44 protein-coding genes and 1 tRNA gene (1 of these 45 running past the window's edge) are annotated in these 57671 nt (G+C 37.2%); 19 read left to right on the top strand and 26 right to left on the bottom strand.

Features of this window, described 5'->3' with window-relative positions; genetic code table 11:
* Both PLA12_04920 and PLA12_04915 read right to left on the bottom strand, forming a co-directional pair.
* Positions 1-1438 carry the 5' portion of an amidohydrolase family protein gene (locus PLA12_04920; protein HOQ31839.1) on the bottom strand. It extends 302 nt beyond the left edge of the window, so only the first 1438 of its 1740 coding nucleotides appear in the window; the start codon lies at positions 1436-1438; its stop codon lies beyond the left edge, outside the window.
* A gap of 82 nt (positions 1439-1520) precedes the next feature.
* Complete coding sequence (locus PLA12_04915; protein ID HOQ31838.1) at positions 1521-5336, bottom strand: hypothetical protein; 3816 nt, start codon at positions 5334-5336, stop codon at positions 1521-1523.
* Between the two features lie 221 nt (positions 5337-5557).
* Between PLA12_04915 and PLA12_04910 the strand changes: the two genes are divergently transcribed.
* Complete coding sequence (locus PLA12_04910; protein HOQ31837.1) at positions 5558-5890, top strand: hypothetical protein; 333 nt, start codon at positions 5558-5560, stop codon at positions 5888-5890.
* A gap of 22 nt (positions 5891-5912) precedes the next feature.
* Here PLA12_04910 and efp read toward each other — a convergent pair whose 3' ends face one another.
* Entirely contained in the window at positions 5913-6479 is a 567-nt protein-coding gene (gene efp, locus PLA12_04905) for an elongation factor P (GenBank protein ID HOQ31836.1), read from the bottom strand.
* A 116-nt stretch (positions 6480-6595) separates the two neighbouring features.
* Between efp and PLA12_04900 the strand changes: the two genes are divergently transcribed.
* Positions 6596-9433, top strand: a complete 2838-nt coding sequence (locus PLA12_04900; protein HOQ31835.1) for a family 78 glycoside hydrolase catalytic domain — start codon at positions 6596-6598, stop codon at positions 9431-9433.
* 58 nt (positions 9434-9491) lie between these two features.
* On the opposite strand, the gene PLA12_04895 is transcribed toward PLA12_04900, so the two are convergent.
* Positions 9492-11624, bottom strand: coding sequence for a beta-galactosidase (locus PLA12_04895; protein ID HOQ31834.1), 2133 nt, complete (start codon positions 11622-11624; stop codon positions 9492-9494).
* A gap of 181 nt (positions 11625-11805) precedes the next feature.
* Here PLA12_04895 and PLA12_04890 point away from each other — a divergent pair, with 181 nt between their 5' ends.
* The 16 genes from PLA12_04890 to PLA12_04815 all read left to right on the top strand — a co-directional run bounded on the left by PLA12_04890 (position 11806) and on the right by PLA12_04815 (position 26372).
* Complete coding sequence (locus tag PLA12_04890) at positions 11806-14217, top strand: PAS domain S-box protein (protein HOQ31833.1); 2412 nt, start codon at positions 11806-11808, stop codon at positions 14215-14217.
* Positions 14218-14343: 126 nt separating this feature from the next.
* Positions 14344-14433 (top strand) — tRNA-Ser (locus PLA12_04885).
* Between the two features lie 215 nt (positions 14434-14648).
* Positions 14649-14957, top strand: a complete 309-nt coding sequence (locus PLA12_04880; GenBank protein HOQ31832.1) for a helix-turn-helix transcriptional regulator — start codon at positions 14649-14651, stop codon at positions 14955-14957.
* Positions 14958-15125: 168 nt separating this feature from the next.
* Entirely contained in the window at positions 15126-15857 is a 732-nt protein-coding gene (locus tag PLA12_04875) for a site-specific DNA-methyltransferase (GenBank protein HOQ31831.1), read from the top strand.
* The gene (locus PLA12_04870; protein ID HOQ31830.1) at positions 15850-16416 is read left to right on the top strand and encodes a hypothetical protein; all 567 of its coding nucleotides are present in this window, start codon (positions 15850-15852) and stop codon (positions 16414-16416) included. The genes PLA12_04875 and PLA12_04870 overlap by 8 nt, the downstream gene beginning before the upstream one ends.
* A 4-nt stretch (positions 16417-16420) precedes the next feature.
* A complete protein-coding gene (locus PLA12_04865) occupies positions 16421-17326 on the top strand; it encodes a restriction endonuclease (protein HOQ31829.1) in 906 nt (301 codons plus the stop codon).
* Positions 17327-17855: 529 nt separating this feature from the next.
* Positions 17856-18008: a hypothetical protein gene (locus PLA12_04860; protein HOQ31828.1), complete on the top strand. Its 153-nt coding sequence runs from the start codon at positions 17856-17858 to the stop codon at positions 18006-18008.
* A gap of 20 nt (positions 18009-18028) precedes the next feature.
* A complete protein-coding gene (locus PLA12_04855; protein ID HOQ31827.1) occupies positions 18029-18802 on the top strand; it encodes a tryptophan-rich sensory protein in 774 nt (257 codons plus the stop codon).
* Complete coding sequence (locus PLA12_04850; protein ID HOQ31826.1) at positions 18793-19188, top strand: DUF2177 family protein; 396 nt, start codon at positions 18793-18795, stop codon at positions 19186-19188. The genes PLA12_04855 and PLA12_04850 overlap by 10 nt, the downstream gene beginning before the upstream one ends.
* Positions 19185-19379, top strand: a complete 195-nt coding sequence (locus PLA12_04845; GenBank protein ID HOQ31825.1) for a hypothetical protein — start codon at positions 19185-19187, stop codon at positions 19377-19379. The genes PLA12_04850 and PLA12_04845 overlap by 4 nt, the downstream gene beginning before the upstream one ends.
* On the top strand, positions 19348-19962 hold the full coding sequence (locus PLA12_04840) for a DUF1295 domain-containing protein (protein ID HOQ31824.1): 615 nt from the start codon (positions 19348-19350) through the stop codon (positions 19960-19962). The genes PLA12_04845 and PLA12_04840 overlap by 32 nt, the downstream gene beginning before the upstream one ends.
* A 100-nt stretch (positions 19963-20062) precedes the next feature.
* A complete protein-coding gene (locus PLA12_04835; protein ID HOQ31823.1) occupies positions 20063-21601 on the top strand; it encodes a glycosyl hydrolase in 1539 nt (512 codons plus the stop codon).
* A 209-nt stretch (positions 21602-21810) separates the two neighbouring features.
* Complete coding sequence (locus tag PLA12_04830) at positions 21811-22737, top strand: site-specific DNA-methyltransferase (GenBank protein HOQ31822.1); 927 nt, start codon at positions 21811-21813, stop codon at positions 22735-22737.
* A gap of 27 nt (positions 22738-22764) precedes the next feature.
* Entirely contained in the window at positions 22765-23622 is an 858-nt protein-coding gene (locus tag PLA12_04825; protein ID HOQ31821.1) for a sugar phosphate isomerase/epimerase family protein, read from the top strand.
* A gap of 12 nt (positions 23623-23634) precedes the next feature.
* Positions 23635-24900: a Gfo/Idh/MocA family oxidoreductase gene (locus PLA12_04820; GenBank protein ID HOQ31820.1), complete on the top strand. Its 1266-nt coding sequence runs from the start codon at positions 23635-23637 to the stop codon at positions 24898-24900.
* Positions 24901-24971: 71 nt separating this feature from the next.
* Positions 24972-26372: a B12-binding domain-containing radical SAM protein gene (locus tag PLA12_04815; protein ID HOQ31819.1), complete on the top strand. Its 1401-nt coding sequence runs from the start codon at positions 24972-24974 to the stop codon at positions 26370-26372.
* A 46-nt stretch (positions 26373-26418) separates the two neighbouring features.
* On the opposite strand, the gene PLA12_04810 is transcribed toward PLA12_04815, so the two are convergent.
* The 3 genes from PLA12_04810 to PLA12_04800 are packed head-to-tail and all read right to left on the bottom strand — an operon-like array spanning position 26419 to position 29651.
* The gene (locus PLA12_04810) at positions 26419-27660 is read right to left on the bottom strand and encodes a 2-hydroxyacyl-CoA dehydratase family protein (protein ID HOQ31818.1); all 1242 of its coding nucleotides are present in this window, start codon (positions 27658-27660) and stop codon (positions 26419-26421) included.
* Between the two features lie 19 nt (positions 27661-27679).
* Complete coding sequence (locus tag PLA12_04805) at positions 27680-28504, bottom strand: acyl-CoA dehydratase activase (GenBank protein ID HOQ31817.1); 825 nt, start codon at positions 28502-28504, stop codon at positions 27680-27682.
* A gap of 13 nt (positions 28505-28517) precedes the next feature.
* Complete coding sequence (locus tag PLA12_04800) at positions 28518-29651, bottom strand: 2-hydroxyacyl-CoA dehydratase family protein (GenBank protein HOQ31816.1); 1134 nt, start codon at positions 29649-29651, stop codon at positions 28518-28520.
* Between the two features lie 590 nt (positions 29652-30241).
* Between PLA12_04800 and PLA12_04795 the strand changes: the two genes are divergently transcribed.
* Positions 30242-33172 (top strand): C1 family peptidase, encoded by a 2931-nt coding sequence (locus PLA12_04795; protein ID HOQ31815.1) that lies wholly within the window; start codon positions 30242-30244, stop codon positions 33170-33172.
* 77 nt (positions 33173-33249) lie between these two features.
* Here PLA12_04795 and PLA12_04790 read toward each other — a convergent pair whose 3' ends face one another.
* From PLA12_04790 to PLA12_04700, 19 genes are all read right to left on the bottom strand, one after another.
* Positions 33250-35397, bottom strand: coding sequence for a hypothetical protein (locus PLA12_04790; GenBank protein ID HOQ31814.1), 2148 nt, complete (start codon positions 35395-35397; stop codon positions 33250-33252).
* A gap of 44 nt (positions 35398-35441) precedes the next feature.
* A complete protein-coding gene (locus PLA12_04785) occupies positions 35442-35891 on the bottom strand; it encodes a NosD domain-containing protein (GenBank protein ID HOQ31813.1) in 450 nt (149 codons plus the stop codon).
* Between the two features lie 60 nt (positions 35892-35951).
* The gene (locus PLA12_04780; GenBank protein ID HOQ31812.1) at positions 35952-36869 is read right to left on the bottom strand and encodes a histone deacetylase; all 918 of its coding nucleotides are present in this window, start codon (positions 36867-36869) and stop codon (positions 35952-35954) included.
* 46 nt (positions 36870-36915) lie between these two features.
* Complete coding sequence (locus tag PLA12_04775) at positions 36916-39960, bottom strand: DUF4091 domain-containing protein (protein HOQ31811.1); 3045 nt, start codon at positions 39958-39960, stop codon at positions 36916-36918.
* Positions 39961-40069: 109 nt separating this feature from the next.
* Positions 40070-41653 (bottom strand): phosphoenolpyruvate carboxykinase (ATP), encoded by a 1584-nt coding sequence (gene pckA, locus PLA12_04770; protein ID HOQ31810.1) that lies wholly within the window; start codon positions 41651-41653, stop codon positions 40070-40072.
* Between the two features lie 131 nt (positions 41654-41784).
* Positions 41785-42033, bottom strand: a complete 249-nt coding sequence (locus PLA12_04765) for a YggT family protein (protein ID HOQ31809.1) — start codon at positions 42031-42033, stop codon at positions 41785-41787.
* A gap of 3 nt (positions 42034-42036) precedes the next feature.
* Positions 42037-42615 carry an RNA 2',3'-cyclic phosphodiesterase gene (gene thpR, locus PLA12_04760; protein HOQ31808.1) on the bottom strand — a complete coding sequence of 193 codons (579 nt, stop codon included), beginning with the start codon at positions 42613-42615 and terminating at the stop codon, positions 42037-42039.
* On the bottom strand, positions 42612-43352 hold the full coding sequence (locus tag PLA12_04755; protein HOQ31807.1) for an NAD(P)H-hydrate epimerase: 741 nt from the start codon (positions 43350-43352) through the stop codon (positions 42612-42614). The genes thpR and PLA12_04755 overlap by 4 nt, the downstream gene beginning before the upstream one ends.
* 42 nt (positions 43353-43394) lie before the next feature.
* Positions 43395-44843: a DUF4139 domain-containing protein gene (locus PLA12_04750; protein ID HOQ31806.1), complete on the bottom strand. Its 1449-nt coding sequence runs from the start codon at positions 44841-44843 to the stop codon at positions 43395-43397.
* 187 nt (positions 44844-45030) lie between these two features.
* Complete coding sequence (locus PLA12_04745) at positions 45031-45870, bottom strand: sugar phosphate isomerase/epimerase (protein ID HOQ31805.1); 840 nt, start codon at positions 45868-45870, stop codon at positions 45031-45033.
* Between the two features lie 27 nt (positions 45871-45897).
* Positions 45898-47178, bottom strand: coding sequence for a Gfo/Idh/MocA family oxidoreductase (locus PLA12_04740; protein HOQ31804.1), 1281 nt, complete (start codon positions 47176-47178; stop codon positions 45898-45900).
* Positions 47179-47199: 21 nt separating this feature from the next.
* Positions 47200-48132 (bottom strand): PmoA family protein, encoded by a 933-nt coding sequence (locus PLA12_04735; protein HOQ31803.1) that lies wholly within the window; start codon positions 48130-48132, stop codon positions 47200-47202.
* 252 nt (positions 48133-48384) lie between these two features.
* The gene (locus PLA12_04730; protein ID HOQ31802.1) at positions 48385-48960 is read right to left on the bottom strand and encodes a hypothetical protein; all 576 of its coding nucleotides are present in this window, start codon (positions 48958-48960) and stop codon (positions 48385-48387) included.
* Positions 48961-49070: 110 nt separating this feature from the next.
* Positions 49071-50189, bottom strand: coding sequence for a uroporphyrinogen decarboxylase family protein (locus PLA12_04725; GenBank protein HOQ31801.1), 1119 nt, complete (start codon positions 50187-50189; stop codon positions 49071-49073).
* A 77-nt stretch (positions 50190-50266) separates the two neighbouring features.
* A complete protein-coding gene (locus tag PLA12_04720) occupies positions 50267-51709 on the bottom strand; it encodes a uroporphyrinogen decarboxylase family protein (GenBank protein HOQ31800.1) in 1443 nt (480 codons plus the stop codon).
* Between the two features lie 206 nt (positions 51710-51915).
* Positions 51916-53016 carry a DUF1080 domain-containing protein gene (locus tag PLA12_04715; protein ID HOQ31799.1) on the bottom strand — a complete coding sequence of 367 codons (1101 nt, stop codon included), beginning with the start codon at positions 53014-53016 and terminating at the stop codon, positions 51916-51918.
* A gap of 114 nt (positions 53017-53130) precedes the next feature.
* Positions 53131-55188, bottom strand: a complete 2058-nt coding sequence (locus PLA12_04710) for a transglycosylase SLT domain-containing protein (protein ID HOQ31798.1) — start codon at positions 55186-55188, stop codon at positions 53131-53133.
* 34 nt (positions 55189-55222) lie between these two features.
* The gene (locus tag PLA12_04705; GenBank protein ID HOQ31797.1) at positions 55223-56206 is read right to left on the bottom strand and encodes a Gfo/Idh/MocA family oxidoreductase; all 984 of its coding nucleotides are present in this window, start codon (positions 56204-56206) and stop codon (positions 55223-55225) included.
* 65 nt (positions 56207-56271) lie between these two features.
* On the bottom strand, positions 56272-57576 hold the full coding sequence (locus PLA12_04700) for a folylpolyglutamate synthase/dihydrofolate synthase family protein (GenBank protein ID HOQ31796.1): 1305 nt from the start codon (positions 57574-57576) through the stop codon (positions 56272-56274).
* Positions 57577-57671: the final 95 nt, after the last annotated feature.

Below are 57671 nucleotides of genomic sequence, written 5' to 3'. Positions count from 1 at the left end.
ACCGTGGATAACAGCCATAGAACAAAGGCGATGGCATACCAAAACCCATCAGTATGGCATCTGTGGAGATCATTACCTTCGGATGTGCCATTGAAGGGAAGGTTGTTCGTTCCGTCAACAAATCATCCGGTTCTGCAATGCTTTCAAACACAAGGACATGCCCTTCTTCTTCAAGCAATAAATCACAGGCAGTATCAAAGGGATGTTGTTTCCGTTCTCTTGCAATTTCTATAAGATTCATTCCTTCGTATCGTTTATTTTTTTCAGATTGCACTGCCATAATATGAGCACATTCCCAACCCATAAGGCGGAATAAATTTAATGTCCACGAATCGGGACCCGTATGAGGCCATTCCATTTTGCCATGTTCGATACTATTTAACATCTTCTTTCTTAATTCATAATCCTTCAACCGATTTAAAACCTGCGTTCTATCCCCTTCCAATGCCCACGGTGGGAAAAACGCTAAAAGATGAGTAAAACCGGTTGTTGTTGGCATAACATCCACACTTACATTCACTCCTTTTTCTTGATTTCCTACAATCCTTTCAATGGCTTTCTCTATGGGTTTTCCTAAGGGTATAGGGATAGGAATCCACTGGGCTAAACTTGCCATCATACGAATTAATGAACGAACAAAGGGACCCATTACTCCCATATCAGGCACCCAGAATAAATGCGAAACTTGCGCCCGAATTTGATTCTTCCCTGCCACTTCAACAACTTCATCAATGGCCTTATCTAAAGTATTGCTATAACTCCGCAAATGACTGGTAAAAATTCCATCGTATTTTTTTAAGACTTTTCCAAGTTCAATCAATTCCCGCGTATCGCTCTGACTACCCGGATAATATTGCAGTCCTGTGGACATTCCAATACCCCCTGCATCTAAAGATACTTCCAAAGCCCTTGCCATCTTTTGTATCTCTTCATCTGTAGCATATCGGTTTTCTGTCCCAACCCCATGTAATCTTAACAAACCATGCGGCACCAAAATAGCAGAATTTAGTGGAATGCCTTTATTCTCTAAAAAATCAAAGTATTCATTTGTTGTCCGCCATTGAAATTCTTTTTCTGGGTCAAAACTTGAAAAAACCTCAATGTAGGTAAATATGGCTTCTTTTCCAGGCTCTAATACAGGGGAAAGCCCCATACCACAATTTCCACCAACAAAAGTGGTTATTCCCTGCTTAATCAAAGGCTTAAGTAATTCTTCCGCATTTTCTTTATGCAAACTTATATCTGCATGCGAATGAGGGTCTATAAATCCGGGACATACTACTTTTCCCCGAGCATTAATTTTCTCCTTTGCCTCCGCTTCTTTCAGATTACCTATTGCCACAATCCTATCTCGTTCAATGGCAATATCCGCGGAATATGCTTTCTTTGTTCCGCTTCCATCTACGATTTTACCATCCAAAATAAGAACATCCAACATATTTCGCTCTCCTATCTCTAAATAAAAATTAATGGGGAAAGTTTCCTTTCCCCATCATACACTTTCTTTTTTTAATTTACTTCTAATTCCGTATTCCTACACCAAAGCCATCTTCTCCAGATGAATCAATATGATAACCGCCAGCATTAAAGAACTGAATTAATCGCAACAATTCTGTGAAGTCTATTTTCCAGTTCTTGGGATTATAATCGGAAGTATGATAATTACAACTGTGATTTGCCCCATCTCCAACCTCATACCCATCTTCTGTAGATGTGGGAACATCGGCACAATGATAACCGAAAGAATTAAAGAATTGAATTACACGCAATAATTCACGGAGTTCTATCTTCCAGTTCATATTTATATCCGCACTATGTCGAGAATGAATTTCTCCTTCTGGAGTTCCTTCTACGGTCCCTTCTCCCTCAGGTATTCCTTCTGGAGTTCCTTCTTCATTGGAAATCACTGTTACTACTACAGGATATACAAGCATATTAGGTCCACCTGTAAACGATACAATAGCAAGATACTCACCCGAAGCAAGGTCATTGGCACAGAACCTCACCACTATAGATTGACTTTCTCCCGGCGCAAGATTGTAATTTGCTTCTGAAACAATCTGGAATACCTCAGAAGACAATTCGGGAGCATTTATTACTGCCATCCCAACTAACGCTCCCGTGCTTAATTCGGAATTCATCACTGTAAATGTGCCTTCTACACAATCTCCTGTATTCACAGTTCCCAATTCTAAAACATAAGGCTGTATAACAGGAACAACAAGATTTACCTCGCCTTCGGTTACTCCTTCGGGTTCAATCGGCAAAAACATTGCTTTCAGAACTGTATTCTGACTAATGCTGAATGTTACAGGATTTGCAGTTCCTACAAATTGTCCATTAATTGTCCAGCCTTGCCATATATCCTTCGACGAATTATAGGTAGCCTGTGCTGTTACTGTTGTCCCAAGGTAGTAATATCCCGGCTGTAAACCTTCGCTACTTTCAGGGGATACCTGAACCGAAACAGGAGCCGTATTTCCTTCGGTTATAACCGATAATTGATACATAGGGAGAATTTCCCCTTCATTCGTCTCGCTAAAACATGGAGCACCACATCCACCCCCATTACTTTTTGCCGTGGGGTCAACAGCGGAAACTACAAATGTTATTATACTTTCGGCACTACCATTGAAAGTAGCGTTATACTCTGCCAGATTACAAACACTATCCCCATCCGCATCACCATATGCACCTAAATACTGACTTGCAGAGGCATCTACTTGACCTACCATAAAAGAAACTCCTACCTGTGATGCTATTTGAGAAAGCATTGATAATGTTCCGCTTTCCCCTAATGTAGCTATCCCTGCGAACAATGCTTTTAACTGATTTGCATTCATTCCAGATAAAATATTTTGAGGAATTTTTCCCTGTGATACTGCAGTATCAATAATGTTTGTAAATAAAGCATAATTGCTCTGCCATGCAGATAATACGCAACAACGGTTTTGAACACCCGGGTTAGACAATATAATATCCAGAAGTTGTAATTGAGCTGATTCTACCATTTGATTACCATCGAAATCTGTAGAAATAGAATTAATACCTGTCATTGTGCAATAAGATTCCCATGCATTACGGGCATTTCCCTGAACTGCCGTATCCCCACATGAGGTAATAGCACATGGTTTCGGACAGCCTTCCGGAATTTCTCCTTCACCTTCCACAACTCCTTCATTGGAACCTTCCGTTGAACCTTCTGCAGAACCTTCTCCTTCTAAATTACCTTCAGGTAATCCTTCTATTGTTCCTTCCGGTTCAATACATGGAGCATAACGAGACAAATCACTTTCCTTAAATCCTTCAGGAACACCTTTCCCTGCAGAAATGCCTGCCAACCCGTCATAGGCTTCAATGTTTAGCCATGTAATGGCAATCCGACCATCAAAGAACATCTCTATCTGGAAACTGGCTGTATCATTTGTAAAATTACCATCAATCTTAACCTGGTCATAGGTAACAACAAATCGGTCATCTAACTGTTTCCACCAGATTTGCCCACCTTCGTTCGGTTTTAAATTATCAAATAGTCCAGAGACACGAGGAATACGGAAGTGATTTTCAGACGATTCTTTATTTTGGGTATCACCTTCTGTAAAAGTCAGATAACCATTACTTCCAATAAAAACACGGTCATAAGCAACTCCATAAAGAACGACTTGTTTTCCATCTTGCAAAGGCACCTCAACATAAGCATCATCGCCTAAGTTAACAACCGTCGAAAGGATTGAATCCACCGGATATCCCGTAACTCCTGGGGTAGTGCATGCAAAATAACCATTTGCATTATTTGCAGGTGTTAAAAGTAGCCTAAGATTATCTAAATCATTATCAACAACAAAATCTTCTGTAAACCAATCTGTCGCAGGCTGAGAAGGTGGACCGGAGGTAAAATTCACCTCACAAGGACGGAACTCTAAATCCAAAGGTCCGTTAAATGGCGACCAAGGTATTGTCATTATAGGCAAATCCCACCGACCTCCAAAAATACTAATATAAACATTTAGATAAAATTTAACTGTTAGAATAAGATTGCAAATTTCATTATAATTCATCACGGAGCGATAACCATCTTCTCCTACTTGTACGGGTACCGATTGCCCTTCCTCCCAGAATAATAGACCTTCCTGTAAACTTATCGTGTCACACTCCAGTGAACCATTAGCATCCGCTGAAACATCCACACCTGCTCCGGCTTCGAAAGGAATCCATTTTAACCAGCTCGGTAAGGAAACACCTACTAAGTTCAGTATTACATCAACAAGGTTAACATCGAACAGATGCGTTTTAGGTGTACTATCCTGAATAGTCGAGACTGTATCTAACAAAAAACTGTTAAAATAATCATAAGCCGTCGTCCGAAAGTTCACATCAGGGATATAAGGAATATCTACTGTAAATGGGGGAATAAGTCCTATATCGAACCCCGCTTTCATAAGCAATTCCGCTCCAAAATCATAACCCCAGAAACCACTGGCATTACCTGCTTTCAGCCATGGTGGGCTTAAATGGAAAAAGCCTTGAACATCTGCCTGATAATTAGCAACTCCCGCAGCACGAATACGCACTTGCACCGGAAAACCTCCTGGATTTTCCTCAAATCCACCTTCACCTTTACCATTGGGCCACCAGCCCGAATCAAAACTCAAATTTACCCCTTTCATAGGGGCAGTAAATTGTACCGGTTGAGTCTCTACTGCTTTACCTAAATCTCCTTTGGCATCTACCCTGATTACCTCTTCTTCTCCACCCGTAACGATATATTCTGTGTTTGCTGATTTCATACCTGCACAGGGTTCAAACACCTGCACAATCACCCCGGATTTCCCATCCTGCTGATAATCCCAGCGAATTAAAGCAGGACGAACACCCTTTTCCGAATAAATCTCTTTTCTCTGCTCTACATACAAAAGTTTGTCTTTCAAAAAGCACTTCGCTTCGATTAACCCTTCATTACCTTTCGTTTGAACAATAGACCATTCTAGAGAAATATCTCCCATTTGCAATTTAAAATTCTTGCTCCCATCATTCGCCAATGCCTTCTCTGTTTTATCAAAATTTTTTTCTAATAACGCTCTATTCAACGAGGTAAAACCTGGAAATCCGACCCCTTTCTTACCAAATTGCATTATACTTCTTCGAACAATACCATCCTCACCAAATTCTACATATTCCAGAGAACCCTCTTCTTTTGCTAATACTTGAAGTTTTGCGTCAGGCGGGATATTATCCCCTTCCCAGCGGGCAGAATATATCCAATACGATTCTGCAAAACCAATTGCAGAAACACACACAAAAAGAATTACCACAAATAATACTTTCTTGAGTTCCATTACAGCTCTCCTTTATGTTTTTTATTGATTTGTTTTAAATTTTTTAATCCCTTTGACATAATCCTAAAACCACAAAACTATAAATACCATAAATCTTACTTCTACTATAATATTACCACTATTTTATACAAATTTCAATTTTTTTATGACAAATTTTTATTTTGATAAAATAATAAAATAGGGTGTATGATAAAATAAACGATAAAAGAAGGAGTTTTATAATGATTAAAGATAGAATCGTTCGCATAAAAATGAAAAAAAATTTTAAGGAACAAAAGCCCTATTCTTTTGTTGGGAAAGTAACCTTCTGGTCTGAAGATTGGATAGTCTTAGAAGGAAGAGGGATTATGTTAACCCGTCAACAGTCCAGCGGTGTTCAAATAGACGAAGGGATGAAGATTATCTTAATCCCTCGTGAAAGTATTGACCATATACAGGTATTGCCCGACAATTTGGATATGAACAACTTAAAAGTTACAACCGAAGGTCAACAATTAGTATTGGTAGTTGATGGAAAACACAACTCGTTCCTTGGAGAAATGGGAGAAGGATAAACAATTTTTATCGCAATAGTTATTACCCAGTAGATACACGCTCGATATATTTACCTGTTCGAGTATCTACCTTTATTACATCACCCTCTTTAATAAAAAGGGGGACTTGTATCTTTGCACCACTTTCCAGAGTACAAAACTTTAATACATTCGTTGCGGTATCCCCACGCACAGCAGGTTCCGCAGAAACGACCTTTAATTCTACAAATGGAGCCATTTCCGCAATAATAGGTTTATCTTCTAAAAAGTAAATGGAACATAAATCAGACTCTTTCAAAAACTTCTTCTGCTCTCCCAACATATCTTCGGGAATAAAGGTCTGTTCATAAGTTTCCAAATCCATAAAATAAAGGAGACCTTCCGACTCGTAAAGATATTGCATCTTTCGTTCCAGTAACATCACTTCTTCTACTTCGTCGGACATACGGAAAGTTACATCCATTGTCCTTCCTGTTTTTACATTCTTTAATTTTGTTTTTAACATAGCACGCCAATTACCGGGTGTAATATGCTGGAATTCTACAACCACCCAGATATCTCCTTCATAACGAATTGCCATTCCTCTGCGAAAACCGGAAACAGAAATCATCCTTTCATTCCTTTCTTTTGGTTTCGGTTGAATCTTTTTTACCTCTATTCATACTATATTATAAATAGTTTCTATTCCCTTTGTAAAAAAGACATTTTAATATTTAAGGTAAATTTATGAACTTTATATCCATCCTTCCATTAATCTTTCCTCTACTTACTTTTCCTCAGACATCCAATCCTTTTGCAAATGCATACCTAATCATTGACCCGAGGATGAAGGATATTCCACATAACAATGATTTTATGAATAATCCAAAAGATAACTGGATAAAGGGAACTCCATATCAGATTCATACTCTTTTCCGAAAAAAATTTGAAGTAGAAAAACCCATTCAATCTGCAGAAATCATGATTACAGCCGACGATTATTTTAAAATGTATTTAAATGAACAACTCGTTTTGGAAGGGCCTCTAACAGGTTATCCCTTTGCTTATCCATTTGTTAAGTTTGACCTATCTCCATTTATTAAAAAAGGAACGAACATCCTTGCTATCCATACCTATTACAGAGGATTGGTAAACCGCGTTTGTGTTAGTGGAGATAATCGTTCGGGTCTTATTGTTCGACTTGTCCTCACACACAACGATGGACAAAAAACAGAAATTGTATCGGACACATCCTGGAGATGTTTTCCTCTTGAAGCCTTTATTACCACAGAAACCACAGGGTATAAAACACAATTTTTGGAAAATATAGACATGCAAAAGTATCCTCAAAATTGGCAATCCCTTAATTTTGATGATACCAACTGGCTAACTCCCGAATTAGGAATAAACGACTATCTCTTCATGGAACCATCTGCAAAACCTTTAGAGATTAAGACCGTTCTACCGGTATTCACCAAGAAAACCTCTTCGGGGAATCTGTTTTTTGACTTTGGACGAGAAGTGGTGGGCTACACTCACATAAAGACCAAAGGAGACCCATCTCAAAAAATAATTGTTTATCATGGAGAAGAACTTGATGAGAATGGAAATGTCCGCTGGCAAATGCGTGCCAATTGCAGTTATAAAGAAGAAGTTATCTTATCCGGTGAAGAAGATATTGTGCCTTTTTATGAATACCGTGCCTTTCGCTACATTGAATTAGAAAATGCACCTGAAAGCACTTCCGTTTGGGTAGAAGAACGACATTACCCATTTGATACCACAAAAGTTCTCTTCTATTCTAATGATAAAGACTTAACAGACATCTGGAATATTTGTCAATTAGGTGTTCGGCTTTGCTCTCAAGAAGTTTTTTTGGACTGTCCATCCCGTGAAAAAGGACAATATTTGGGAGATGCAGTTATTACATCTCGCTCTTTTATGTGGCTCACAGGAGATACCTCATTAACGAAAAAATCTCTTACCGACTTTTACCTATCTTCAAAAATTGACCCGAGTCTATTAGCTGTTGCCCCATCTGGGTTTATCCAGGAATTTGCCGAATATTCACTACAATACCCTCTTATGTTATGGGAATACTACCGCCATTCCGGTGATATAGAATTCCTAAAAGCAATGGCAACCGAATGCCTGCCCAATCTCTTAAATTACTTTGCTCAATTCGAAAACGCCGATGCTTTGCTCACTTCTACAGGTAAAAAACCTATCTTAATTGACTGGCCTAAAAACCTGCGTGATAATTTTGATTATGACTTTGCCAAAGACAAGCCTAACGCCGTAGTAAATGCGTTCTATTACGGAGCTATCGTCCAAACATTAGAAATTCAGAAAACACTCGGGATTGAAGACCCTACATTAACAGAAAAATCAAAAAAAATCTGGGATAATTACCAAAAAACATTTCTCGACCCTGAAAAGAAACTTTACAAAGATGCCTCGGGTTCTAAACATTATTCACTCCACAGCAGTGCCTTACCTCTCTTCTTTGGATTAGTAAAAGACGAAGATATAAAGAAAAATATCTTCTCATTCATAGAACAAAAAGGGCTTGCCTGCGGTGTTTACATTGCTTCATATATCATTGAGGCATGTTTCAAAGAAGGAAATCCTGAATTAGGATGGAAATTATTAACCAACGACACCGAATACTCCTGGAAAGAAATGCTCCGAAACAATGCTACATCCTGTCTCGAGGTCTGGAAACCCGAAATGAAAACAAATATGAGTTGGTGCCATGCCTGGAGTAGTTGCCCTATTTACATCCTATCCGAATATGTGCTTGGGCTGAAACCTGCAAAACCCGGTTGGAAAGAAATCTATTTTTCGCCTGCAAATATAGAAAATCTACCTGATATGTTTTTTATAAAACCCCTACCTGATGGAGGTTATTGCACCGTGAATTTAAAAAATAATCACTACGACTTAACAACTCCAGAAAATGTAAAAGTTATAAAAAACGATTCAAAAGGTGAATCCTTATCTATCCACACCTATCCCTCACACCAGCCTCCCATAGGACTTTCAGACAGAGAACAAAATCAATTAAATCAATATAATTGGGGAACCGTGGTTGGGAATAATAGAGGAATTTGGGTTTCTATTAAAAATCAAAAATTATCTGTAATCGAAAAAGACAAAGTGATATGGCAAACCCTCTGTTCTACTGCAATAAAAGGCACCGGCGAAAAATTAGATTCAGAACAAACCCCTCGTGGTTGGCATCAAATTGTGGAGAAAATCGGGGACAATGCCCCATGGGGACAAATCTTTCGCAACCGTGAACCCGTAGGAATATGGGATAAAAGTCAGATTATAGATGAATCCCTGGTTCTGACACGCATATTGCGTCTTGATGGATTAGAAGAAACAAAAAATAAAGGCGTTAACAATGAAGGAGAAATCGTAGATTCATATAAACGATTCATTTACATCCATGGGACTAATAAGGAAGAACTCATAGGCACCCCTGCTTCGCATGGCTGTATCTGTTTAACCAATAACGATATAATAATGTTATATAACCTCGTTCCTATCAATACAAAAGTGCTTATCACGGAAGAATAGATAAAAAACTCCCATCATTCATTTCTGCTATTGCTTCCTTATATAAATATACCATCCCCTATTTTAATTTCTTACCACTCTCTTTTAGCCGTATTTGATACGCCTCTTTATTGATTTTTTCCGCTGATTTTGTCAGTTCTGCATAAGGTTTATTTGTAACATCTACCAAACCAATATTGTAATTTTCTCCATCAAAATATCTGCCTGTAATAGGCTGGTCTGCCCATTGAAACCAATGACAGCCAACAAACAAAGGATTTGTCGCTACACTTCTTATGTAATTTTCATATTTATTTGCACGGTCTTTTTGGTCTTTACATGCAACTAAACCTGTATGAAACATACCTCGGTCTAATGCCCCAAAATGAAACTCACCTATTATTATTGGTTTCTCAGCAAGCTTAAACAAATCATGCTCACGAGGGACTTCCTTCCGATATATATTTATGCTAACAACATCGGCATACTTCTGAGCAGACCTCCATACAAATGACGGCGGAAATCCCGCAAAACGACAACCCATATATAACTGATTTGGGGCATATTTTTTTATCGCTTGGGCTATTACCGAAAAATATGTATCTGCAAATTTCGTCAAATACTCATTTTTATCTTTTTTGAACGCATCAGTTTCTTTTTCTGGTTTATTTATCTCGGACCAATTAGAAAAAGATGTCTCCCAATTTTTATTTAAATTTTCAATAGACCCATATTTAGCCTTACATTGCTCCACAAATTCCTTTTTACAAGGTTGGTCTATATCATTTTTAATTGTTCCTTCCCATATCCCATCCCATGATAATTCATTGTCTACAAAATAACCAATACAATATGGATTATCTTTATAAGCCTCTACCCCTTTACTGATACTATTTTCTACAATTTCCTTATATTTCGGGTCAAAAACATCATACATAGGTCCCCAATATCCCGGGGCATTTTTGATTCTTGGAACATTCCCAGGTCCTAAAATAATTATAAAAGGTATTTTTTTGTCTGTAAACAAATGAACAGAACTCCAGGAACCTATAGTATTAAATCCCCATTTCTTTAATCTCGCTGTTGTTTGCTCACTCCATGGCTGTTCCCATGTTTCCCCAAATTGGCGAATTATATTCGCTTTATAAAAAGAAAATAACGACCCCTCCTCTAAAATATGACCGAACCAATGCCCTCCTTTACCTGCATACCCAAAACAAGATTTAAATTTCGGGTCATTGGCATCAGGTATGTATTCAAACCAGTTTTCTCGTTTTGTAATAAAGGTTAACTCACTTTGCCCAATACAATCCACACCGATTGACAAAAATAAGTGTCCTTCTGGCGTTACCAGCCACCAATACCCATCTATTAATTCCGTTCGAAACCAGCCTGTTGCTTTCAACTGAGGTCCTTTTTTCCATCCTCCATATATATCAAAATTTTTATCTAAGGAAGGATGCTTTTTTATCTTTTGAATTTCTTTCTTAGCTCTTTCTACCATCTCCGCCTCCGAATGCGTCTTACCTTTCCAATCCGCATGTTTATATTGCCCTAATCTATCAACAAAAGGTAAAGGGAAGTCTGGCAAATCATGCTGCTTTTCAAGTTTTATCTGACGAATTATCAAATTAGTCGGTAAAGCAGGTTTTGACAGGAAAATCTGAAATCCAACAATCTTAGACAAATCAAACTCTTCTCCTTTGGCTTCTACAAAATTTCCCGGTGCCCGACGCATACCCCATAAAGGATGTTTGGAATAAACCTCCAATCTCTCCTTGTCTCCCGGTATAGTAATAGGATATGAGGAATTAGGAAGAAGAAAAGAGATAGAATTTTCTTGTTTCGGTGATAAGTTATAACTACCGGTAATGCAGTGTTTCCATCCATCTGCTCCCTCATTATCAATTCTCACATTCACGCGAACCACATCTTTCCCCGGATTATATACCTTTACCACAAGCCAGCAGTATTCCGACCAGTCCCAAATCTCTGATTGTGATTTAAATAACACATTAGGCCATTCCGCTACATTAAATTTTAACTTAAATCCATCTTGAAGTTTAGTATCGCCTTTTTGCAACTCAACATTATTACATACTACATTAGCCTTAAAAGGGCTCCCTAATATTAAAAATTCATGTAAACCTTCACACATTGCCATGTAACAAAAACCCATAAAAAAACAGAACAACACCATTCCTTTTTTCATTTTCTTTTCCTTTTTTATCTTATGTATAATAATATAAATAACTTATGACACGATATTATAAATCAAAAATATAGGAACAAATTTGAGACTGTTAAAGTTAAAATTTAGTTGCAGGTGAAACTTATGGCGGTATTTATTGGAAAAGTTTTAATTATTATCAATATGGTATAAATGTTTCAACATGTCGAAGGAAAATTCTAAAGGCAGAGAGGGCGAAAATTATTCTGAAGATAAGGTATCCTTAACAAGACAGGAAGTTTCATCCTCTTCTTCTAATGTAAGTCAAATAGAAGAAATATATAAACACTGTCTTGAAACTACAACAATTACTGCGGTTCAGGGATATACCCCGGATGGAAATATTTTTTTCTGGAATAAAGCCAGCGAACTACTCTATGGTTATTATTATAACGAGGTTATTGAAAAAAATATTAAGGAAATACTGCTTCCGGTTGAAGAGTGGGATTCTTTTAATAAAACCATTCAGGACATTATTCAGCAAGGGAAACCTACAGAACCACAAAAATGGACTGTGAAAACAAGGATAGGCGAGGAAAAGCAGGTGCTTTCTTCTATGATACCTGTAAAAATTAAGGATTTATCATATATTTTCTGTATGGATGTGGATATTACCGAACTCAATAAAACTCAGGATAAATTGAAGGAGAGTGAACAGAAATACCGAACGATTATCGAATTTGCTCATGAAGGTATATGGGTTGTAGATGAAGAATTCAAAACAGTATTCGTCAATCAGAAAATGGCAGATATTCTCGGTTTCTCTCCGGAAGAAATGATTGGCAAATCAACTTTAGAATTTATCCCACCAGAAGAATACCCTGATGTTCAAAGGCAAAGAGCAGACCGAATAAAAGGACTTTCCGGGCAATACGAACGCACTCTAATATGTGCTGATAAATCCAAACGGATATTTTTGGTTAACGCATCTCCAATTTACGATGCTTCAAACAAATTCAAAGGGGCTATTGGATTATTCTCTGATATAACTCAGAGAAAGGAATTCGAAACTATGCTAAAAAGAGAACATGACAAATTACAAGAATTCCTTAATCTATCCCCTTCCTTGTTCATCTTTTTAGATAAAGATGGGAATGTTCAATACTTGAATAACACCGCTTATACCGTATTGAAATGTGATAACTCTGCAATTGGGAAAAACTGGTTCTCCACTTTCGTCAAATCCTCACAAAGAGATACCCTGCAAAAACATTTCGAAAAAATAATAAAAGAACAAACAACCTCTGATTTTGAAGATGTGGTGTATGTTACTAACACCCAGAATGAGGAACGGGTACTTATTCTGAGACATGCCTTTTTATATGGTGTTGATGGAGCAATTGACGGGTTAATCTGTTCTGGAATGGACATAACTGAAAAAATTCAAGCAGAAAAAGAACGACGGGCTATGGAAGAAAAAATCCGACAAACACAGCGGTTGGAAAGCATCGGTATTCTCGCAGGAGGAATGGCTCATGATTTCAACAATCTACTTGTGGGAATTATTGGTAATGCCGACTTAGCATTGATGGAAATCCCAAATGACTCACCTGCTAATTATTACTTAAAAGAAATTATCCGTATTTCTAAAGAACTAACGCATTTGTCCCAGCAACTTTTAGCATACGCAGGGAAGGGAAAAACTTTTGTTAAACCTATTTCCTTAACAGAACTTATCAAAAATATTGAAACACTAATCACATTATCCATCTCTAAAAAAATTGCTATTAAATTCGATTTAGACGAAAATCTCCCCTTAATTAATGCAGACCCCGCACACATACAACAATTAATCATTAATCTGGTTCTCAATGCCGCTGAAGCCATTGGGGATAAATCCGGTGTCATTACAATTGTCACTAAACACATGCATTGTGATATGAAATACTGGCAAACAACCTACTTTGGCGAAAATTGTAAAGAAGGGACCTATATCTACTTAGAAATCATTGATAATGGCTCAGGCATATCAAAAGAAGTTAAAGACCGTATGTTCGAACCATTTTTCACAACAAAATTTATCGGTAGGGGCTTGGGCCTCTCTGCTGTTGCAGGGATTGTTAGAGCCCACAACGGAGCCATTAAAGTCTATACAGAAATAGGGAAAGGAACTTCTTTTAAGGTTTTCTTCCCAGCCATTGAAGATACCACAACCCAATCCAGGTCTATTGATTTCAAACAAGAAAAATCAGAACAGGTAATAAAACAGAAACAAATACTTGTTGTTGACGACGAAAAATTAGTGCGGGATACTGTAAAGAACATGCTGGAAATTGGTGGACTTCATGTTCTGCTTGCTTCAAATGGAGAAGAAGCCATCAAAATTTATATAGAAAACAAAGACCAAATCGCCCTGGTCTTATTGGATATGACCATGCCAATTATGGACGGAGAAGAAACCTTTCGCGAATTGCGCCGAATCAATCCCGAAGTAAAAGTTCTCTTATCCAGCGGCTACAACGAAAAGGACATTTTAGAACGATTTATTGGTAAAGGACTTACTGGATTTATACAAAAACCATATATCCTCTCTACACTCCTGGAAACAATTAAAAATATCATAAAAGAACCTTGAATAAATACAAAAAGAAGTGCAACAAAAACCCATTTGGAATTTAACCTTCATAACTCATTATAATATCCTTCATCTTACCGTTAGTTACTCTAATAACATTTGATTATTTTTCATTCCAAGTCATGCGGAGAGATGTCCGAGTGGCTTAAGGAGCACGCTTGGAAAGCGTGTGTACGGGAAACCGTACCGAGGGTTCGAATCCCTCTCTCTCCGCCATGTAGAAAAAATATTGCTTTTAAACCACCCAGAATGTTGATGGAAATCTTTCTTTTCCTGTTGTTAGTTTATATTGAAAAAATCCGAACCGATTTTATTAATGGGCGAAGCTGGCGGAATTCCCTCCGCCCCACATTCCGCCCGCCTCGCCAAAAAGCGGAAGCGGAAAGGCAAACTGCCAAAGAACCGGGAAAAATGTCGGCTCGAACTTTATTTTGGCCAGAAGCGGGCTTTTCATTATTTTATTTTCTTTGCTTAATTTTAATTTATTTGTTATCATTATATTGAAAGTAGAGATTGTTAATACTACAATAATATACTATCAAATTATTGAAAATATGGCAAGAGAAAATAATATTGGAGAAAATATAAAGAAATACCGGACAAAACAAGGCTTGTCGCAGGAGGATTTTGCCAAAAAATCCGGCGTCAAATATACTACTCTGACGAAAATCGAAAGCGGAGTTATTAAAAAAACCATCAGTTTTAGTAATGGCAAAAATCGCCAAGGCGTTAGGTGTTAATATTGAGGAGTTAATAAAGTAAATATGCAAAATTTAATGACGACACAGAAAAATATCACAAAAGAAGGGAAGTTAGGGTTTAGACCATATTATGAAAAGCCCGATTTTATTCTCTATCATGCTAATTGTTTAGATATTCTTGCTGAACTTCCGGAAAATTCTATTGATATGGTCTTTGCCGATCCTCCATATTTACTATCCAACGGCGGTTTTACGGTTCATGCCGGAAGACGTGTTAGCGTTAATAAAGGTGAGTGGGATAAAAGTAATGGCTTAGAAAAAGATTTTGAATTTCATCTTCAATGGATTAAAGCCGTAAAACGCATTTTGAAACCTCATGGAACCCTCTGGGTTAGTGGAACATATCATTCTATTTATCAATGTGGTTTTGCCCTACAACTTGCCGGTTATCATATTCTTAATGATATTGCATGGTTTAAACCAAATGCGTCGCCTAATCTAAGTTGTCGTTATTTTACAGCAAGCCACGAAACGCTTATTTGGGCAAAAAAAGATAAAAATGCAAAACATATATTCAATTATGAATTAATGAAAAACGGGAGTTGGCCAGAAGATTTTCTTAAAAAACCAAATTCACAAATGAGATCTGTTTGGGCGATTAGTACGCCTAAATCAATAGAAAAAAAGTTTGGTAAACATCCTACGCAAAAACCGGAAGAGTTATTAAAAAGAATTGTGCTTGCGTCTACTAAAAAGAACGATTTAATTTTAGATCCGTTTACCGGCAGTTCAACTACTGGAATTGCTGCTTATCTCTTAGGGAGAAAATTTATAGGAATTGACACAGAAAAGAAATATTTAGATTTATCTATCAAGCGTTTTGAGGAATTAGAGCAAAATTTAAGTCACAAGCAAAAATTATTTAAAAACTATGAATAATATAGAAAGTAATAATTTACCATCAATGACTTTTAAACGGGATGGGAAAGTGCACGATCCTTTATTTGTAGCACAAGTTAACGGTCGGTTTATTGTTGGAGTTTATCAAGGAACACTCAGTAAGTATGATATTTTGATCAAATATAGACAAAAAGAAAAAGGTAAATGGTCAAATATTAGAACGCCCAAACATATTCACTGGGCCGTTGATATTCTTATTAAAATGCACGCCGATCAAGAAAAAACAAAACGATTTTTAGATTTTCTTATTCAAATGTGGGCAAAGATTAAACCCATGAAAAGCGATGAAGAAAGAAGAAAAATTTTAAGCATCGAAAGTCTTTTGGAGGAAAACCAAAAGGAGATTTCTGAATATGAAGAGTTAGGTAAAAGGGGCGAATATAGTATAAAATTTTTAATTTTATTAGCAAAACTTTTAATGATCCAAGAAAAGACAAATCTAGAAACAGCATATATGTTTAAGAAATTATTAGAAGCACTTAAGGCTGGCGACGATATTTTTAAAATTGTTTCAATTGCAACTCATAATAGAAGATAAACTTATGCCAATACCAGATTATCAATCAATAATGCTTCCTCTCCTAAAATTCCCAGGAGATAAAAAAGAGCATTCAATAAGAGAATCTATTGAACATATAGCTAATATTTTTAATCTCAGTGAAGAAGAACGAAGAGAGGTTTTGCCAAATGGTCAACAATACATAATTGATAATCGAGTAGGTTGGGCTAGAACATATCTGAAAAAAGCAGGACTACTTGAATCAACTAAAAGGTCTTATTTTAAGATAACCGATTTAGGTCTAGAAGTTTTGCAGAAGAATCCTAAAGAAATCAATGTAAAGTTTTTAGAACAATTCCCTCAATTTATTGAATTTAGAAACCTCCGTAAAGAAAAAGGTGAAGAAGAAAAGGAAGAAGAAAACTTAACACAAACACCGCAAGAGCTTTTGGAGTATGGCTATCAGAGAATCAAAAAAGATTTAGCTTCTGAATTGTTGAATCTTGTTAAAAAATCATCACCGCGTTTCTTTGAAAAATTAGTAGTGGAACTTCTAATAAAAATGGGTTATGGTGGTTCGTTAAAAGACGCCGGAAAAGCGATTGGCAAAAGTGGCGATGGAGGTATAGATGGAATTATTAAAGAGGATAAACTCGGTTTAGATATTATTTATATTCAAGCAAAAAGATGGGAGAATGTTGTTGGCTCTAAGGAAGTGAGAAATTTTGTTGGAAGTCTTGCAGGGCAAAAAGCTAATAAAGGAGTTTTTATAACTACTTCAAGTTTTACTAGGGATGCATTAGATTATGTAAAAACAATTCCGCATAAAGTTATCTTGATTGATGGTGAAACTCTTGCTCAATTAATGATAGAAAATGATGTCGGAGTATCCAAAGTAACTAGCTACGATATTAAAAAGATTGATTCTGATTATTTTGAAGAAGAATAAAGGAATTTGCCGCCAAAGAGGAAAATCAGTTATGATTTTCCTTGCGGGCTATCGCCCGCGAAAAACTTGAAATCGTCCTTTCCGCTTCCGCTTCAGGGCGAGGCGGGCGGAAGGGGGGGTTCGGGGGAAATTCCGCCCGCCGAGCCAATCGCGCGCAAAATCAGTTCGGATTTTTTCAAATACCCTCTGCCATGTAGAAAAAATATTGCTTTTAAACCATCACGGAGATTGCGAAAAATATTTCTTTTCCTGTTGCAAGTTTGCATTTAAAAAATTTGCATCGGTTACTTTAATAAGCGAAGAATGTAAGTTTTTTCTAATTTTCCCCTCTTCTCCCAGTCTCGATAAAAACAAAAAGGTATCGCTTCGAAATTCTTTTTATGACGAAAATAAGCTTCCCTAATTTTTAACTGAATTGTTTCCCTTTTTTTGTTATCATATTCGTAAAGAGTTATACAAGTGTTCATAATAAATCCCTAATTTTAAAAGTCAAAAGAATAACGAAACTATCAGGAATAAGATAAAACAGATGAGAGTTAAGAAGGGATTAACACAATACAAGTTGGCGGGAAAAGATGTTTTTCCTTATACAAAGCAGAGCCAGATTAAAAATAATGTAATCAACAAAATAACGCTTTCAAACAGTCGTAAAAATAATAAACGGGATTGGGATTATATTTGATAATTTAGAGAAATAAACCTATGAATATAAAATTATTAAAACTTTTGACGCTTGGGGTATATGGTGTTATGGTTGCAATCAATTATTTGGCGGAACTGCTTCGTCTTGGGGGAAAAGACATTGGAGAAATATCCGCCAAATATCCAAATTTATTTACTCCTGCAGGATATGCCTTCTCTATCTGGGGTTTGATTTACCTCCTACTATTAATATATGTGATATATCAGTTATGGAGTGGAAAAGAAGAATTAGTGATACGAATAAACCGCTGGTTTATCGCAAATGCTTTTTTGAATATTTCATGGATATTTGCCTGGCATTATAACTTAATCTGGCTTTCAGTCATCATCATGGCTGGATTGCTGTTTACGCTGACTCGTATTGCCGATATTTTACGGGTAAGCAATCTCACACAAAAGGAACAATGGTTGGTGCATTTGCCTTTTAGCATATATTTTGGCTGGATTACCGTGGCAACAATTGCTAATATCACCGTCTTTCTGGTCAGTATCGGCTGGAACAGATTTGGCCTTTCAGAAAGTTTCTGGACCGTGGTTGTGCTCTTGGTTGGGGCAATAATTGGTTCGTGGTGGATGCTTCGCGACCGATTTATCCCTTACGGGCTCGTGCTTATCTGGGCTTATGCTGCTATTCTTTTCAAACATCTTTCGGCAGGTGGCTTTGATGGAAAATACCCGACTGTCATAGGGACAGCGGTTTTTTGCCTATTGGTATTTGTAGGAATAATCGCATTTATTAACATTAAGAAAAAGGAGAAACAATTATGTTCATAAAACTTTACGCCATTGCTTTACCAGTCTTTTTTGCTATTGATATGGTCTGGCTTGGATGGGTAGCAAAAAATTTTTACAAAAATCAGATTGGCTTCTTGATGACATCAAATATAAATTGGGTAGCAGCAATTCTTTTCTATCTTCTATTTATCGTTGGGCTGGTAATCTTTGTTATAGTACCCGCAGTTAATAAAAGTTCGTGGATATCTGCGTTACTCCTCGGTGCCCTTTTCGGATTTATCTCCTATGCTACCTACGACCTTACCAACCTTGCAACAATCAAAGACTGGCCACTTCTGATAACGATAGTAGACCTTACATGGGGTGCTACACTTGGGGCTTTAGTTTCTACCATAACTTATTTTATAGCCGGTAAAGTATTATGAAGTATTTCTTAAATCTTGCTCTTATACTCTACTTTTACATGACCTTGTGGTACATGTTATCTTTAGTGAAGAAAAGAAACGATGTGGCTGATGTAGCGTGGGGTCTGGGTTTTATTATTTTGGCTTGGACTTCTTTTTTTTCTTGGACAGACAAAAAGTATGCGTGGCATTTTGGCAGGGGCATTGATTAGTATCTGGGGTTTGCGTCTTGCCTGCTATATTCACACACGTAACCGTGGAAAAACAGAAGATTATCGGTATGCAAAGTGGCGACAAGAATGGGGGAAATGGTTTTATCTTCGTTCGTATGTGCAAGTATATCTTTTGCAAGGTTTTTTCCTGTATTTGATTATTTTGCCAGTTCTTATTATTAATAAAAAAGATGTTGGTTCTCCTTTTAATTATTTAGACATATTGGGCACGGTAGTATGGATTTTCGGTTTCCTTTTTGAAACGATAGGAGACGCACAACTGGCAAAGTTTGTTAAGAATTCAAATAATAAGGGCAAAATCATACAGAACGGTTTGTGGCGGTATACGCGTCATCCTAATTATTTCGGCGAGGTAACTTTATGGTGGGGTATATGGTTAATCTCACTTTCTGCCTATTCCAATTTTTTGAGTTTAATTGGACCTCTCACCATTACTTTTCTAATTTTAAAAGTCTCAGGCATTCCGATGTTAGAAAAGAAATATGAGGGAAATCCCAACTTTGAAGCATATAAAAAGAAAACCAGTGCTTTCTTCCCTTTACCTCCCAAGAAAAATTCATAAAAAATTTTCATAAAAATATAATGATTAAACTATTTTTGAATAGTATAATAAATTGAAATGAAATTAAGTAACAAGGTATAAAATTAATAGGGTGTGGTTTATGAAATACTTAAAGTTTATGAAGAAACTAATTATATTATTACTATCTATCACTATATTTCTTCCGTTTAATTTATTTGGTCAACCTCCCAAAGCGTTTTTGCCTAAATACCCGATAAAGAAAAAACCGATATGGCAGGAAGGGAGGGAATTTAAAGAAGGTAGGAAATTTAAAAATTCTGACAACTATACTCCTGTATCTTTAACTATTGATGAATTAACAATCTCTATCAGTGAAAAAATAGGCACTATAAAACCCCTTCTTGGCGTAAATGCAGGACCTACACCTTCTGGTGAACAGGGGAATGCTGACCTGACAGAACAATATCAAACTTATGGAATTAATGCGGTTCGAACACATGATTTTTATGGACCTTTTGATTTAAGTCAGATATATCCCAATATTAATGCCCCTCCAGAAAACCCTTCCTCTTATAATTTTTCTGCCAGCGATGAGATTTTTGAAAAGATTATTCAGACAGGGTGCATGGTTTATTTAAGGGTCGGCGATTCCTATAATAATGTCCGAATTCCAGGGAATCCTCAAGAGAGAAGTAATCTCACCCGTGCGGCTGTTGAAGTAGTAAGACATTATAAGAAAATGGCAGATACACTAAAAAGAAAATCTACATCTATAATGTATGTTGAGATATGGAATGAACCGGATTTTAATCATTTCTGGTCAGCGGGATTAGAAGATTTCCAGGGGTTCTTTATTGAAACATTCCTTGCGATGAAAAGAGAATTTCCTGATATAAAAATAGGTGGACCTGGGTTTGCTGTACCTTCTTATAAAATGTCATCGGATAAAGAAAAAACTGCACATTTTCTTGAAGCACTAAAAGAGAATTCTATATCCCCGGACTTTTTATCATTCCATCTTTATAGTAATAACCCAAATGAATTTTATGATATCGTAAAATATTATCGGTCTCTGCTGAAAAATACAGGGATAGAAAATTGCGAATTACATATTACGGAATGGAATACGGATAGAATGAATACAGATATAAGTTTAATCACGGGGGAAAAAACGGCATCTTATTTCACTGCTTCCTGGATTGCACTTCAAAAAGCAGAAGTAGATATGTCATTTATCTATAGAGGCACAGACACGAGTCCAGATTTTGAAGAGTTCTATGGGATTTTCTATGCTGATGGAAGACCTAAACCATCTGCAACAGCATTAAAACTGTGTAGCGAATTTTCTGCTTATCAAAATAAAGTCATTTTACATACGGGTATTCCCACCATTGACTCAGAGCCGCAACCTGAAACCCAACCCTCCCCTATATGGTTAATCGGAGGAGAAAAAGAAACTGGCGAAAAAGCAATTCTGATTACCAATATCTCATCACAGGAATACAAGATAACCCTTGATAACTCATTTAAAGTAAAATATATAAATGTATCTGAAATACAGGGAACGACTGACATCAAGGAGTATATATGGAAAGAAAAGACAATCACCATTCCTGCAAATTCTGTTCTACTTTTAGAAATTCCTAAACGATGTGGCTGTTCCTTCTTAACCTTATAATTTCTGCTTGATAAAAAACTTGGTATATATAAAGATTGGGGAAGTTATTCAAAGAAAAGATTATTAATATTTCATGGTTTAAGTATTCAATACTTTGCATATTACCCAAAAGAATTAGGATTTCGTTATAATCATCATAATAGTGATATTGTATACACATTAAACCTTCATCCCCTTGTGGATACAAACATAGATACCTAAAATAAAACATGGAAAACAAAAACCTATCACAAAAAAATATTAGCCTTTTCGATTTTGACATAAAAGAAGAAAGGGATAATTTTAGCCGAATAGATAAAAATTCTTTAGGAAAACTTTTAGATAAGTATTTTATCAAAGATATGAATGATTGGAAGGATGTTGATGCCGATTTAATCGTTACAGACCCACCATTTGGAATAGAATTCAGCGGGAAAAATGGAAACTATAATAGGAATGTAAAAAATGTGGTTGATGGATATGTAGAATGGAAAGTTCTTGAATATGGGGAAAAAATTCAGAGTCTTTTAGAATGCATTAAAAACAATTTAAAAAATAACGGGCAGGCTTTAATCTTTTCGGGTTGGAATAATAGCAATATTATTCACGATAGAATTATGAATTTTGATGGTTTAACATTACGAGGGAAAATGTACTGGACATATAATTTTGCTCCGGTTTGTAGAGTAAAACCTTCTCATAATGTTTACGAAATCTATTGGGTAACGAAGGGGGAAAAATGGACATACCACAACCGATGTTCGACCCATCATTGTCAGAATGGAGAACCTAACCTTACCACATTAAACTTTAAACGAGACTATAAAATTAATATGCCCAAATATCCTACAAGATTACCTTTTAATCTATTACAATGTTTACTGGAACATTTTTCTAATGAAGGTGATTTAATTTTTGACCCTCTGTGTGGAAGCGGAATGATTGGCATTGTCTCTTACATGTTGCAAAGGGATTTCATAATGGGCGATTTAAATAAAAATGGGAAAGTAGTATTTCAACATTTACTCGATTTCTATTTAAACAATGATATTCTTAATCAAGACATTGAAATTAGGATGTGGTGGAAAAATAAAAAGAATGAATTTTTAAAATTAAATGATTACTTATACCCTCCAGGGGGTAATCACATTTTATAAATCATATTTTATAGAAGGATATAAGCTATGAAAATGGCATTAAATGGATGGATGGTTTGTGGTTTTCAGGGTGAAGTAAAAATTGAATCCGTTGTGAAAGAAGTCAAAGCAATGGGATGGGACGGTATTGAGTTATGTTATGGAGCAGGCGATCTATCCCCTACTGCAACAAAGGATGATTTAAAGCACATTCGGAAAGTAGTAGAATCGGAAGGATTAGAAATTCCTTCATTAGCAACGGGTTTTTATTGGGGTTGTTCCCTTGGAAGCCCCGATACTGAGGAACGAAAACAAGCCATCGAATTTACAAAAACTTATATAGAAGCGGCTCATCAATTAGGTGCAGGTACAGTACTTGTATTGCCCGGGACTGTTGATGTATGTTTTGACCCGAACCGTCCTACGGTCCCTGCAAAGGAAGTGTGGAAATGGGCACAGGATTCTATACAACAACTAACACCTATTGCAGAAACAAATCAAGTTGTCATTGCTCTTGAAAATGTCTGGAGCAAATTCCTCACAGGACCCTTCGAGTTTGCCCAATTTATTGATATATTCCCATCCCCATGGGTCAAAGCCTATTTTGATGCGGGCAATTGCTTAATAAATGGTTACCCTGAGCATTGGGCTGAAATCCTTGGAAACCGAATTGCCCGTGTCCATGTCAAAAATTTCAAACGCAATAACGGTGGCGGGACTTTAGATAATTTTACACCAAGCCTATTGGATGGGGACATGAACTGGAAAAATTTAATACAGACATTAAAAGTCATCGGCTATGATTATTATCTCACTGCAGAAGTTATTGTCGGAGACATGCCAGACATAAAAAAAGCCAAACAGGTCGCTGACGAATTAAAATCAATACTAAATGAGAATAAATAAGGAGAAAATAAAATGATAAATCGTCGTCAATTTATTGCTGCATCTACGGTAGCTTTAGCCACTGCAAGCCTTTCCCAAAAAGTCAAAGCACAATCCCCCAAAATGCGTGCAGGTATCATTGGCTGTCGAAGAAGGGGTTCTCAGGTAGCAGAAAATCTTGTAAAATCCGGCTATTTTGAAATCAAAACTTTGTGTGACTGTGATGAAAATGAATTAAATGAGGCAAAAAAAGAACTTGCCTCAAAGAATATCAATGTATCGGTTTTGGAAAAAGATTTCCGTCGGGTATTGGATGATAAAGATATAGATGCAGTGGTTGTTGCTACACCTGACCATTGGCATTCCCTAATATCCGCAATGGCTGTTTCCGCAGGAAAGCATGTATATGTAGAAAAACCTTTTTCATACAATATTTACGATGGTTATGCTGTTCTTCAAGCTATGAAAAAAAATCCTAAGCAGGTAGTTGTAGTCGGCTCTCAACAACGGAGCGGAAAACATTTTCAGGAAGCCCGTGCCTTTTTACAATCCGGTGAATTAGGAAAAATAGCTTTTGCCCGTGCAGGAACAATTCATTGGCGTGAACCCCTACCCAAAGTACCTGACAGTGACCCTCCCAAGAATCTTGATTATGACATGTGGACAGGTCCTGCTCCTATGAAACCTTATAACAAATATCGTGTTCATTACAATTGGCATTTCATGCTTGACTACGGAACAGGGGATACAGGGAATTGGGCTGCCCATTGGTTAGATATTGTCCGCTGGTTTTTGAATATAGACTATCCTTCTCGTGTTTTTGCCTCGGGAGGACAATTCGTTACCAAAGATATTAAAGAATGGCCTGACACTCAAACGGCTATTCTCGAATATCCAGAACTGACTGTCGTTTGGGAACTCCGTCTATGGTCCGAATATGGGATGGACTCCTTCGCTGAATTTCACGGAGAAAAAGGCACGATGGTTATTACACGGGGCGATTGGAAAGTATTCCCGAACGGTAAGAAAAAAGAACCTAAAACCTACCCCGGTAGCGATATTGAAATACCCCATGCTGTCAATTTTGCCAAAACGATTCTCGGTGAAGAAAAACCGAACGCCCCTGCTGAGGAAGGGCATATTTCTGCCGTTCTCTGTCATCTTTGCAATATTAGTACTATGCTTTCTCGTCCTGTGGTGTTCGACCCACAAAACCTGACTATTAAAGATGACCCTGAAGCATCCAAGTGGATAAAACGCACATACCGCGAACCATGGAATATTGACCAATATATTTAAAGGTTAGGCTCATATCCACCACATTTTCAAAAACAATAGCACTCATTAACCCCAATCAACTCAAACCTCCTATCTCACCGGTAGGGCTTGAGTATATAGCAGAGGTATTATCTGACTCGGGACATAATATCATCTGGATAGATTTATGTTTTTCTGACAATTGGAAAAAAACACTAAAGAATTACCTATCCCATACCAATCCTGATTACATTGGCATATCCCTTCGTAATATTGACGAAGCCATGATGGTAAGTCAATCCTTCTATGTAGATTTTATAGGCACTGTTATAAAATCATGTAAACAATTATCTATTGCCCCTATCTTTATAGGAGGTGCAGGATTTTCCATTGCACCCCGTGAAATTCTGAACTATACCGGTGCAGATTTTGGTCTTATCGGAAATGGTATAAACTCAATTGCAGACTTTATTAAAGCTATTGACCAGAATACCTATGCAGAATTTCCGGGATGTGTTTATAGAAACAGCGATAGGATTATTATCCTGAATCCACCCAAGAAAAACTTTGCGAATAGATATGCTTCTTTTCAACCTCGTAGAAATTTTGCAAATCTTAACAAATATTTTTCCGAAGGTGGACAAATTGGCATTGAGACAAAACATGGCTGCACTCAGCAATGTATTTACTGTGTCGAAAGTTCATCAAACAACAACGCTATAGAACTGCGAACTTCGGATGCTGTCATTTTTGAAATTGAGCAATTATTAGATAGAGGTATTCATGTCTTTCACTGGTGCGATAGCGAGTTTAATCTGCCAATAGAACACGCTATCCAAATATGTAATGAAATTATCAAACGCGGAATTAACAAAAAAATCCAATGGTATACCTATTGTTTCCCCGTGCCTTTCACAGAAGAATTGGCATTAATGATGGAACAAGCCGGTTGTGTCGGTATAAACTTCGGTGTGGATTCTCTCCATAACGATATATTGCAATCATTACATAAACCCTATAAATACGAAGATATTCAGCGACTTATCAAAATACTCCGTAAAACTCACATTTCTATTATGTTTGATTTATTATTAGGTTCTCCTGCTGAAAGTAAAGATACTGCCTTATTCACTATTGAGAACGCCCTAAAATTTCAACCTGAGGCGCTCGGTATATCATTCGGTATTCGCCTTTATCCGCATACAGATTTAGGAAAAAACATATTATCACTATACCAAAAAGGTTATGACTTAAATAACCTCATTCACGGAAAACCTATCGAAGAAAATAGGGACCTACTGTTTCCTACTTATTATCTTTCCGACAAATTAGACCGAGATTTTTTTGATTATTTAAAAAACCTTGTCAAAAACCATTCCTCTGTTTTTCTTTCACTTCCTGCTACTGAAGAGGGTAGTTATTCTTACTGCAACCACGATTACCTCATCAACGCAATAAAAAATGGAGCCCGTGGTGCCTACTGGGATATTTTACGAAAAAGAACCCTACACTAACTTTTTAATTGCAAACTATCCCAAAACCCACTTTAAAATCCCTTAATTATGCGATGTTTTTATTCCTCTTGCTGGCAACGCGTTCCATAAAAGCGTCAATACGGTTACCAACCTGCTCATCACTCCACATACGCGTATCGTTCTGGTCTGCTTCGATTAAAAGGACAGGAACACCATACTTCTCTTCCATAGTTCGGGCTAATTCATATTGTCCAAAAGAATAAGCACGACAGGAACGGTTAGAATGCATCACCAACCCATCTAAACTAAAATCCTTTACCATCTGAAAAAGTTCCCGTTCGCGGAAGTCCAACCCGTGATTAATATAACCCGCCAGATAATCAGCAGACATGGCACGAAGAGGATTTGAAATATCTCTATCTTCTGCTTGATAACAGAAACTGCGTGTATAAGTAGAGACAACTAACGCCGCATTATGCTGAGAAAACCGTTCAGATAAGAATTTTATTTTATACCATATAGCCAAATTATCCCAGCCTAACCGATATTCTTCTTTCTCTAATGTCCCGATACCCTGTTCAATTCGTTCCAACATTTCCGCTTTTAATGTTTCGTAATATTCGATACAGCCCTGTGTTCCGCGCAAGGTTACAATCGGAGCCAGATGAATAAAGGTATCAAACGAATTCATCGGTGCAGGCTTATGCTGTAATAAGTCTTGAATCTCCCGCCATAACTTCACCGCACGGTCTGCAAGGTCTAATGTTTCCATCAATTTGTCCCAGGATATAGGATTCCCGGTAATTTCACCAACCTGGTCTATCATCCTTCTCAACTGAGCTTCCATATAATCTATCGCTTCAGGTCTATCCTTTATCCCATACTGAAATGGAGCATCAATAAAAATCAAAGGCACATTAAATATCCGCTGTAATTCTTCATACCACTTTGTTACCGTACCACAGATATTATTACAACAAACTAAAAAATCCGGTTTTGGACTGGCAGTCCCCATAATAGGACCTTTACCGGATAATGCCGAACCTATATCTGTTCGCGCATAGGAACATAAATCCCGAGAGAAGCCCTGTTCTTCCGCTATTGCACAAATTTCATCCGAGATTTTCAATGTTCCTGCCATAGCTGCAACATTTTCTGGATAGATAGGAATAACTCCTCCTGCATGTAGAATTTCCACAGGTCCACCGCTCGTAATCCATGCAATTTTCTGATTGGGGTCATTTTCAGCAGCCTTTGCCATCATGTAATAAAAGCCCATTAATTCTTTCATCTTTGCTGTTGAACGAATCGGAACTCGTTGACTCATAATACTCAAAATCCCTTCTTTATATGTTTTGTGTTACTTTGTTCACCGCTTGATTATTTTTTTTAACCCATTCTACACCAATCATACTTGCGCCTAAAGCCCCGATTATTTGCGGTTCCTCTGGCACAATTAACTCTTGCTTTAGTGTTTTAGACAACCAACTCACCACACCCTTATTTTTTGCAACACCTCCGGTCATCATTATCGGCGAAGTAATACCAACCCGCGAAGCCAATCCATATACCCGTTCTGCAATGGCACGGCATAAACCCGATACAACCGATGGTATTTCTTCTCCCTGAGCCAGTAATGAAATTACTTCACTCTCCGCAAAAACAGTGCAGGTAGAGGAAATCTTGGAACACTTCTCCGAACGAACCGCAATATCTCCCATCTCATCAAGATGAATACCCAAAGTCCGTGCCATTACCTCCAAAAACCGACCTGTCCCCGCAGCACATTTATCATTCATTTCAAAACGACCTACCTGTCCATCGGGTTCAAGCAAAATTGCTTTCGAATCCTGACCTCCTATGTCAATCACAAATCGTATTTCTGGCTTTATTATATATGCACCTTTAGCATGGCAGGTTATTTCTGTTAAACTCTTTGTTTTATTTTGAACAATATCCCTGCCATAACCCGTAGTAATTATAGCCTTAACCAACTCTTCTCTTACGCCAACTTGCGACAAAGCTTCTCTTTTGACATCCTCAGCAGATTGCACCAATCTGCCTCCCGTAGGGCGAACTGCATAAGCACAGATTTTTCCGTCATTATCTACAAGCACCGCTTTCGCTGTTGCTGAACCTATATCAAGCCCAATTACAAAATATTCACTCATAAAAAATAACTCATCATCTATTTAATGTTTCTACAAATGCTTCTACGCGTGTTCGGAATGCCTCCGGAACAGGCTGATTTTGTTCCACTTCCAGAAGAAGGCTGGGAACTCCCTCCTGCTCCAATCTTTTCCGTAGATAAGGATAATTAAACGCATACGGGTCACAGAATTTCGTTTGAAGGAATATCACACCATCAATATGTCCGTTTCTCACCTTCTCAATATAAACCTCAGCAGGGTCATAGCCCGGTTTATGAAATGCAGGACAGGGAATTCGCGAAAGATACATCTGCGCCAACATATCAATCGGTTCTCCTTGTGGCACAGATGGAAGCACATACGACCTTGACCCCATACATAAATCATCATCTGAAACCACAACCCCTGCTGCTTCAATAGATTGTATAAAACCCTGTGCCTGACACACACTTCCTCCAACCAAAATACGCGGTTTTTTCAATTCTTGAGGGGATTTGCTTCCTAACTCTTTAATTAAATTTTCCAACAATTTATTATGTTCCTCCTTCTTCATCAAAAAAGAAGAAAGGACAATGGTAAACATTTCAGTTCCTGACAACAAAGAGGGATTTGCCTGTCTTAATTGATACAAACGATTCATATTATTTCTATGTTGTTCATAAAGTTTCATACTTTCCAAAAGTTTTTCATCCCTTATCTTATTTCCCGAAATCCGTTCTACTTCTTCTTTCACTCGTGTTAATTCACGCTTTAAATAAGTAAGAGCAATCTCTCCTGCATTCAAATTAGGAGTAGAAACAACAATAATTGGAGTCCCTTCTACGCGTCTTCTCCATACTTCAGCCAAATTTTGCATTGTGTCGCATGTATGACTGAACACCACCAAATCCAGAAAAGAAAAATCACCCGTTAAACCTAAATTAAGTACCCCCTTAGCAAAACTACAGGCATACGGCTGTAGCCATTGATCTGCTAATGGAGTACCTCCTTCTTCACCTATAACACGCACAGGAAAATACCCTCCCGCATGAAACAATTCCTGTGGCGAATAAGTACACAAAAAGCCTGCTACCTTCTCGCTCTCCTGCTTTGCTTTTTTAGCAAAATAATATAAATCTTCATGAACCTTCGCAAAAGGTTGAATTAACTCCCTTAAATCTGAATTCATATTCATTTTTCCCTTTCGTTTAACTTATCTTATAAAAAATATCTACCATTTTATCAAAAACCTTATTACATTATCTCCTCTACATACAAAAAATCACTTTCTTAAGTAAAATACAATAACAAACAAACTGAATCTCCTTCAAAATACCTCATAAAAATCCCTCTCTAAGTAGAGGCGAAAAATCCTTCGCCTCTACTTATTAAAAATCATTACCCCCTCCTTAGCTGAAGCATCCTCACTTCCGAGATTGTTCATAACCATGAATGAGACGAATAATCACAAATTAAAACAAATACAAAAAATTTTCCCCATTGCCGCATCTGTGGTGTGTAAATCCTGTTAGACTTTTACAACAAATATGACAAAAATTTTCTTATATTGTAACGAAGGTAAAAATAAACACAGTATTTTTCCAACAAGTGCAAGTCTTATAAGTAATAGCAATCCTTTTTGTGAATTTTATATCATAATCTCCTTAATTTTTTATAAATAAAAATAGAGAAGAAGTTTTTGAAATAATCGAAGTTTTTCAATGTGTCCAAATGATATAAAAAATGCCAAAAAAGGCTTATATGGAGTATAATTTTTATATGAAGTATAAAGAAGTATATAGAGGAAGTAAATACATTACGGGGAAGAATATTATTTTCATTCATATATTTCTGATATATTTATTCATAATTACTTTTCCTATCCATGCCCAACTTACTTATGAAGATATCCAAAGATTAAAACAGGAAGCCATCGCAAACAACTGGACTTTTGAGATAGGTGAAACATCAGCAACACAAAGAAGTCTCAAGGGATTAACAGGATACATCCCCCCTAACCCACAATTCATTAATGAACTTCAATATACCGAGAAACCTGTTATCCCGACGGAGAAATTGCCCTCACGTTGGGATTGGCGTGATAAGACACCTGGCGGATTACCCCCCATTCGCGACCAGGGGGACTGCGGTTCCTGCTGGGCGTTTGCCACAGTCGGAGCACTCGAATGTGCTATTAAGATTAAAGATGGTATAAATGTAGATTTATCCGAACAATGGTTAGTAGATTGTGCAACGGGTTTATTCTGGTATGGCTGTGATGGGGGTATTTCCGCTCACGATTGGCATAAAGGAACTCGAACCGATTCCTGTGGCGGCTATGGCGCCGTTCTTGAAACAGATTATCCTTATACTGGTTATGACGGGAGTTGTAGCTGTCCTAAACCGCATTACTACACCATTCGCGATTGGCACTATGTAGGACCTATGTTAGGAATACCCTCTTTAGATGCCCTTAAAACTGCCATATATCGCTATGGACCTATTGTTGCATCTATGGAGGCAAAGGAATCATTTCTTGCTTATAAAGGTGGTTTATACAACGACAAAACTGAATCAAAAGATACTCCGAACCACATGATAGTAATTGTCGGTTGGGACGATAACTACGGGAGCGGTGCCTTCATTATTCGAAACTCCTGGGGAACTTACTGGGGTGAAAACGGTTATGGGTATATTGAATACGGAACTGCTCAAATAGGTTACGGGGCAGATTACATTGAATATGGAACACCTTCTGATACATTGCTAATACAACCCCAACAGGATTTGTTGTTTTATCTAAGTTCTAATAACTTTATTTCCCCTTCGTCTATTGGTATCCGTCTTGAAAATATCAGTGAATCCAATATCAACTGGACATCTACCACCGATGGAAGTCTTGCGTTAAATCCATCATCGGGAACGCTAACTCCGGGCGAAAATGTAACCATTCAATTAACTGTCGCCCAACGACCCACCCCATCGGGAACATATACAAAAACTTTTACAATAACGAATACTTCTACACAGAATAGCCAGAGTTTTAATGTTAAACTCAAAAAAGCATACCCAGCACCCATTTCTTTTTCACTAAATAGCGACCCCGGATGGGACAAAACGGGAAACTGGGCTTTCGGTATTCCTGCAGGTATCGGTGGAGACCCATCTTCAGGATACACAGGGCAATATGTATATGGCTATAACTTGAACGGCACTTATGAAAATGATATGAATGAGGAAACTTTAACATCCAATCCCATAGATTGTTCTAATATTCAAAATGTGACCTTATCTTTTTATCGCTGGTTAGGAATTGAATCGTCTACTTATGACCATGCACGGATAGATGTGAGTACAAACGGAACAACATGGACTACCATCTGGAACCACACTGGGGGAACAATACAAGAAAATTCCTGGTCATTGAAAACTTATAACATTTCCTCTATCGCAGACCGTCAACCTCTTTTACTCATTCGTTGGGTTATGGGTCCTACTGATTACAGCGATACCTATGCAGGCTGGAACATTGATGATATATCCGTATCAGGAAATACAGTGAATATAACTGTTCCTAATGTCGTAGGAAAAACATTGCAAGAGGCAATATCAACTATAACAGCATCAGGTTTAACTCAGGGACAAACAAGCGAAACATGTAGCAATTCTTTTCCACAAGGTTCTGTTATTTCTCAGTCACCCCAGGCAGGTACCTCGGTTCCTGCTGGGACACAAGTAAGTTTGGTTCTATCTTCCGGATATTGTCCAGTAATTGTTCCCGATATTGTGGGATTGGAATATACAGAGGCTGAAAATCAGATTATATCGAGTGGGCTCACCCTTGGAGATATTGAATATATTTGTGATAATACAATTCCCGAAAATAGTGTGATTAGTCAAAATCCAACTGCGGGGACTGAAGTTCCTTTTGGAACATCTGTTAATCTGAGCATATCCACAGGTCCCTGCCCTCCAGAAGGAAACTTTGAAGGTTCCTCAGAAGGTATTGAAGGAGAAGGAAGCATCGAAGGTTCTACGGAAGGAAATCCTGAAGGTCTGGAAGGTGAAGGAAGTATCGATGGCATATTTGAAGGGGAAGGTATCCCCGAAGGAGAAGGACTTGCAGAAGGTATAACAGAAGGTTCTGTCGAAGGAGAAGGTATAGTTGAGGGAACACAGGAAGGGCTTCCTGATGGTCATGAAGGAGAAGGGGGTAATGAAGGCATTCCTGAAGGTGCGGAGGGGGAAGGTATTCCTGAAGGGTCATTAGAAGGAACAGTGGAAGGTGGAGAAGGAGTGCAAGAAGGTAGTAATGAAGGTATCGAAGGCGAAGGTATTCAGGAGGGCATAACAGAAGGGATTGCCGAAGGTGAGGGTATTCAGGAGGGAAGTATCGAAGGGGAAATTATTCGAACTTACCACAGTGCTGACAAAAATAATGATGGCATTATAGATTTGAGCGAACTACTCCGTGTTATTCAATTCTTTAATTCAGGAAGTTATCATTGTCAGTCAAATTCAGAAGATGGTTATGCCCCAGGAGAAGGGATAGATTATAATTGTCTACCTCATACCTCGGACTATAAACCGCAGGATTGGAAAATTGATTTATCGGAACTTCTTCGTCTCATCCAATTCTTCAACTCAGGTGGTTATTACTACTGTCCCGAAATTAGTGAAGATAATTACTGCCCTAATGTAAAATCATAAGTTTTAATATTGTGCATTTTCTTTTATTTGTGTGACTAATAATTGAAAAAAGTAACATCAAGTAAAGAGCGATATGTTTATTCTTCTGTTGTAATTGTAGTTTCTTCGGACTTTTCTTTTTTAATCAAATGGGTTTTTATCTTTTCCATTAATTTGTTCTTAAAATTATCAACAAAAGGTTTTATATATTCCCAAGGCAAACTGTTTAGCATTGCTATTAACAACATATATATACATAAAACAAACAACATACATCCCAACCAATAATAGGTTGCAAACTCCTGCTCCCACATTGTATAGAAGAAATACCCTGCCATAGCTGATATATACAACCAGATTATTGCGATAGCACGCGGTATATAATCCGATTTAGGCGAGAAAAATAACAAAGGAACGGCTAACATAATATAATAGTAATAAGTCGGAGAAACTAAAAAGAAACAAGGCACAAAACCAAATACAAAACTTTCATAAGGAGACAATTTTCTCGAAGCAATCAGACATAGAACCAACACAATTGCCATTGTAGTCCACCATCTTCGTGCTTGTTCTTTATAGATAATGCTTCGTGTAAAAGGTTTCCATGGAGATATTATTTTCTTCATAGCGGAGGCAAAAGTGAGTGTTTCGTTAGTAGCGGTTTTGACAACAGGTTTTGGAGCGGAAGGATTGAGTGGTGGTTTTTGCTGATTATCCGTAGGAACGGTGGCTGTAGGGTCCGTAATAGGTCTACCCAGTAAAGCATTGCCTATAACCCCGGATATATCTTTTAGAGATTTTTTTAGGTCTAAATTCTTCGGATATTGAGCAATAAATATATATTTATATCCAACCCGCCATGGAGAAATATCTCGACTATGTCTTCCTATCTTATCAGCGTAATCTTGCCACTGATACATTCCTCCATAATAACCAAAAGAAGCAATAAAAAGAATTGCAATTGTTATCGTGAAAGAAATGAAATAATTTATCCAATTTCGTTCCATTCTCTTGGCAAAATACCCCCAAAGTCCCGCCCAAAACAATAGCATTCCGAAGAAAATAACAGGGACAAATAATACAAGATGAATAAAGAGGGGAAGTGGCCATGGAATAGTAAAACCTTCAAACAAACTGGAGGGAAAACTCCTGAGAATTAAACTACCCACAAAAGAAATCACCAAATTAAATAGAATAAATCCTCCAACGATACCCATCCTTTGTTTACGGTCATAGAATCGAATTCTTAACTCGTCATAGCCTATCCGTAACATCTTACACAAATCCCAGAACAGTCGTGCCCCAGGACCAAAAAGGAAAACGGCAGGAAATACACGGGAAATTACAGAATAGGCTGTAAAGATTCCAGCCCATTTATAATGATTCAATTTTATCATACATGCAGAAAGCACAAGGCACATGGCAAAATCGGTTCTTAAATAAGCCCCTTTCATGTGCGAAAATCGCATCATGTAGTGCGTTCCAATTAATATCAGCATAAACATAGCGGGACGGAGACCAAAGGCATATAATACAACCAGAGTTGTAATTCCAATAAGAATTAAATCCAACGAAGCCAGTATGAGCATGTGATTTCGGTTATCTGTAGAAATAGGATTGCTTAAAAATCCTCCTACCAGCATAGACCAAATAGGAGACGCATTATATCCTTTATCCCGCAAAACATTGTTCCAGCGGCTCGTCGTTAATTCGCGTTTAAAAAATCGAATATCCTTTAACCATTCTTCCCACCGTTCCGGCGAAAAACGACTTTTGTATTGCTCTTTATTTTTTATTACATCATCTACTGAAATGTATGTGCCATTCACCAAATTACGGATATTATTCTGGGGGTTAGAATATTTTCGGTCGGTCTCATCATCTGCAATCAGACTTGCTGCATAAAGTCTTGTATAACCAATTTCCTTCGCATACTTGGAACCCAAATAATAGTGGTAAAATTCATACGCATTAAAAAAAGTGCCATATCTCCATTGTCCAAAACTATCTATATAATTACCTACAGCAAGGAAGGCACAAATACACAGAGAAGCAAGCAATACTCCCCTCACAATTCCTGACATAGCAGGACCTAAATACGAGATAACCCATTTCCGATTTAATATCACCAAACCAATAAGGATAAGTATTGTTAGAGACGGGATTAAATATCTAAGGTCGTGTTGATTCGCAAATTTTTGTAATTCCCATAAGATAATCTGAAATATCGAAGGAGAATTCTCCATAATTACCTCCATCTATAAATTATTTATGTTTCATAAAATTCCTATTAGTCTATCATAATATCCTTTGCAAATCCCTTTATTTTATTATTCTTGATAAAATTATTTTGAGCCGTTTTTGCTATTCGAATTCCTACCTTTTCATTTTTCTCCCCATCTTCTAAAATTTCATTCTTGCAAATCTCGTTTCCTTGGGTAAGACCTTGAATAGATATTCCTGTTCCATTTTTTAACTTTATATTTTTGATAATATTTTCCTCAATTTTATTTCCTGTTGCTGTAAACCTTTCTCGTTCTTCACGGAAAAGGATTCCACACTCACCGGAATCTATAATAACATTTTTACGAACCCAATTATTATCATTGCAATGCACTATGGAAATATCCACTTGATTGTTTTGTATCTGCTTATCTTCTGCAACTCTATTTTGTATTTTCCAATAGATAAAAATCCCACTACTCACAGCAATATTTTTTAACATTTCTCGTCGGGTCATTATAACTCTTCTCCCGTAAACACAATATTTCTCAGAACCAAAATTCTGTGTGTTGTTACATCAAGCCTCATCCCTTAATGCAAGATAATGCGCCACACACGATTCTCCTAATGCTTCTAAATTATATCCACCTTCTAACAAAGATACAATTCGTCCCCCCGCAATCCCTTTTACCGCACGGGTTATCTTTGCAAAATCCTCCTCTTCTAAGTTTTGACTTCCTAATGGGTCTTTTCGATGAGCATCAAATCCTGCAGATATAAGTAAAAATTCCGGTTGAAATCTTTTTAATTCAGGCAGCACTAAATTTTCAATTGCTGAATGCCATAGTTCTTCTGGGACACCGGGCATCATTTGTATATTTAAATTGGTATTATTTTTACCTCTTTCCTCCGGGAAACCCGTTCCGGGATAATGAGGGAATTGATGAATACTTATATAGTAAACCTTATCATCATTATAAAAAGCCTTTTGTGTCCCATTTCCATGATGAACATCAAAATCAAAGATAGCAACCCGTTTCAATCCTGCCACATCTGTTAACCATTTTCCGGCTATTGCTATATTATTAAATAAACAAAAGCCCATCGCCCGATTGGGTTCGGCATGGTGTCCCGGTGGCCTCATTATTTCAAAGACACTTTTGTATTTACCTTCCAGAACTGCCTTACACGCAGATATAGCACCTCCAGCAGCTAATAGTGCTGCATCCCATGACGATTCTCCCATAACTGTATCCGGGTCAGGATAATCTAAATTATTTTTGCATGTTTTTTCAATCGTATCTACATGCTGCACGGTATGAATCCGCAACAGGTCTTCACGAGTAGCCGGTTCTATTTCCAGAAAGGGAGGGTCTATTTTATGCCGATTAAACGCATCCAGTATGGCTTCTAATCTTGCCGGGCTTTCTGGATGATAGGGTCCCGTATCATGAAAGATACCTTCCTCACGGAATACAATTGCTGTATCATTCATATATACTACCTTTTACTACAAAATATACATTTCTTCCTCTATTATACTACGAACCTCCTTGAAGAATTCGTGCTACAAGATTCATAATTTTTGTTCTGTAATAATAAAAAAGGAGCGGATTTTGTTCATAAACTTTTATAGAAGAAGAAAGTTTATTTAAAGCCTCTGCCCTTTCTTTACGGGCTAAAACTCCAATAGGAGCCTTTCTTGCATCTACGCGTTCCAGCACTAACAAAGATTCTCTGTCTTCCAGACCATCGCGTAAGCATTCCAAACGGATAGAAGGCACAGGGGGTTCTATAATAGGTTCTGTGGGTTTTTCCCTCCTTGGAGGATATAACATACGTCCATCACCATTACCCCATCTTTGACCATCTGTTCCTATGGACATTGCTTCTTCCCACGGATTTTGTAACCAATAGGTAATGGACCAGAACAAATCACCATCTAAATGATATTTATCCATCTGCCAGAAACGAATTCGATGATTTATGGCCGGATGGTCAACAAAATTATTCGCATACGGAGCCCTCGGGGCTGTGCATACATACCACCACACCGACTCTCCTAAACTCTGCCTCCATTGGGCTCGTGTTTCTTCATACATATTAAATATAGGCACCCAGAGATTAACCACACCCCAGAAATAAGGGACAGGTGCCGGTTCCTGATTACAGGTCAAAAGCCTGCGTATATCCGGGCACGCAGATTGCAACAGTTCCATTCCTTTTTTAACTTCGGGATAATCCGTAGGAGGAGGTTCATCAACCCAATACCAATATGCTTTATGTAGCCAACCTTTTTCACGGAGATGTTCCTGCACCTGACTGTAAATGGAAGTAAATAATCTATTATATTCTTTCGAATATCTTGGTTCTCCATTGAGTTCTGAAGGTAAGCCTCCTACATTAAAGGCGTTGAAATTGTATTGATTTAAATATTTTTCCATTGCTTTATCAAATTCCGTAAAATCTAATACGGCTTCTGGCGGTGTCCCTTCAAATGTCCATTTTATAGGTGCAAAAGCATGGGGAGTATATGGGGAAATCCGATATTCCATACAGGTCTTCATGTACAAATCAAAAACTTCTTTTTTCTGGTCATCCGTTAAAGGTCCGTGCCAGGAGTAATCCGGTGAAACCCCGTAGGCGGTTTCTGTGCTTGTATAGGGTGGGAGCACATAATTAAAAATCTGTACCTTATACGGGACTTCTAAATTTAATCCAACCGAATTTATTTGTATCTTTCCTTCATAAATACCCGGGGGCTGTCCTTTTCCTACATATAAACGAACCCATAGCACAATATTTCCTCCCGAAGAAACATTTACGGCATCTTTCACTGGAACTATAGGGTCGGGGTATTCTTTTAAGTCACCATAATAATCGGATACAGTATGGATGGGAACATAATTTACCTCAAAAACCTTAAACTGTTCAGCAGGCAATGTGTAACCATCTTTAGTCTTACCTTCTGAAATATTCACTTTTAGTGATGAAATAGTTCCTTTAGGACTGATTACAACCTGAAATGCTTCATATTCATTACGGGCAATATCCAATGGGAAATATTCCAGAGAACAATCGGGAACAGGTTCCTCTTTACCTACCTTTTCTATTGCAGGAGAAAACCATACCGCCATAGAATCATTTTCAGCAATTTTTGCTTTAAGTGAAGAAAGACGATGTATTTTTTTCAACCGTTCTTCGGGTGAAACTTCTCCTTTTGCCTGTCGTATCGGAGTTAACATAAGTCTCTGGCTATAGGACTGAAACAACCATTCCGAATTGGGGAAATTACCAGACTCTAATACATTGGAAAGTCGGCTTCTTAAATTTTTCTCAACTTCGCTTAAAGCATCAATTTCCTGAACCTCTTTACTCTCAAATTTATATCCACTATCGTTTAGCATATACCATTCATATCCCAAACCCGGTGCAGGCAATAAAATGCGTATCCATAATGGTGATAAATCTGTTCTCAAAATTGCATATTTACCTCCACCTAATTCCTGTATTCCACCTGATACGGGTTCTAACACAGGCATATACTCAGAACTTTTTAGAATTTCACTATCTTTTAGTTTATCCTGATTACTGTCAAACAGAAGTTCTATTCTCTTATTAGGCAATTTTTCATAAAATTCTCCCAAGTTTACAATTACAGTAGGTTTCCCATGATAATAGAAACTTTGTTTCTCCATAGTTATTCCATCTGGAATTGTAAATTTTCCTTCTATTCGATAAGGACCTTCAGCAAGTCCTTCAAGAGAGAAAGTTACGGATTGCCCCAGATTTGCAGAAGCTGTTTGTAGAACTTCGTTATTAGCATTCAAAAGCTGCAAAGTGTATTGAACGGGTGGTTCCAACAAACGATATTTAGAATGACGAGCCATCCATGAACGCAAAGAATTATTCTCTACTGTATATGTAATATCTCCTCTCAAATCAGGAAGTTCTTTCAATTTTTTAAGTACTTCTTCCCGATTTACAACACGAGCATAAAAACCCCAATTTCCAAAACCCTGGTCTACTTTTATTAAAAGGGGATTTAATCCCGTTTTCAGTGATATATTGAAACAATCTTCGTCTATCATAGCACCTCTTGGGCAATGATTATCCCAGATAAGTTCCCCATTCAGCCAAACTCGAACACCATCATTACTACCTATTCCTAAAACAACTTCTTTATCCGTATCACTCTTTAAATAACAAAAGGCATAAGCCACTTTGCCTCCTTGATTATCATCAAACACCTTATTAAAATTTATATAATCCTCAGAGGATGTATATTTTTTCCATGCCCGTGTGATACCATCTCCCGGGTCAATAGACATACCTTCTTCAGGAATAATATTACTCTCTCCACCCGCTTTAGCCAGATAATCAATATAAAACCCTAAAGTAGTTTCATCATGACGGAATTCCACTACGCCTTCCTTCAATGGATTGGGGAAAGGTCCACAAACAAGCCATTCCTTGATAAAAACACCTTCCTGTATAGAGGCAACAGGCGCCGTCTCTGCAAAAATATTTGCATAAAACACACCCATCAAGCAAATAAACGATATAAAATAAAAGGATTTTTGCATTTTTTTGCTCCTTATAACTGTTTTCAATAGATGAAATAAACAATAAAAAAAGAGTACACTATTTTTCAAATAGTGTACTCCAAATATTATCTATTAATAAAATAGCCTATTATAATTTGGGACCTGCTTCTAACACCGCATGTTCTGCCTGAGCCTTAAACCGTTCGAAATTTTTTATAAATAAGCCAACAAGATGTTCCATTTTTTGCTGGTATGCAGATTTATCCGCCCATGTATGCTCAGGAATTAACACACGCTGGTCTTCCAAACCTTCTATGGCTTCAGGTACCAATAAATTCAATTTTTCCAGTTTTACGAATTTAGCATTTTTTAGTTTACCCTCTAACACGGCGGATAGAATAGAACGCGTTAATTCGATAGACATTCGTTTCCCAACGCCATAAGGACCGCCAGACCAGCCCGTATTAATCAACCAGCAATCCGCACTGTGTCTTTTCATTTTCTCCGCCAGCAAACGAGCATACACCCACGGACTACGAATCATAAATGGAGCACCAAAACAGGTAGAGAAAGTTGCCTGGGGTTCAACAACACCTACTTCTGTTCCTGCAAGTTTTGCCGTATAACCGGAAAGAAAATGATACATAGCCCCTTCAGGGGTTAATTTGGCTACCGGGGGTAAAATTCCAAAAGCATCTGCCGTCAAAAGGAATATATTTTTGGGATGTCCAGCTTTTCCACTAAGCACTACATTCGGAATAAATTCTACAGGATATGTTGTTCGGATATTTTCTGTGATACTACCGTCATCGAAGTCAATCTCTCGTGTTGAAGGGTCATACACAACATTTTCCGCAATAGAACCGAACCGAATAGCACTATAAATTAACGGCTCTGATTCTTTTCTTAATTTAATTATCTTTGCATAACAACCCCCTTCAAAATTAAAGATACCGTCTTCGCTCCAGCCATGTTCATCATCCCCGATAAGATATCTTTCAGGGTCTGCTGAAAGTATTGTTTTCCCTGTTCCGGAAAGACCAAAGAAAATAGCACTGTCGCCATCTTTACCTACATTAGCCGAACAATGCATGGGCATCACATTTCGTTCCGGCATAATAAAATTCATTACAGTAAAAATACTTTTCTTTATTTCACCACCATAATCCGAACCACAAATTAAGATATTTCTCTCTTTAAGGTTAAGAATAATGGCTGTATCCGTCTTAACTTTATCCTTCTCCCCTTCTAATTTCAATCCGCCACAAGCAAAGACACAAAAATCCGGTTCTCCAAAATGTTCCAGCTGTTCCGGTGTAGGTCTTAAGAACAATATTCGTGCAAATAAAGCATGCCATGCTTTTTCTGCCACTACCCGCACTTTTATACGATAGTTTTCATCAGCCCCTACAAACCCATCGAATACATATACATCTTTACCCTTCAAAAAACCGCGTATTCTATCATATATATGATTATAGACATCCTCCGTTGTAGGTAGATTTACCTTGTTCCAATCTACTGCATCCTTTGAAAATTCGTCTTGAACGACAAAACGGTCTTCAGGGGACCTACCCGTTCGTTTACCTGTCCTGACTAATAGCGTTCCATTAGCACCTAACTTCCCTTCACCTTTTTCTAATGAGATTTCATAAAGTTCCGGAACACTCAAATTCCTATAAATTTTCCCGCATGAAATTTGCTTTTCAGTAAACCATGATTGTAAATCCATTGTTTTTCTCCTTCGGTTCTTTTCTTTTTTATATTTTATTTCATTTTTTATTTATAAATATGCCCGAATATAAATCTTGACTTTTTACCATAATTAACAAAGGGAATGCAAGTTTTTTTATGAAATATAGATTAAATTCCGACAATAATTTTTCTCATTAACCAGACAATTAGTAATGCAATAATAGGAGCCCAGTTGAAAGGTCCTATATAAGGTAAGTTTTTTCTTATAACTTGAAGAAGGGGGTCCACAATTTTAACTACCCATAGGCTCCATTTCCGTTGCCTCAGGTCAAAATCAATATAGGGACCTAACCATACCGCTAAAATTCCGAGCATGTACAGCGTAAATAAGGTATATAAAAAATCACGGATAAACAAGTTCTATCCCTTTTCTTTAAATTGAAAAGTATCTACAATATCGTAAATAGCGCCACCCGGATTTAGTGTACTTTTGAACAAAGTAATTTTATTCACAACAAATTCGGGCACCTGTTGTATTTTAACATTTTTCCATGTGTTGGAAATAAATGGAGAAGGTGTTTTGACCCTACCTACTGTAATGTGTGGATGAAATTTTTGTTTTTCTTGACTTAAACCAGCCATTTGTGCCTGCTGTTCTATCGTAGTCTGTATGAAGTTTATATCTCCTTCTATAATATCTAAACCTACCCACAAAACCCTTGGCTCTTTCCATGAAGGGAAAACCCCTGGAATACCTAATTTAAGTTTTAAAGGATGGAATTGGATGGCTATTTGTCGCAAACTCTCTCTTAATTTATCGCTCGTATTTAGCGTTATTTCCCCTAAAAATCGTAAGGTCAAATGTATATTTTCAGATGGAACCCACTTCACTAAAGATTTGAGCATGCCGGAAGCGGGCTTTGCACTATTCCAGATTACCTCCCTTACTTCGGAAGGAAGTTCTATAGCAATAAAAGCACGATAAGTCCCCTCACTCATAATTTTTGCCCTTCTGTATTGTTAGGTAAGTTACTCCTGTTCGACTTAAAAAATTCACCTTTTCTTCGTTTTAATTCAATCCATTGATTATCATCTGCACAAACGGGTGGAATGCCAATATCCGCAACAACTAATTTCCCAAGGTATTCCCTGGCATAAGGGTTTTTAAAACCCATTTTAGGATATTGGAAAGTTACCGTTTTTCGGGCACGAACACAAACACCACAAATATCCCCGGTATCTGCATTCATTCCGGAAGGCAAATCCACCGAAATAATATTCCTTAACCTCTTTGTGCTTTCTATAGCCGTCCGCAAAAGTCCTGTTATTTCTCCTTTCGTTCCTGTCCCCAAAAGAGCATCTACACATGTTTCATTCTCTGCAATCTTACCAACCTCCTCCCGAACATCATTATCATTCAAACAGATGGCCATTTCTCCACCCAATCGCAAATACGCATTCATAAATACTTCTGCATCTCCCCGGATATTGGAAGGTTCCGTTAATAAAAGGACTTTGACATTCCATCCTGCAACCAATGCCAACCTTGCCACTACAAAACCATCTCCACCATTATTCCCTTTACCACATAAGACAGTAACAGGTCCTTTGTCTAATTCTTTGAATACTGCATTACCTGCGTTATTCATTAAAACAACACCCGGAATGCCCAATTCCTCTATACAGCGTCTATCGGCTTCACGCATCTGGTGCACAGTAAGGTATTGTATAGACACAGTAATACCTCCGTTATATAATCTTATTATTTAATAACATAGTTAGAAACGAATACGCACCCTATAAGACACTTTTCCCGAACCTTCGGCTTTTACAGGTAAATGGAAGATTACAGAAAAAGCATCTTTCTTTTCGTAATCCATAGATGACTTAATAATCTGCCAATCTCCCATCATCGGTTCAACAATATCTACTACAATATCATTTTTCTTATGATTTCTTATAACAATCTCAAATTCACATTCTACAACATTAGGACCTAACTTCTGGAAATCTATCTGGGTTCTTTCTCCAATTATATCAAATGCTTTTCCTAACCGTAACCGTATTTCTTCATCTTTGGGGGTATGTTTAATACGGTCTTCTCCCGCAAATTGCAACATTCCTTCACTATCTTCTTGATATACACGGATTATCCCCTCCGGCAAAGGAAATCCTAACTGGTTATCCTCTGCATTCTTAAAAATTAAAAAGGCATCAATATTTTCATTACGAATAGGCTCGATTTTGTTATTATAAAATGCTGTGTTTCCACGGTATTCGTAAATTTTATTTGCCTTGACACCATTAGCGGATAGTAAACTTACTTGTTTGGATTGATTTTGTTTAATGGTCGTTCTTCGAGGTACAGTATAGAGGTGATACTCTGCAAAAGACTCCTCTCGAACCTCCATAGATTTTGCTGCACCTACCATCATACGGTCCATCATTGGTGCTGGTGCTTGAACAGGAACAATATTGACTTCCCCCGCTACCAATTTTAATTTGGCATTCTGATAAGTAGCACCGGAACTATTATTGAGCGTTATCCAACCTTCTAAATCCATTGAATTTTTAGGTTCATCATAAACAAGTACATAATCTGCCTTCCATGAGATACCTGAAGTTAAATAAGTAGCCTCTAATTCCTGTTCTTCCAGAGTATTATCTAACATCCATATCAGGGTAGGTTTTGCAATCAACTCCGAGGGTAGTTCAGGCAAAACAACATTCCCTGGATGTCCTAAATAAATCTGATTTTCTACTTGAAATACAGGGGACTCATTTACACTTAAAAGTTTCGCAGTAACTTCATAAAAATCCATGTCTTTATTTTTGTTTACCAGTTTTACCTCCTTACCGACATATTTTTCCATTAATTTGGAAGGACTAATCAAATCATATTCATAATTCTGTTCCAGTATTTGTAAACTTCCTGCCTGTATTAAAGATTTCAAACTTACCGTTTCAGGGATAATACGCTCGGGTACATCCATAAATTTCAAATAACTTTCCCCTTTAGGTAATTTAATTTTTCGTTTCTCACGCACCAGAGCACGGTCATTGTTGTATATAGTAACAGCAACATCCTTCTGGTCTTGAAGGGTTGTCTCGGATTGTTTTATGTCTGATTTTTGAGCATTTGCCTCCGTATCTTGTGCTTGAACTACAGATATCACCAAAAATGTCAACGCCACAAAGAGTAAAATCTGTGATGTTTTCTGTTTCATAACAAAATCTCCTTATATTTTTTTCTTTTTACCATCTTACTACGAATATATTAAGAAAACGAAATTTTTTAGGAACAAATAACAAAAAAATATAGAATAATTTAGGAACTACTCCCGTAGTTATAAAAAATAGACCCCAAATAGATTAAACAAACTACCTATTCGGGGTCGATAAAAAGTCTTAAAGTTAACCTTCGATTTTCTCTAATAATGCTTTCAGGTATTTTATACTGCGCTCGGCTTGTTCGATTGTTCCACATTCAACACTCATAACGATATTGCGAGAAACTTTTTTCAATATAGAGATAACCTTTGCCCAGTCAATAACCCCATCGCCACAAGCACAACCTACGGGTGTTCCGGTTACCTTTCCCCGTTCTGCTTCCGCCTGCTGCAATGCTATATCTTTTGCATGTAAATGCACCAATCTATCGCTAACATGTTCCAGCCATGCTATTGGGTCCTGACCACTTAAAAAACTATTCCCGGTATCAAAATTGATACCCAAAATAGGGGATTTTACAAGAGAATAAATACGGTCTAAACCTTCGGGTGATTTACTATACTGCTGATGGGGTTCTAAACCAATCAAAATACCGCGAGGTTCTGCTACCGCACAGGCTTCCATAAGAACATATCTCATCAAGACATGGTCTTCTTCAACCGTAGTCCATTTAGGCTTTGGTCCTTCATCTGTATTAACGACAGGAGCACCACACTCTGCAGCAAATCGAATACCTTGTTTAAGGTATTCAGTGCTAATTTCAGGTTTGCAAAGAGGACAATGTGACGAAAGTCCCGATAATTTAACCCCTGCGTTCTCACATGCCTTTTTAATTCGATAGGGGTCGTCTAACATTGAAACACTATGGAAATAACCTGCCTCGCTGAGTAGTTCTCTACCCCAATGCACCATCGGTTCTACATATTCGTAACCTAACTCAGCCGCTTTATCTACACCCCACTCAAAGGGTTTGTCCGCATGTCGGACAAATTCTAAGTTAATTCCAATACCTATCTTTCCCATAAATTTATCCTTTCTAATCTATGTTGTTTATAAGGCTATAGGTCCTTTTCCTTCTTCATAGGTATACATCTTACTATCTTTCCAAGATAACATACCCATAATTAGTGTCGTCTGGACTTCAAAAGCCATATCAATAGGACTTAATGTGTTTTTATCTTTACGCATACAACAATCTATAAAACTGCGTAGATAATCCGTCAAATTTTCTCCTTTTTGAATAGGTATTCTTTCTGGATTTTGAGTTTTAAGAGCTTTTGCAGGCCAGTAAACAATATCTTCTTCATTAATTGTTAATGTTCCTTCCCAACCGCGAATAACAGGAACGCGATTTTGTCCACGAAGGGCAGTCCCTTGATATTCATTTGCCTGTGTCCCTAAAAGAGCCAAATCAGTTTTGTTATTATAGTTAATAAGCATGTCAAAAGTATCTGGGATTTCTCTTTCTTCATAGCGTAATTTTCCTCCGATACCTACAACAATCTTCGGCATGTGAACTCCAATGGTATAAACAACAGGTGTTAATATATGGGGATATAAATCTGTAGACATTCCACCGGCATAGTCAGCATACATCCTCCATCGGAAAAACCTACTAACATCAAATTCCCGTTTTGGAGCATCTTCTAAAAAAGCATCCCAATTTAAATCAGGACCGGGTTTAGCATTGGGGTCATCAATCGGCATACCCCTTTCACCCCAATCCCCTAAACGGAAATATCCACATTCTACATGCACAGGCTGACCAATTTTCCCCTGTTCTACCAATTCCTTCATTTGTTTCCAGACACTATCCGACATGGCTTGTGTTCCAATCTGAAAAACACAGTCGGACTGTTTTACTGCTTCCGTCATTTGTTTTGCTAATTCCCATTGGGTCCAGTGTGTCATTGGCTTTTCACAATATACATGCTTGCCTGCTTTTACGGCTTCTATCGTTTGACGAGCATGATGGTGGTCCGGTGTAGCAATAATTACAACATCTACCTCTTTGTCATTTAGTAATTCCCGATAATCCATATACTTCTTACCACCATAAATATCTGCTAATTTATCCAATCGGGGACGATATATATCACAAAATGCTTTGAACTGCACAGTTTTATCATTGTCCTGCAAGTATTTTACTGCCTGAGACAGATGTGTTCCTCTACCTCCACAACCTATTATCCCTATACCTAATCGGTTATTCTGAGCGGTAGCACTCTTAACGGCCGATACACTTGCGGTAGCAATAAGCCCTGCGGCTGTAGTTTTAATAAAACTTCGACGACTTATACCTTGATTTTGATTTGTTTGAGATTGTTTCATAATAGTTCTCCTTACAGAAATTTATTTTTGTTTACACAAATTATTAATTTCTTCTACAGCCTTTTCCAATGCCTCTTTTGTCTTTTCCCCATCCCATAAAACAAGTATATTTTTACACAATACTTTATCTCGGGGTGATATTTCAAGTGGTTCTTTCCATAAATTTCGGGTTGCAGAAATATAAACAAAGGGCATTCGCATGCTAAACCAACGAGCAGGATAACGCACACTATCAGGCATATCAACCATCAGTAAGGTAAAAGTGCCTATTTCATTCTTCACCACAATAGCACACCATGGCGAATTACGAAGATATTCATCACCCCGCACATTTTCCAGATTATCCTCTATAGGAGTAATAATATCTACTTTTTCTAACGGTGTTGTTAAAAGCCGTATTCCTAATCCGAAATAATGATGACCTGTAAGTTTCGCAATCTCTGTTTCTGATGGATTTTCCAATTGTGTCTCCCAGAGTATAACATTAGCATTTTCTTGTTCCCAATACCCAGAAGAAATTTTCCGTATTTCTGTTAATTGGGGAATATCTTTTTCAGGACTTTTCCATGCTAATTCTTCAACAAAAGAACTCATTGAGATAGGTAATTTTTCTCCTATATTTATATTGGAGAATTTTTGATGGATTTGATGTCCACTTTTTTCGCTCTCTTCCCAGTAATTGGTATCATTAACCGCAATAGCAAACATCAAACCATGATGATGTAAATGGTCATGAGGAGCATCTTCCAGGACTTGAAGTCCAGATGGGGTAAAAAATCTCTTGATATAGGGCTTAAAAGGCACATTTGTATACCGATAATCGGCAATTTTACGGGGACCATTAAAAAAAGATAAAAATTCATCCGTCATGAAAAGGTTACCACTCTCCGCACAAACAGATATTGAAAATAATATCGAAAACAACATACATAAAAATAAAGAGGCATTTTTCATTTTTTAATCCTTTACAATTTTGCCTAAATTTATTTTTTGAAGTTTTTTATTGTGATATTAAATTACAACATTATTGGAAATATAAATATACTTGATTAAATTAACAAATGTCTACTATATTACCCATGGTAACGATATTTTTATTATTTTTTATGCAAATATAGATCTGGAATTAATAGAAAATAAAACACAATAAAATCAGGCAAATACTTAATCTCTTTTTTTATAAGAAGATAATGAAAAACTCAATATTTATCCTCTCAAGCAACTTTCTGCGAAACCAAGCCCATATCCCATAAATACTCCACGAGCCATAAGGTCTCTTATCATAAATCCTATATTAGCAGATAAATCACCAAAACCCGGATTATTTTTTCTTAATATATTTAACTCTATGGATGTTACTTTCTCAAAAAGGAGTTCGATGGCGGGATTTTCATCAAGTATTTTAAAAAATCTTTCGCTTTTAATATTAGGTTGCTCTGGAACAATTATACAGTTATATTCATTCATGACTGTAGGGTCATATTTTAAACCTTGTTGAAATAGAGGTCTCTTTATATTAGAAATTAATTGAAATGCAACATAAATAAGATATCCTGAAAACACAGCATTTGAGAAACCTGACTTTATTTGCTTTATATCGTTGTATGCCAGATTATTCACAATCGGAAAATCTCTTGTTAGACTATTCATTAACTGTGTAGAAAATTGATTAAATCCTTCAAAAACTCCATCCTCAATTGAGTTGTTTAGAATTTTCGAATCCTCCGGAGAAAGAGAATTTAATCGGTCCCATTGCTTAGCTATTTGTTGGTAGTAAATCATTTTATAATCCTTTTAGTTTTAGGTTTGCTATCAAAACAGAAAAAGTTGTTTTAATGCTTCAATAGTACATTCAAAACATTTCCTGTTGCTATTATAGACTTTTAATAACCTTAAAACAATCCTATTTTTGAAAAATTTGTATCTTCAGGATTGGGCAAAGAGCAGTAGTCTTCTACAAGTGAGAATAGATAATCCATTATTTCAAGCGAAACATCCTCATTAATTTCAATATTTAACATTAGCCCTCCCTCAGGCAGATAAAATGCATTAAATATTTCTTGAACATGCTTTTTTATATCTGACTTCTCCGCAACAGGAAACAATTGTCGGTCAAGGTCAAGATTAATGGCCACTTTTCTAAGGACCTGTTCACAAAGAGGATAAATACCATTAGCACGCGATTGTGGATTGAGTAAGGTTACCCCCAAATCAATAAGGTCTTGTATAATAGGCAAAATATGTCCATCGGAATGTAGATAAACAGGGATTCCGCGTTTCTTTGCTTCTCCCACAGTTATTTCATAACCCGGTTTTACATATTTATCCCACAACTCTTTGCTTATAGGCAAATTATTTTGTATTCCCAAATCTTCTGCAAGTCCTAAAAAAGGTGTGCCTAAATCTAATATCTTCCTTACGGAATAATTGTTATACTCCATAATAATATTCATCAATTCGGTAAGACGCGGCTCTTCCATAAGCATATCTAACATAAAATTCTCAAAACCTCGTAAGTCCCATAAAAGCATAAAGTGGAAACCATGGGGAAGTGGAAAATCAGGGGATAATATTCCCTCTTCCTTTTTCCTTTGAATCTCTTTTTCTATCTCATTCCAGTTCTTAGGTCCCAGAATACCATCAGTTTCTGGATTGGGTATATGCTTTTTCCACTCTTCAAAATAATCCCAATTCTCCAAGGGATGCCCTGCTACCTTACCGACCATACCTCCATGCAAATTTTTCCATACGCATCCCCAACAATCCGTAACTTCTCCTTCAACATAAAAGTCCTTATATTCAATCGGTTTTTCTTCATCAAACCTGTCATATATAGGAAATAATCGTCTGTGCTTCTCCATAAGTTCATTTATAGCTGTCTTGTATTTATTTATACAGGCGGGGAGAAAAAATACCTGCACAGGAACCCACTTCGGATAATCATAAAACATCATCCGTTTTATATTCTCCCCCTGAAGAGATAAGCCTTGATAGGATTTGTCATATAGCATTAAGATAACATATTTTCCTTCTAATTATTCCTTTTAAATTCAAAATCATTACAATTTATCGAACATCTTCCCGACAACTAAAAGGACAGTAGCATTTGCCAGATAAAGGTGTAGCCATGAGCCTCAATTCCGTTCCAGATTTGTTCAACTAACAATTCATCTCCTTTGATTTGAGGTATTTCTTTGCGTTTTTCTTCCCAGGGCAAACATACACCCGCAGGAGGATAACAAGACAACCACGAGGGCTTCTGGTTTTTTATAGCGTTTACAGATTGTTCTGTCTCTTTATTATTAAATACATTGTCAATTCCTGACCAACCTGAACCATTGTAGATTCCATATTCGCGGGTTGTTTCTGTAAAAGCCTGAATATTTTCGACTTTTGCATCATTTTGAATAATGGCACTGGCGTCCATAATATATCCGCCATCTCTGGATAAAAGTTTTATTAACTTCTTGCAGTGTTCCCGCACTTCCTTCGGTGTTCCCACGGCAAGAATTGCATTGGGTAATCCACCACTAAGGCAGAATTTTTCACCTAATATTTTTTGCGATTTTTCCGGGGAACTACGGTCAATATGGAACACAATGCTTTTTTCGGGCAATTCTGCGAAAGATTCCAGATGTTCATTCCAATTCCCTTCTGCATAGAACAGCACCTGATGTCTATCGTTCCAGAGTTCTTCAATAATAGGTTTTAATGTAGGCCAGTAAAATTTATGGAATTGTTCACGGGTTACAAATGGAGTGCAACCGCGATGCATCCAAAACCCAATAGGAACTAACTTATCAGGGTCTGCCGTCGTTTTTGCTACATGATACAAATGTGGCATTAAGGCTTCGCATGCTTTCAGCACTTTATCCGGCTGGATTAACAAATCCATTGTTAAACCGATATAACCGCGTAATTTATCTGCAATAATATCTAACGGTGCCTTGAAAATACCTGCAATGGCTGAAGCAGTTCCACATTCTGTTTTAAGTCGTTCTATTTGTGGACCAAAAGCGTAAAAATAATCATACATTGCCATTGCTGTCTTAACCAGAGCCTGATAAGTTCTTACATTTACAGGCTTACCTGTCTCGACCACTTCTGTAGATACACGAGGCAACCACTTTTCATAAAGGAAACCCGTTGGGTCGGAAATCAATTCATCATATTCATCTTCTTTCATAAAAGCCTGGTCTTCGGGGGGTTCTCTATATTGAAATCCCGTATTCGGGTCAAGGTCAATTCCGGGAACTCCATAATATTTTAATCCCAAAGATTGTGCCAATCCGGTCCATACATATACCATATTAGGGACAACGGCATCCCAATCGAAATCCTTCACAGTTTGACAAACTGCATCAAAGGCAATTCGATAATCGTGAGTTACTTGTTGGCAGGTAAAACCACAATAACGGGCTGTAAACTCCGCTACAAATGGACGAATAGGAACACAATCAGGCTTCTCATTCCTCAAAGCAGTTACATATCGCTTCAAACAATTTTGATAACGGGTAGCCATTTTATCCATCGGCTTGGTCTCCTTGGAAAATTTTTAATTTTATCACGCTTTTATTAGGTTATCTATTTGTATATATAAATTGCAAAAAAAGATGCCCGTCGTGTCCTTGCTGACAAAATAGAGATTATCCCCATGAACAGACCATTGACAAACAAGAAGGGGCGAATAACCATTATTCGCCCCTTTATAAGAAATATTTAAACTACCACTATTTTTTACTTTTCAGGATATACCTGTATATTTATGTTTTTGAAGGACAAATCGGTCGTGGGGTCGTGTCCTTGTAAATGTATGGTTCCAGCGGATGGAACATACCCATTTTTACCATCATTTTCAGGGTGAACAGGGCGAACATCATATAAATCACTTACAAGGTAGCCATTTAACCAAACAGCCATGTGATTACCATCGCAAACGATAGTCTTGGTATACCATTCTTTATCGTTTGATACAACTTTGCGGGATTCTTGAACACCATAGATACCACCCGTTCCGAAATCTACAGGTTTTGTGCGGTCATTGTTAAGCCATGCATTCTTGACTTGAGTCTCATAACCCTTCCAGAATACACCTTTAGGTCCACGGAAGAACACACCACTGTTTAGTGCCTTCCCATTAACAAAAATGTCTAACTGTAATAAGAAATCTTTATATACATCCGCTGTTTCAATCTGTCCCTTACCGTCTTTAATATTCAAGGCACCATCAACAACCGAGAAAACAGATTTATGGTCAGGGATAATATTCCAACCTGTTAGGTCAACACCATTAAACAAAGATTTCAGCTGAACGGGCTTTAATTTAATGGACTGCACCTCAATTTTAGCCGCTTTTTTCTTGTCATGATATTTATGATACAGAATACCGATATGCCCTTTCGCATTGGTAATATTTAATCCTTCTACAGGATTACCATTGACGGATGCGGATACAGAATTTCCTACAGCTCTGACAGATATATCATAATCTCCACCGGCTTGTAATGTAATGGCACCACCACCATTTTCTGAATAATGTCCTTCTAATGGGACACGAATTGCTAAACCTGCTGTGCCATCGCCGGAGACTTTTATCTTTGCCGATAATTCAAAATTAGCAAAGGGGCAAGTTGTAGCAAGCCATCCGCCACTGCCTTTCGTCGCAGTAAGGACGCCGTTTTGAACACTCCAGTCAACATCACCAAACGGGACCCAACCAAAAAGAGATTCGCCATCGAACAGGTTTATCCACTGTCCTTCAGCAACATCCTGAGCCATTGCAGAATAGCCACTAACCATTAGCATGGCAGTAATGAAAAAGAACTTAACCATACGCATAATTTTTTCCTCCAAAAAGGGTTATTTTTAATCTTAAACAACTGGGTATTTGTTGATACAGTTCATATCGTAGCACAAATATATAGAAAAAATAAATTCATATATTGCAGAGGACTAAAAACCTTTGTAAATAGAATGGTAGCCTGCGTAGTTGCCTAAAACTTTTTTTACATAGTTTCGTGTTTCTGTAAAAGGTATACTTTCTATAAATGTTTCTAAATCATTATCTTTCATTTTTTTCTTCCATTCATCTACTCTACCAGGACCTGCATTATATCCCGCTATTGCATACACAATATTCCCGTTAAATCGCTCCAGCAAGTATCGAAAATATGCAGTGCCCAGAGCGATATTATATTCTGGGTATTTCCATAGTAAAGGGTCTATTTCTTTTAATCGGCTATCTTTTTTTACAATCCATTCTGCTGTGCTGGGAATAAGTTGTAAAAGGCCTCTGGCATTTGAAGTAGATATTACGGAGGTGCGATAGGAACTTTCTTGTTTCATAATAGCCCACATTAGATAAGGGTCAATAGCCATTTTTTTTGCCCATTCTACAACAGATTTATAGTAAGGAAGTGGTAAGAAAATCTGGTTCTTATATTCATCACAGACATTTGTAAATTCCTTTAAATGAATTGAATATATATAATCCCAAACCACCTGAGAGGGTCCTGCATGAGATAGGAATACTAAATCTTTTTCATCTCTTTTACCTGCTTGTATTTGATTGCAAATATAATAGGCTATCCATTCTTTTTCTTCCGTTCCTAATTGACTGAAATAGAATAATCCTTTTAATTCTGCATCTGTCCCTATTTGTTGCCTAATTTTATTTTCATCCATTGTTAATGGAGTGCTTTTCACCAATGCAGACACAGGCAGATGTTTTAAAGGAACAATTTTTATTTTTGCATCATTATCATGAAAACCTTTTATCAATTTGTCTGCAGAACAATGGACATAATAATCTCCAATGTTCCCCTGTAACGCCTTCTGACAATATGTTTGTGTCTTTAATTTATCTCCTTTTTTCTCGAATATAGAAGAGAGTAAATACATGGCTCGGGGATAATATGAAGATTGGGGATAGTTTTTTTCAATACTTTCCAAATATTTCTGTGCCTTTTCCCATTCTCCTTTGTTATAAAACCATAAACCTAATAGAAATAAAGCATCCGGAACCTTTTTGTGTTGAGGAAAACGGTCTAATAAAAGGTTATAGTATAAAATTACATGTTCTTCATTTTTGTCTTTTTCAGCTTTTTGTCCTACCCAATACAAATACTCACCCGGGTCAAAATTTACGGGGAAATCATCGTTCATCAAATCAAAAATAGTATTGGCAAGGCGATATTTCGCAGAGGAAATAGAACATCGCAAGGCATATTCGTAAAGCAAGGAAACATATTCTATCTGTTTGTTTTGTTTTACCTGCGAAACAAAACCTTTCCCTGCATCTTCAAATATCCTCCATTTTTCTATTGCATTTGAGGGACCTACATAAGTAAGAAACTCAGATTGGACATTGTTATATAAAATAAACCATGCTTCCGAAAGATAACCGCTTTTGAGTAAATAGCGAATTGCAAAGATTTTATCGTCATCTTTCGATGAAAGACACAAACTTAAAAGGGCATTTTTGCGGTAGAGATTATATCCTCCATAATTTACCACCTTCCGCAAGCAATCTGCACCTTCTTTTTGAAATTTATCTGTGCTTACTAAAAATGTTCCACAATCTGTCAAATAAGCAACCAACCACCATGGTAAAAACGAGGAGGGATATATTTTTCTATAATATTCGCATGCTAAATTGTTATTGCCTTGCTTTTCGTAATATTTAGCAAGATGATAGTTAACAGGCAATCTCCATGCTGATTCTTTTTCATCCTTAGATATAAGGTCCTTAAGAATACATATCGCTTCATCTGTTTGATTTAGTGCATCTTTACATTGGGCCATTCTCAACCGAACAAACGGGAAAATATATAACTCATTATCTTTTATATTTTCATAGCAACTTAATGCGGATTGAAAATCCCCCTTTTCCTGAGCAAAAACACCTTTTTTAAAATTCTCAAATATCTCTTCTTCCGAACTTTGAGCCTCTATACGAGTCAATAAGCAACCAAAGCAAAGAATAAATATATATACTTTCTTCCCATTCATTGAAACTATTTTAGAAAGGATATTTTATTGTTTTTTAGGGGACGCGGACAGGTTTGCCTGCCTTTGCGGATTTCCATGCAGATTCTGTAACTTCCATTGTTCTCAGACCACATTCGGGTGGAACTTCTGGCTTTTCTTTTCCCAAAATACTCATAATAAAATTACGGTCAGGGTCGCTGGAAATTTTTGGAAGTTTTACTTTTATAGGTTTGCCGAATTCATCTTGCTGAAAAACACCGATACCTTGTCTAAGGAATAATGCCCCTTTACTTCCTACAATCGTATGGTCCTCATACCAACCTGGTGCATTTCCAATAACAGATAAATTTCCTAATGCCCCATTCTCAAATTTCAGGGTCAAAGCAGAGTTAATATCCACAGACACATCAAATTTTTCTACCTTAGCAAATACTTCTTTTACTTTCATACCTGTCATCCACATCATAATATCAATAAAATGACTTCCCGAATCATTCAATTGCCCACCACCGGAAAGTTTCGGAATTTGCCTCCATGTATTGCGTGTCAATCGCAACCATTCCTGGGAAAGTAATGCCTGCACAAACTGCACCTCTCCGATAGCACCCTTTTGTATCTGTTCACGCATATAACGGAAGGGGGGTTCAAAATGGCGTTGATAAGAAATCATTAAAACCTTATTTACTTTTTTTGCTTTCTGGATAACCTCTTTGGCATGAGCAATAGAACATACCATAGGCTTTTCTGTAAGGACATGCAAACCGCAATTCAAGGAATACATAATTTGCTCATAATGCAATGTGTGAGGGCTCAATATAACTACCGCATCCAGATTTTCTTTTTTAATCATATCCTTATAATTAGAATAAACAGGTAGTTTTTCGGAGCCGGGACAATGTTTATAAAATCTTTCGAGAGACACAGAACTGGGTTCATTTAAAGCCACTATTTCGGCTTGCTTAACTGTTGAAAATCGTTGATGGTGCAAAATGGCTATACCTCCTGCACCGACAAAACCTACTCGAATTTTCTTTGCCATAACTTTTCTCCAAATTTTATAAATTAAACAATTTGAAATAGAGTATATACCAAAAAAAGAGGGATTTAAAACTCTATTTTCTTTATAACACCTTTTTTAATAAGCCATTCATAAGTCTGTCCGATTGCATAGATGGAGCCAGTAACAAGCAATTTGTGCCCTTGTTGGGCTTTTTTCCAGCCTTGTTCCAGAGCAGAACAGAAATCTTGTTCAATATAAAAAGGGACATTTGTTGTTGAAACAATTTCTTTTATTTTCTCAGCAGACATGGCTCGCTTTCCGTAAAACTGTGTTATTATAAATTCATTAACATACGGAGACAGTAATTTAATAATACCTTCAACATTTTTATCATCTGCAACAGAAAACACTACCGACACTTTATCTTCAAGATTTTCAACCAATCTTTCTATTCCATCCGGATTATGAGCGGCATCTAATAATACCCAGGGAGATTGTGATATTAAATCAAGTCTTCCGGGCCAACGCACATTTGCAAGACCCCTAAGAATAGCTTCTTCTTTTATAAAAAAACCTTTTTGGCCAAGCCAATCTATTACCGCTATGGCTACCCCTGCATTTTCACATTGATATAATGCGGACAGTCGTGAAAAGGCTCCTTTGATTTCTCGTACAGGACTTTGATATGTCAGTTTTGCCCTATCCGTAGTTCTTTCCCAGGAAACATGGAAATCTTTTTCTATTTGCCATAACGGCGCCGATAAATCTTTCGCTTTTTTATAAAAGATGTCTCTAACCTCTTGTTTTTTTTCACCAATAACTACGGGGACTTTTTCTTTTATTATCCCTGCCTTCTCCGAGGCAATTTTTTCCAATGTATCCCCTAAATATTGCGTATGTTCCAAACCGATATTTGTAATAGCACAAACTTTGGGGAAAATAATATTTGTAGAGTCCAATCTTCCCCCCATTCCGACTTCTACTATTGCCCATTCCACTTTTTGAAGAGCAAACCAATGGAAGGCAATCGCGGTGCAAAACTCAAAAAATGTGGGTAGAATCCCTGTCTTCTCAATAACATTCCTGAAAAATGTTATCTGTTCATGTAATTCCTCTGTGGAAATTGGAGTTCCATTTATCTGAAACCGTTCTGCCAAATCTATAAGATGAGGACTTGTAAACTTTCCTGTTCGAATTCCCTGTTCCCGAAAAATCCTATCAATATAAGCAACCGTACTACCTTTACCGTTTGTCCCACCTACATGAACCGATAAAAATTTCTTTTGTGGCTCTCCAACATAGTGAAGGAGTGCATTTATATTTTCCAGACCCAATTTAACACCATGCAGCACCAGTGTTTTCAGAAAATCAATATCTTCAGCAGGCAAGCCTTTTGAATAGACATCCATAAAAATTTTTCTTTATATGAGATATTTTTGAAAGATAAGACATTTTACTATGATTAGTCCGTTGGGACAATAATGGGCTCTTGCTTATCGAGCAA

Source organism: Candidatus Hydrogenedens sp. (genome assembly GCA_035378955.1).
Taxonomy (GTDB): Bacteria; Hydrogenedentota; Hydrogenedentia; order Hydrogenedentales; family Hydrogenedentaceae; genus Hydrogenedens.
This window is presented reverse-complemented; position numbering and strand designations above follow the sequence as displayed.

Excerpts from the sequence above, each read along its gene's own strand:
- PLA12_04915 (HOQ31838.1), bottom strand. The coding sequence starts at position 5,336 with ATGGAACTCAAGAAAGTATTATTTGTGGTAATTCTTTTTGTGTGTGTT.
- PLA12_04910 (HOQ31837.1), top strand. The coding sequence starts at position 5,558 with ATGATTAAAGATAGAATCGTTCGCATAAAAATGAAAAAAAATTTTAAG.
- efp (HOQ31836.1), bottom strand. The coding sequence starts at position 6,479 with ATGATTTCTGTTTCCGGTTTTCGCAGAGGAATGGCAATTCGTTATGAA.
- PLA12_04900 (HOQ31835.1), top strand. The coding sequence starts at position 6,596 with ATGAACTTTATATCCATCCTTCCATTAATCTTTCCTCTACTTACTTTT.
- PLA12_04895 (HOQ31834.1), bottom strand. The coding sequence starts at position 11,624 with ATGAAAAAAGGAATGGTGTTGTTCTGTTTTTTTATGGGTTTTTGTTAC.
- PLA12_04890 (HOQ31833.1), top strand. The coding sequence starts at position 11,806 with ATGTCGAAGGAAAATTCTAAAGGCAGAGAGGGCGAAAATTATTCTGAA.
- PLA12_04875 (HOQ31831.1), top strand. The coding sequence starts at position 15,126 with ATGGTCTTTGCCGATCCTCCATATTTACTATCCAACGGCGGTTTTACG.
- PLA12_04870 (HOQ31830.1), top strand. The coding sequence starts at position 15,850 with ATGAATAATATAGAAAGTAATAATTTACCATCAATGACTTTTAAACGG.
- PLA12_04865 (HOQ31829.1), top strand. The coding sequence starts at position 16,421 with ATGCCAATACCAGATTATCAATCAATAATGCTTCCTCTCCTAAAATTC.
- PLA12_04860 (HOQ31828.1), top strand. The coding sequence starts at position 17,856 with ATGAGAGTTAAGAAGGGATTAACACAATACAAGTTGGCGGGAAAAGAT.
- PLA12_04855 (HOQ31827.1), top strand. The coding sequence starts at position 18,029 with ATGAATATAAAATTATTAAAACTTTTGACGCTTGGGGTATATGGTGTT.
- PLA12_04850 (HOQ31826.1), top strand. The coding sequence starts at position 18,793 with ATGTTCATAAAACTTTACGCCATTGCTTTACCAGTCTTTTTTGCTATT.
- PLA12_04845 (HOQ31825.1), top strand. The coding sequence starts at position 19,185 with ATGAAGTATTTCTTAAATCTTGCTCTTATACTCTACTTTTACATGACC.
- PLA12_04840 (HOQ31824.1), top strand. The coding sequence starts at position 19,348 with ATGCGTGGCATTTTGGCAGGGGCATTGATTAGTATCTGGGGTTTGCGT.
- PLA12_04835 (HOQ31823.1), top strand. The coding sequence starts at position 20,063 with ATGAAATACTTAAAGTTTATGAAGAAACTAATTATATTATTACTATCT.
- PLA12_04830 (HOQ31822.1), top strand. The coding sequence starts at position 21,811 with ATGGAAAACAAAAACCTATCACAAAAAAATATTAGCCTTTTCGATTTT.
- PLA12_04825 (HOQ31821.1), top strand. The coding sequence starts at position 22,765 with ATGAAAATGGCATTAAATGGATGGATGGTTTGTGGTTTTCAGGGTGAA.
- PLA12_04820 (HOQ31820.1), top strand. The coding sequence starts at position 23,635 with ATGATAAATCGTCGTCAATTTATTGCTGCATCTACGGTAGCTTTAGCC.
- PLA12_04810 (HOQ31818.1), bottom strand. The coding sequence starts at position 27,660 with ATGAGTCAACGAGTTCCGATTCGTTCAACAGCAAAGATGAAAGAATTA.
- PLA12_04805 (HOQ31817.1), bottom strand. The coding sequence starts at position 28,504 with ATGAGTGAATATTTTGTAATTGGGCTTGATATAGGTTCAGCAACAGCG.
- PLA12_04800 (HOQ31816.1), bottom strand. The coding sequence starts at position 29,651 with ATGAATTCAGATTTAAGGGAGTTAATTCAACCTTTTGCGAAGGTTCAT.
- PLA12_04795 (HOQ31815.1), top strand. The coding sequence starts at position 30,242 with ATGAAGTATAAAGAAGTATATAGAGGAAGTAAATACATTACGGGGAAG.
- PLA12_04790 (HOQ31814.1), bottom strand. The coding sequence starts at position 35,397 with ATGGAGAATTCTCCTTCGATATTTCAGATTATCTTATGGGAATTACAA.
- PLA12_04785 (HOQ31813.1), bottom strand. The coding sequence starts at position 35,891 with ATGACCCGACGAGAAATGTTAAAAAATATTGCTGTGAGTAGTGGGATT.
- PLA12_04780 (HOQ31812.1), bottom strand. The coding sequence starts at position 36,869 with ATGAATGATACAGCAATTGTATTCCGTGAGGAAGGTATCTTTCATGAT.
- PLA12_04775 (HOQ31811.1), bottom strand. The coding sequence starts at position 39,960 with ATGCAAAAATCCTTTTATTTTATATCGTTTATTTGCTTGATGGGTGTG.
- pckA (HOQ31810.1), bottom strand. The coding sequence starts at position 41,653 with ATGGATTTACAATCATGGTTTACTGAAAAGCAAATTTCATGCGGGAAA.
- thpR (HOQ31808.1), bottom strand. The coding sequence starts at position 42,615 with ATGAGTGAGGGGACTTATCGTGCTTTTATTGCTATAGAACTTCCTTCC.
- PLA12_04750 (HOQ31806.1), bottom strand. The coding sequence starts at position 44,843 with ATGAAACAGAAAACATCACAGATTTTACTCTTTGTGGCGTTGACATTT.
- PLA12_04745 (HOQ31805.1), bottom strand. The coding sequence starts at position 45,870 with ATGGGAAAGATAGGTATTGGAATTAACTTAGAATTTGTCCGACATGCG.
- PLA12_04740 (HOQ31804.1), bottom strand. The coding sequence starts at position 47,178 with ATGAAACAATCTCAAACAAATCAAAATCAAGGTATAAGTCGTCGAAGT.
- PLA12_04735 (HOQ31803.1), bottom strand. The coding sequence starts at position 48,132 with ATGAAAAATGCCTCTTTATTTTTATGTATGTTGTTTTCGATATTATTT.
- PLA12_04730 (HOQ31802.1), bottom strand. The coding sequence starts at position 48,960 with ATGATTTACTACCAACAAATAGCTAAGCAATGGGACCGATTAAATTCT.
- PLA12_04725 (HOQ31801.1), bottom strand. The coding sequence starts at position 50,189 with ATGCTATATGACAAATCCTATCAAGGCTTATCTCTTCAGGGGGAGAAT.
- PLA12_04720 (HOQ31800.1), bottom strand. The coding sequence starts at position 51,709 with ATGGATAAAATGGCTACCCGTTATCAAAATTGTTTGAAGCGATATGTA.
- PLA12_04715 (HOQ31799.1), bottom strand. The coding sequence starts at position 53,016 with ATGCGTATGGTTAAGTTCTTTTTCATTACTGCCATGCTAATGGTTAGT.
- PLA12_04710 (HOQ31798.1), bottom strand. The coding sequence starts at position 55,188 with ATGAATGGGAAGAAAGTATATATATTTATTCTTTGCTTTGGTTGCTTA.
- PLA12_04705 (HOQ31797.1), bottom strand. The coding sequence starts at position 56,206 with ATGGCAAAGAAAATTCGAGTAGGTTTTGTCGGTGCAGGAGGTATAGCC.
- PLA12_04700 (HOQ31796.1), bottom strand. The coding sequence starts at position 57,576 with ATGGATGTCTATTCAAAAGGCTTGCCTGCTGAAGATATTGATTTTCTG.